Genomic DNA, 57,671 nt, shown 5'->3' with positions numbered 1-57,671 from the left:
AATTTCGAAACAAGCCGACGATCGAGGTCAGCGGCCTCGTCAAACGTTTCAATGACACGACCGCACTCGACGGTATCGATCTGTCCGCGGAGTCCGGAACCGTACTGGGACTTCTCGGCCCGAACGGATCGGGCAAGACCACGACAGTACGGATCCTCGCAACCTTGATGAAACCCGATGCGGGCACTGCCCGGATCTGCGGTCACGACACCGTCCACGATGCCCATCTAGTGCGACAACTGATCGGGGTCACCGGCCAGTACGCATCGGTGGACAAAGACCTCAGCGGCTACCAAAACCTCGTCATGATCGGCCGACTGCTGGGGATGTCTCGTAGCCAGGCCCGAAGTCGTGCATCCGAACTGATCGAGGAGGCCGGCCTCGCCGCAGCAGCAGCAAGACCCGCGAAGACCTACTCAGGCGGGATGCGCAGACGGCTCGATCTCGCGGCGAGCGTCATGGGCGACGCAGCTGTCGTCTTTCTCGACGAACCGACGACCGGGCTCGATCCGGTGCGTAGAGGCGAGACCTGGACCATGGTTCGCAGGCTCGCTACGCAAGGTTCGACCGTGCTTCTCACCACGCAGTATCTCGAAGAAGTGGACCACCTGGCCAACGACATCGTTGTCATCGACGCTGGAAACGTCGTCGCACACGGGACGCCCGAGAACCTGAAACGGCGCATGGGCAGCCAAACACTCGATCTTCACCTGAGCAATCCAGGGCAGCTCGACGAGGCGACGACACTAATTCGGAGCATCCTCGACGCCGCACCGGTAGTAGATGTCAAGTGCGGGCAACTCAGTGCCGCCGTATCCGATGGACAGGCCATGCCTGCGATCGTCCGGACCCTTGACGACGCATCCATCGAAATCAGCGAGCTCTCGCTGCGCCTCCCCAGTCTCGACGATGTGTTCCTCACACTTACCGGGCATCGCGCGAGTACCACCGTAGGAAAAAACGAGAAGGACTCAGCGCCATGACCAGTACAGCGTTCCCCGGGACAAGCGCAGCGCTAAAAAAGCGTGTCGGATTCGGACAGGTTGTCACGCAGTCGGCGTCGCTGTCGTGGCGCGGAATCGTAAAGATCCGCCGCAATCCTGCCGGGCTCGCAGACGTCGTCATCGGCCCTGCAATTTTCCTCGTACTCTTCGGCTACGTGTTCGGCGGCGCCATCTCGGGCGACACAAGCGAGTACCTGCAGTACGTGTTTCCCGGCATCCTGGGAATGATGACACTGCTTGCCACTATGGGCGTCGGAGTCTCGCTGAGCACGGACCTCTCCGAAGGCATCTTCGATCGCTTCGGCAGTCTCCCGATAGCACGCGTCGCGCCCCTCATCGGAGCAATCGGCAGCGATATCGTACGACAGATCGTGTCGCTCGCTGCGCTGATCGGTTTCGGTCTCCTGCTGGGCGTGAGGTTCGAGACCGACGCGTGGTCGGTGCTCGCCGGGTGCGGGCTCGCACTCTTGTTTGCTCTGTCGGTGTCGTGGGCACTGATACTGCTCGCCCTGGCGATCAAAGATCCACAGGCAGTCCAAGGTCTAGGCGCTGTATTGATCATTCCGCTTGCCTTTGCCAGCAACATCTTCGTTCCAGTCGAAACGATGCCCGGGTGGATGCAGACCGTCGCCTCATGGAACCCCGTCGGACACCTGGTGGACGCAGTTCGCGGCTTGATGATGGGAGGACCTGTCGGCGAACCTCTGGTGTACACACTCCTGTGGATGGCGGCTTTCATCGCGATCTTCGCGCCTTTGTCGCTGATGGCTTACAACCGTCGACTCTAAGCCTCGCCACCAAACATGCTGTCTCGGTGAGGCAATGAGCCGGGCGACCACCCATATCGCTACCTCGGTGCCTCGATCTGAATATCGCCGGCATTCGCAGCATCCATTTCATTCGTCGAAGTGAAAAACTTATCGAAGACAACCTTCATTTCTTCGACGACGTCGATATGACTCTGCAACACGTCGACCATGTTGTTCTCCCCGCCCACAGCCTTTTTGGCAAAAATGTCCTGCAGTTGAAGGCCCATATCGAAGTCACCCCAGCCGCTGACCCGAGCAAGCGCCGTGGCGGTCTCTTGGTGATGTCTCAATTTAAGGATGTACTAGTCGCAAGCCGCAGAGCAGGCCTGCGCCGCTTCCGCATTCAAATAAAGCTGGTGGTTGTCAGCAGCTACAGCTAGCGCCTGCCAGTACGTCGAAATTTCGCCCGGATTACCCATATCTCCCCTACTTCGGCGTGGCAGGTATTGCAGATTCCAGATCGTTAACGTGCTGCAGTACGACCTGGCAAGCATCCACTCCGTCCGCCGCGTGATAGACCACTGTGAATACCACGACGCCGGTGGACACCTCTAGCGCAATGTTGCAGTCGCGAACGGACTTGCCCGTCTCCGTCGTATACATATGCGCGTCTCTTCCGCCCACTTGGAGTTCGCGAACGCTCAGGTTACCTTCGCGAGCGCGTGCGTCTGCGATCGTGAACTTGTCGCTCGATGTGACGTCCAGACCGTAGGGATAGGCCGTACCGCCTGGTGCGTGGAACACACATCGACTCCAATCTGGAACGACAATCCCTGTACCCCACCCCTCATCGCGATACTCCGGATCCAAGCCCGTTGCAGCGATTGCTTCTGGAGTGATGCTGCACGGATCCCAACGCTTAGCCGCCACGGGACTGCCCTCGACACCCCCACTACATCCGGCAAGCAGCGTCACCAAAGCCACCAGCGTCGCTATCCGTCTACGCACCCGACCCCCCCGATCACGTCGATCAACAGGTTAGACGCAACAACCATCGAAATGGTTCCAGTCAGGCGCCACCAACAGGTCGGCCGGGGGGTTCTCTCTCATCGATCAGTTCGAAGACGATCGTTAACGAGCCGGTTCTGCCCTTGGGGCACCCCAGTCGATGGAGACGGCAATGCCGGTAGGTCGACACAGATCGTCTCTCGCACACCCTGTCGCTACTCGCTCACGTTGCATCCTGTGCGAGAAATCGGAGTACGAGCGTTAGGCCACGATCATCTCTGCGCGTCCGCGCCAACTGCCGCTATCTCGGCCCTTCGACCTCAATTCCTGCGGCATTTGCCTTGTCGACGTCATGGGTCGAAGTGAAGAACTTGTTGAAGACAACCTTCATTTCTTCGACGACGTCGATATGACTCTGCAACACGTCGACCATGTTGTTCTCCCCTCCCACAGCCTTTTTGGCAAAAATGTCCTGCAGTTGAAGGCCCATGTCGAAGTCACCCCAGCCGCTGACGTTGCTTAGCACACGTGCTTTCTCCTGGTGGATTCTCAACCTCTGAATGTATGTGTCGCAGGCTGTGTAACATTGCTGTGCCGCTTCTTCGTTCAGAAACAAATGCCCTTGATCGGCCGCGACCGCAAGTGCCTGCCAGTACGTTGTCGGTTCGCCAGGACCACTCACGATGACCTCCTATTTGGCTGCGGCCGGAACCGCAGACTCCAAATCGTTGACGTGCTGCAGGACGACTTCGCATGCATCCACTCCGTCGTCCTTGTTGTACAGAGCGTTGAAGACAACTACCCCGCGGGGCACCTCGATCGCAATCTGGCAATCTCGGATAGCGTCACCGAACTCAGTCCTGAACATGTAGGCGTCGCGCCCGCCGATGAACAGATCGCGGCCATCCAAGTTGGTCGATTTTGCCCGAGCCTCAGCGATCGTATGGTCCGTCGAAGACAGCACGCTCAACCCATATGGCGAGTTGACCCCTCCTAATGCGTGAAAAGTACAACTAGACCAATCCGGAACCTCGATCCCCTTGCCCCACCCCTCATCGCGATACTCCGGATTCAAGCCCGTTGCAGCGATTGCTTCTGGCGTAATGCTGCACGGATCCCAACGTTCAGCAGCCACGGGACTGCCCTCGACACCCCCACCGCATCCGGCAAGGAGAGCCAACAAAGCCACCAGCGTCGCTATCCGTCTACGCACCCGACCCCCTCGATCACGTCGATCAACAGGTTAGACGCATCGACCATCGAAACGGTTCCACTTGACCGCAGTGCGGTGACCTACAGGTCGGCCGGTCGTGCGAGGGATCTGACTGTCGACTCGGATGCTCGATACCCTGCCTCGTACATCCATGGCCAGTCGGCGAAATCCTCCGGGTCGACGACGAGGGACTCGATCCCGCCGTTGCCGAGCCGTTTCGGACGGTTCGCCGGGTGAGACGGGAAGTCCTCGATCAGGTACTCACGCTGAAGACTTTGCCGAAAGATCAGCCACGTCTCGGGAGTGAAGCCAACAGCTTCCGCCCTCTTGGCAAGATCGATCCACGCGTCGATGTTGGTGTAGCCACCGTCGAGGATGTGTTGCCGCGTCGCGATCATCGCGAAGGTCCCGTACCAGATCGGCGGGTAGTCGAGCAGGGTTCGGCACCACCGTCGCCTGCGTTCCGGCGGGATCGGGTTCCACTTCGCTTGTGCCTCAGCAAGTCCGTATGGATCAGACATGATTCACCTCGTCCCGGAGGTTCGGTACCTCCATCGACTTGCTCGCCGACGGTCGTTGGTCGAGCCGGTTCTTCCCCTGGGGCACCCCTGTCGATGGAGACGGGGTTGCCGGACAGTCGGCCAGGTACCGCGTGACTGCCACTCTTGAACCTGCATCCGACGATACTCGCCTTGGTCGTCGACCGACCAGCACTACCTCGTCGTCCGACGCGTGCGCTGAATGAATCGTCTCGAACCGGTCATGTGCGACGTCGACCTACGGCAGGAAGGGAATACCGTTTAGCGACGGTAGTACGAACAGACCTTGGAGCGACGATGCATGATTCGAGCCACGCCCGAACGGTTCCACTGTGCAGTGGGACGCGCAGCGAAGGGCCGCATCCCCGTCGAAGTGAATGAGGATGCGGCCCTTCGTTGGACAGAACTTCAGATCAGCCCAGCAGTTGCTGCATGGTGTCGATTTCTTGCTGCTGCGTGTCGACGATCGTGCGGGCCATCTGCTGCGCGTCCGGGTTGGATCCGTTCGCGATCTCGGCTTGCGCCATGTCGATCGCACCGGTGTGGTGAGCGATCATCATCGTCAACCACTGCCGATCGAACTCCGCACCCGTCAGGCCGGCCAAGGCATCCATGTCCAGTTGGGTCATCATGCCCATGCCCGAGCCGTGATCCATGCCGCCCATGGTGCCCATGTCCCCCGAGGGTGCGGGCTGACCCCACTCGGCCAGCCAGCTCGTCAGCTGGTCCATCTCGGGCTGCTGCGCGGCAGCGATCGCCGACGCCAACGCCTGCACGTCCGGGTTGTCGCTACGGCCTTGCACCAACTCCGCCATCTCGACTGCCTGTGCGTGGTGTGGGTACATCATCCGCGCGAACATCACGTCGGCATCGTTGAACTGAGCCGACGCACTCGCCGGCATCGACGACATAGGCGCGGACGACATCGACGTCATCGAATGCCCGTCCATCGACGAATCGGTCGAGGTGTCACTACAGCCGCTCAGCAGGAACGCGCCGACGGTGGCAGCGGCGATCGAGGCGGCAATCTTGGTATGCATGTGAAACTCCTTGCAAGAGTGAGTAGAACAGGGAATCAGATCCGCCGGTAGACGCTCGTCGACCGGGCTCCCTGTCACACTCGCAAGGTCACCGATTTGTCCAACTCCCACAATGTCCACGGAGGAGCTCGCTCCTGAGTCGAGTCGACGCGCATGTGGCGCCACTCCGTCGATATCGGCGACAGGTCGATCTCACCGCTCGTCGCCGGGTCGGTCAGCGCAGACCACGACACCGTGGTGCCCATGCAGGGGTGCATCATCTGATGCGCCGACGGGCAGTCATGCTCGCCGAATGCGACAGGAACCGAGCCGTCGACGGCGTCCGACGCCACCATCGAGCCATGATCGCCGATCATCGATCCAGACGCCGACAGAACCGGCGTCACAGAATGCATCAGCAGCACCCCGAACACCACCAGGGCAATCAGAAGTCCAGTCGAGGCTGCGCCCCGTCCACGGAAGCCGACTGACTGCATGCCATCGACGATAGCAACATATACCCCCAGGGGGTAGCCCCGCCGGGCGGAATCCGCAGACCACTGGACAGCAAACCCGTCGACAACCGGGCACAGTTCGCCGTTCGCGTGACCAACCGACGCATCGTCCATCTACTGGGGCCGCTCGGGAATGCAGCGCAGTTCATCGCCGTCCTCGACGCGTGCGCTCGGCGAAACGGTCGAGGGCATCGAGGATCTCGTCCGCTTGCCAGACGCGGTTTCGTCGCCCCTTCGAGGTCTGATGGAGAACTTCCGCGCCGACGAGTCGATCGATGGCCCGCTGAGCCGCCATGTCGCTGACACCGAATGTCCTCCGCACGAAGGCGTTGTCGATTACCGGTTGTGCTATCAGAGCGTCGAGGAGGCTCCACACAACCGATTCACGACGCGCAACCACGCCGGCGCCGAACCGGTCTCGCACATCGGCCAGTTCCTCGACCAGCATCCTTCCGTTGGATACAGCTGCGAACGCCGCGGCATTCAGCCGGCGAACGATCGGTTCGACATCGCCCTGTCGGTACAAGTCGAGACTCGCAAAATACGACGCAGTATCGGCCAGCAGACCCGCGGACAGCGGAACTGTGACGCGTTCGACCACGTCTGCCCGACGGAGCATTGTATGTACCAACGACCTGCCGGTACGTCCGTTGCCGTCGGTGAACGGGTGGATGGTCTCGAACTGCGCGTGTGCGACGGCCACCTGAGGAAGGACGGGGAGATCAGCTCTCGACGCGAACACGAAGAGGTCGTCCAGACAGTCCTCGAGTCGATCGTGATGCGGCGGAACGAAGGCGGCGTGGTGGGGCCCGAAATCGGAGCCACCGATCCAGACCTGCTGAGTTCGCCATTGCCCTGCGCCGGGATCGCCCGCAGGCTCCATCAGTGCCCTGTGCATGGCCAGTACCGATCCGGCAGACACCGTCGAACTCGCTGCCAGTGCGGCCTCCATCGCACGTACGTTGCCACTGACGATCGATGCGTTGCGACTGGTGGGTGAGCCCAGCTCGGCCAGCGCAAGGGACCGCGCGGCGACCGTGAGGTTTTCGATCTGCGACGAGGCCGCACTCTCGGATCTGAGCAAGATCGAACTCATCGGCGCCAACTCGGTCGACGAGCCGAGACGCTGCGATGCGTACTCGTCGAATCGCACTATTTCGCGCAGCGCGTCCTCGGATTCGGCCGCGACTTCATCGGTGAGTCGGAGTTCTAGATCGGCGATCCGCGGGGGCACTGCAGCCCTGTAGTCACCTGCATGCAACTTGCGCTGTGTCCTGGAGGCAGCAGCGGCCGACGATTGCCATGGCCGATTTTCGTACTCGACGGCGGCCAGGCCGCTGTTCGAATCATTGGCCATCATGCAACCATACCAAACCTTAAATGAATATCGTTTGGTATGGGCCATGGTCATCCTTAGGCGGTTGACCGACTTCGGCCTCCTACACCATGCGCCTCAGCAGCGGGACCAACTCTGCTGAGATGCGGTTGCACACGGCCTGACGACGCGAAGAAACCACCGGGATGATCAGTACAGCATCCGCAACGGACGCGGCTTCGATATCGGCGACGAGGCCGGCCAGCCCGCTCGACGTTCCGACGTAACGAACCGTCTTGGTTGCGCCGGTCGAGGACGAAGCCAATTCCTTTCGTGCCGTGCGTGCGTCCTCGGCGATGTGCGTTTCCAACTCGAGAACGACGGCAACACTCGTCGCATCTTCTCCCTCGGTTCCGGGTTCACGTCGTATCCGCGTGCGCATCGACTGGGCTTGGCCGAGGTCGTCGGCTCGAATGAACACGGTCTCGGCCGGCGGAGATCCCGTGAGCCACACGTGGTCTTCAGTGTCCGCCGCCGCGGACACGTCGAGGCACACATGGATTGTCGATGACTCGTGCTCGTCCGACTCCACTCCCGACGAACTCGCCATTTGGCTGGTCATGGCTGTGACGCGGCAAACTCTGCTGCAGCAGCTACGACGTCGGTTGCGAACGTTCCGAGTGTCACCGTGGTTGCGCCGCCGTCGACCGGGATGACGGTGCCGTTGACGTAGGCCGCCATGTCGCTGGCGAGGAAGGTAGCGACCGAGGCAATGTCGTCGGGAAACCCGACCCGACGCGAGGGCTGTCCGGGTCCGAGTCGCGCGGCCAGGAAGTCCGTGAACTGCTCGGATTTCGCGGGCTCGACGCCGAACGTGCGGGCCATGATGGGAGTCATGATGATTCCGGGCGCGATGGCGTTCGATCGAATCCCGCTGGGGCCCAGTTCCGCGGCGGCCTGTCGCACCAGCCCTACGACGGCATGCTTGGCTGCGGTGTATCCGACGGTGCTCCACCCACCTTGAATCGCTGCAGCACTGGCCGTGGAGATGATGCTGCCTGGAGTTCCTTGGGCGATGAACCGGCGCGCAGCATGCTTGTGTCCGAGCAACACCGATCGTGTCAGGAGAGCTGCGGTGCGGTCGAATCCATCGGGATCTGCGTCGATGATCGATGACGGGTCGCCCTGTGCACCAGCGTTGTTCACCATGATGTCCAGCGATCCGAAAGTATCTGCAGCCAAAGCGACTGCCGCGGCGATGTCGGACTCGGTGGTGACATCGACGTGTGCATAGACGGCGTGCTCCCCGAGCTCTGCAGCCAGGGCAGCTCCGGAATCGTCGTCGATGTCGGTGAGAACGATCTGCGCGCCCTCGTCGACGAACCGAGATGCGATACCCCGTCCGATGCCACTCGCGGCTCCGGTGATGACGGCGACTTTGCCTGAAAGAAGAGTGGACACCACGAATCCTTTGCCCGTCGAATAAGTTGCAGCACCTGACCGAGCTGACGCTAGCAACGGACGAGTGTGTCCAGTAGTCCTCGAAAGAGGACTACTGGACACGTTCGAAAGCCCCGTCACGCTCGAGCCGACGGGCTTCTTCGACGGCAACGCGATGCTCGACCTGGCACCTGAGACACCGAAGGTGGGTGGGCACTGCTGTTGAGCGACTACTCCACAACGAACACATCGAGTTCGACGGTCACCGGGAACCGCTCTCCGCGTCCGACGAATGTTCGGTCGTTGATCCACGCCAACCTGCCGCTGGTCGTCGACAGATGCGGAGCCGTTCTGAAGTAAACGCGCTCCGCAGGTACCGGAACACCCTGGGAGAGAGACATCGTGTCCTCCACACTGGCGACCCGGATTCCGCCGTTGCGCACGAACACGGTGTCGCCGTCGTCTGTTTCGATCGCGTAGGTCGCATCGACCTCGGTGCGCGTCTCCGTTCGCTGCACTTGGATGTCGACGCCGCCGCCGACGACGCGTCCGCTCAGCTCGGGCCCTTGGACGTGTCCGCCGAGGATCGGGACGAGCCGCCTCCGTCCCTCGGGTGTGTCACCGAGGGCAACGGGTTCACCGACATCGACCGACAGGTGGGCGACAAAACGTGTCGACAGCGTCGGCGTCACTTCTCGGCCAACCCGAGGACTCCGATTGCGTTCTCCTTCATGATCAACGGCACAACCTCATCCTTGATGCCCAGCTCGGCGAAGTCCTTGATCCATCGGTCCGGCGTGAGCACCGGAAAGTCCGAGCCGAACAGCGCCTTGTGTTTGAGCAGAGAATTGATGTTGCGCACGAGCTGAGGCGGGAAGTACTTGGGCGACCAGCCCGACAAGTCGATGTAGACGTTCGCTTTGTGTGTCGCGATGGAGATCGACGAATCGACCCACGGCACCGATGGGTGCGCGAAAATCATGGTCAGTGTCGGGAAGTCCGCCGCAATGTCGTCGAGCAACATCGGATCCGAATACCTCAACTTGATTCCTCGACCGCCCGGAAGTCCTGCTCCGATTCCGGATTGACCGGTGTGGAACAGTGCCACGAGCCCGTGCTCGGCACAGGCCTCGTAGATCGGGTAGTACTGGCGATCGTTCGGCTCGAAATCCTGCAGGCTCGGGTGAAACTTCATCCCACGAACGCCGTAGTCTCGCGCGAGAATCTCGATTCGAGCCACGGCCTCGGGAACGTTGTGCGGGTCGACCGAGCCGAACGGGATCAGGACGTCTGCATGTTCTGCAGCCCTGGCTGCGATCTCCTCACTGGAGACCGGCGGATGACCGAGCGCTGTTCGCGCGTCGACGGTGAACACCACGGCCGCCATTTTTCGCTCGCGGTAGTACGCGGCCAGGTCGTCGACAGTCGGAGTTCGGTTGACGCCTGGTTTGAAATACTTCGACGAGGCGTCGAGCAACTCTTGATCGAGCGAGCAATGGTGAGCGTCATCGGCTTCCACGTGAGTGTGGACGTCGATGGCGATTATGTCGTCGAGATCGATCGCTGGCGTGTAGGGCACGGTACTCCTTACAAAATCTCGTGGTCTCAGGGCAGGTTGGTGCTGGAGCGCTTGAGTCTCATGATGTCGACCAACAGTCGGTCACGATCGGCGAGCAACTCGGCTTGATCGATGCCGTTCATCTCCTCGTCCATGCCTGCGACGAGCTTGTGGGCGAGTTCGGCGGTGAGTTGCGGTTCACCGAGATCGTCCATCCATTTCTGGGTCGGCGGACCCAGGTGTTCGAGCAGATGCCGCATCCCGCCTTGGCCGCCCGACAGATGCTGCGCGGTCAACGGACCGACGATCGCCCACCGCAGACCGGGTCCATGGGAGATGGCGGTGTCGATGTCGGCGACGGTCGCGACGCCTCTGTCCACCAGCGAGTACGCCTCACGCCACAACGCAGCCTGCAGACGGTTGGTGATGTGCCCCGGCAACTCCGCACGCACCAAGACCGGCTTCTTACCTACGGACCGATAGAAATCGACCGCGGCCTGTGCGAGATCGGGTGTCGTCGCGGAGCCAGGAACAACCTCGACGAGCGGCACGATGTGGGCCGGATCGAACGGATGTCCCACAAGCACCCTGCCTGGATCGACAGCGGCGAACTTCTGCAATGTGCTGGGAGCGAACCCCGACGTCGACGACGCGACCACGACACCCGGTCGGGCGAACGAATCGATCTCGGCCAGCAGCGCGCCTTTGTGTTCGAGCCGCTCGGGTCCGCTCTCTTGGACGAAGTCCGCGTCGTGAACGGCCTCGGCCACCGACCCCACAAACCGAAGGTCGCCGCGGTCCGCCCCCGATCGCCCCGACAGTTCCGTCGCGATGTCGAGCGTCCGCCTGAGCGAATCGAGCAGCCTCTGCTCGGCACCCTCGGCGGGATCGGTCGCCACCACGTCGAGACCCGCGGCGATGACGCCCAGGCCGCGCCGATGACGCCGGTACCGACCACGGCGACCGACGTGATGCGGGAACGCGTCACAACGCACCCGCGAATGCGGCGAGGGAGTCGGGCTGCGCCAAGGAACCCGAGGAGACCACGGTGGACGGGTCGGCGCCGAGCAGGATCCGCTTGACGGGGATTTCGAGTTTCTTTCCCGTGCGGTTGTACGGAACGACGGGGACAGCGCGAATGTCGTCCGGTACATGCCGCGGCGACAATGCCGTGCGCAGTGCCGTCGCGATCGACGTCCTCAGCTCGTCGTCCACGTCCGCCCCGTCGTCGGTCACGACGAAGAGCATCAGGCGACCCATCCCGCCGTGGTCGTCCTCCAGGTGGACGACGAGCGAGTCCCGCACACCGTCCATCTCGTCGACAACACGATAGAACTCGGCGGTTCCGAGCCGAACTCCACCGCGATTGAGCGTTGCGTCGGACCGTCCGGTGATGACGACGCCACCGGATTCGCCGAAACGAATCCAGTCACCATGGCACCAGACTCCCGCGTACTTCTCGAAATATGCACTTCGGTAACGGGATCCGTCGTCATCGCCCCAGAACTTGACCGGCATCGACGGAACGGGCTCGGTGATCACCAGCTCGCCCAGCTCGCCGACGATCTCATTGCCCGCGTCGTCGAACGCGCTCGCTGCGAAGCCGAGACTCGCCCCGGACATCTCGCCGTCGTACACAGGAGTCAGCGGTGACGCCTGCACGATCCCAGTGCACACGTCGGTACCTCCACTTCCGACGTTGAGAAGAACACCGGGACCGAAACGCTCGCAGATCCAGCGGTATCCTTCGACCGGCAGCGGACTTCCTGCGGCGCCGAACTGACGGACCGCCGACAGGTCGAACTTCTGGGTCGGCTCGAATCCTTCACTGCGAGCGGTCATGACGACGCCAGGGCTCATCCCCATGACGGTCGCGCCGGTCTCGGCAGCGATACGCCACTGATAGCTGGAATCGGGATACATCGGATTGCCGTCCATCATGACGATCGACGATCGGACCAGGAGTCCGCCGACCAGGGTGTTCCACATCATCCACGCGGTCGTACTGAACCACGACAACGTGTCGCCGGATCCGAGATCGAAGTGCAGTGCGTGATTCTTCAGCGTTTCCAGAAGAATCCCGCCGTGCCCGTGGACGATCGCCTTCGGCTTACCGGTGGTGCCCGACGAGAACAGCACCATCAGCGGGTGGTCGAAGGGAACCGGCTCGACGTCGGGCAACGAACCGGGCGTACCGGACTCGTGGACACCCAGGCCTACCCATGGCGTGACGCCGGATCCCTCGACCACGTTGTCGCCGTAGGGAACCGATACAACTGCCTGCACCGACGGCAATGCCGCACGGATGCTCGCCACCTCGTCACGCCGATCGATGCTTTTGGCGCCGTACTTGTAGCCGCCGACGACGAACAAGACCTTGGGCTCGACCTGATCGAAACGGTCGATGACGCTGGGCGATCCGAACTCCGGCGCGCATGCGGCCCAGATCGCACCGATGCTGACCGTCGCCAAGAACGCGATGAGGGTCTCGGGAATGTTGGGGAGGTACCCGGCGACGCGATCACCCCGCCCGACACCGAGATCGATCAAGCCTGCGCGCACGCGGCGAACCTCGTCACGCAAGGCGCCGAAGGTCATGTTGACATCACCGCGCGTCTGCGACCGTCCATAGACCGCAACGCTGTCGAGATCGTCCTCCGTGCCCAGTGACTGCTCGGTGTAGTTGATCAGGGCGCCAGGGAACCACCGCGCCCCTGGCATGACGCGAGCGTCGAGGACCGTCTCGTACGGCTGGTGCGTGACGACGCCGAAATAGTCCCAGATCGACTCCCAGAAGTCTTCGATGTCGGTACTCGACCAGGCCTGCAGGGCTTTCCAGTCGTCGAACCGGCGGCCGCGGTCGGCGTCGAGCCAGTCGAGATAAGCGCCGAGCTTCGAGGTCTTTCGTGCGTCCTCCGGAACCGGCCGAAGAACCGCTGGGGCCGATGCCGCCACCGCTGTGGTCGGCTTCTCGGCCACCTTCACCTTCGGGCCGGTCCCGTCGAGGAAGTCGGCTATCTTCTCCTTGGCTTCGACACTCGACTGCGCGACGGCGGCCATCAGGGACTCCATCATCAGCCCCTCGTTCGGTCCGATTTCGGCTATGGCCGGAAGTGTCTGCAACACCGCATAGTTGGTGACAGGCGAGTTTCCAGCCACCTTCGCGGCCAGTTCGAGAGCCAGGTCGTCGGCGCCGCCGTCATCGACGAGGTAGGACGTCAGCCCCAGACGCTCGCCTTCGTCGGCGGTGAGGACGCGACCGGTGAGCATCATGTCCTGCATGCGCGCAACCCCGATCAACCGCGGCACACGAACGGACGCACCGCCGCCGACGAACAGACCGCGCTGACCCTCGGGAAGCGCGAAGAACGTGCTGCGCTCGGCGACCCGAATATGCGCTGCCGCGGCGAGTTCGAGGCCACCACCGACGACGGCTCCGCGCAGCGACGCGATGACCGGCACGGTACCGTCGGCCATTTCCCCGAGCGCCTTGTGCCACATACGCGAGTGGTGCAATCCGCCGACTGCGTCACGTTCACCGAGTTCGGACAGATCGAGTCCGGCGCAGAAGTGGTTACCCGTTGCCGTCAGCACGATGGCCTTGATGCCCTGAGGAGGAGTCCGGAAGAATTCTCCGAGTGCGAGGATCGTGGCGTCGTTCAACGCATTCCGCTTGTGCGGACGATCGAGTGTCAGTAGTCCGATGTCACCTCGGCGTTCGAAGGTCAGGGAAGGGGAGACAGCGTCGGCCATGTCAGTTGCGGTCCATTCTGCGCAGGTCCTGCTTGCGGATCTTTCCTGAGCCGGTGCGCGGCAGTTCAGGCAGGAAGGTGACGATCTTGGGGATCTTGTAGCGCGCCAGGCGCTCGCCGGCGAACGCGCACAGCGCGTCTCGGTCGAGCGCCGATCCCTGCACACGCGTCACGAACGCATGCCCGACCTCGCCCCAGGTACCGTCTGCGGTCCCGACGACGGCGCACTCGACCACGTCGGGGTGTTGCAGGAGGACGTTCTCGACCTCGGCCGGATAGACATTCTCGCCGCCCGAGATGTACATGTCCTTCAAGCGGTCGACGATGTACACATAGCCCTCGTCGTCCTGGTAGGCGACATCGCCGGTGTGGAACCAACCACCGTCGGTGAACGACGCCTCGGTCGCGGCCACATTGCCCCAGTACCCGGGTGTGACATTCGGTCCACGAACGATCACCTCGCCCGGTACACCGGCTTGCACCGACTCGCCGTTACTGTCGACGATGCGAATCTCGTCGAACATCACCTGGTGGCCGGCTGATCCGGCCTTACGGACCGCATCGCGAGGTCCGAGGAATGTTGCACCGGGCGCAGTTTCGGTCATTCCGTACCCTTGGCAGAAGGTGATGCCCTTGGCCCGATAGGTCTCGATGAGGCCGATCGGTATCGGCGCTCCCCCGGACATCACGCTGCGGATGGACGCCAGATCGGCGTCGGGCCAGCGCGGCGACCGACTGAGCTGGGCAAACATTGCCGTCACGCCGAACATCCACGTCACGCCGTAGCGATCGACGAGATCGAACGTGTCGTCCACGTCCCACTTGGGCGCAAGAACACACGTGCCGCCCTTGAGCAGCACTGTCAGCAGGATCTGATCGAGAGCGGCGACGTGAAACAACGGAGCCGACACCAAGGCCACCTCGTCTGCCGATACGTCGACGTCCAACAGCACGTTGTAGCTGTTCCACAACAGGTTCTCGTGGGTGAGGATCGCGCCCTTGGGATGCCCCGTCGTGCCCGACGTGTAGAGCACGAACGCGGGATCCTGGCCGCCGACCTCGGCCGCAGGCGCCGGTGACGGCGGAGGTTCGACCGGTTCGGTGGACCACTGCACGTACTGGATGTCGGTGGCGCCGGCCAGCGCGTCGGCGGTCGCGAACATGACGCGGTCGACGAGGACGATGCGAATGCCCGCGTCGGATATCTGGTAGTCGAGTTCGGGAGCGGACAGCCGATGGTTGAGGGGAAGGAAGATTGCCCCGACGCGGAGGGCGGCAAGCATCACCTCGACGAGCGCGGGATGGTTCGGACCCAGGTACGCAATTCGATCGCCGGGCACCACCCCGGATTCGAGCAGTTCTGCCGCGCGGGTGAGGACGCGGTTGTGCACCTCGCGGTAGGTCAGTTCGTGTCCGAGGTAAATCAACGCAGCGGCATCCGAGCTCATCCTGGCCCGGCGTTCCGACAGGGTGGCGAGCCCAGGGCGGTAGGGCGTGGTCAGCAGGCTCGAGTTCGGCATGGCCGCTTCTCGACCCACCGTCGACGAATTGGCCGCCATCGCGGCTGGACTCTGACGCACGGAATCCTCACTGGTTGTCGGAGTGGAACGCTCCCCAGGAGCACCTCGAATGCTACGCACTTGAGTTACGTCACGTCAATGAACTGAGTAGCTTTTGCCGGTGCCGCGGCAAACTAGACTCGCCACATGCAGAACAGCGCGCCTGCCGATTCGACATCTGCAGTCACGAGCACCCCGCAGTCGCTCCTGCTTGCCTTTCTCGGAATGCATCTGCTCGGGAGGCCGATCGCGATCAGCGGAGGGTGCCTCGTCGAGGTATTCGGATGGTTGGACGTCGGGCAGTCTGCGACACGATCCCTTCTCGCACGGATGACCGAACGAGGAATTCTGGAGCGGTCCAAGCACGGACGCAACACGTATTACGCTCTGACGCCCCACGGATCGGCTGTGTTGGAAGACGGTTCACGCAAGGTCTGGCGCGGGGCAGGCGACGCCGACTGGGACGGCACGTGGACGACGGTTGCCCTCTCCGTTCCCGAGGATTCCCGTCACTTACGTCACCGCGCTCGGTCGAGGCTCGGGTGGTCGGGTTTCGGCTATGTCCCATCAGGTCTGTGGGTGGCGCCGCGTCGCCACGACGTGCAGTCGATCCTCGGGGCAGAATTCGCCGACACCGACATCACCGTCATGGTCGGTCGAACACTACCGCCCACCAGCGATGAATCCTTGGTGGCAACGGCCTACGATCTGGACGCGATCTCCGACCGGTACTTGGAATTCTCCGACAGGTGGGGCCGGACGCCCGTGGACCTGAATGCCGAAGATGCGTTCGCGGCGCGAATTCGACTGCAGGCGCATTGGTTGTCCTTGGGCCGTGCCGACCCGCTGCTTCCTACCGCGCTGCTACCTGAAAGATGGCCAGCCACAACGGCTGACACTATATTCAGAAAACTCGATTCCGAGTTCGAACGCGCATCGAACGGTCTCGAACTCATGCGACGCAGCACGATCTCGCGGTAGCGCATACTTCTGGGTCAGCCAGGAGCTCGGTTCGGATTCTCGGCCCGGTGCGAAGATGCGTTTTCACTCACCTGGGCGAAGCCCCGACGAACGATGAGGTCCACCGTCGAAACGTCCGTGCACAGCTCGCAAAGTCTGTCGGTGCCTCACGGTATAAAGGTGGTGTCGGCATTCCTTCTCGAGACGGCACTTCGCTGACATTCGCGTCTATTCGACAGAAAAGAGCAGTATGGAACTACCCACCCCTGCCCGCACGCCAACCGACCCACTCGCCTTCACCATCGTCGTCGAGGTCGACCTTCGCTTCGAAGACCTGGCACCCCACCGCCGTATTGATCTGATCCACACCGTCCGCCGCGACAACGCGCACGTAGACGAGTCCCCTCTCGGGAACGCACTAGTCTACTTCGACTCCGAGCACACCGACTGGGCGAAAGCCGGCCTCCTAGCACTCGACGTCGCCAAGACAGTCGACCGCGCATGGCCGGTTGCCGGCGTCGAAGTCTGCCGATCCGATCTGTGGCTGGACGAGCCGTTCTTCGACCATGAGCTGGACGGTCTCGGCGATCTGCCGGAGTGGTCGGCCCAGGCCGACCCCCGCCGCTGCTCGACAGTGATCGTCGAGGTCGAACCCGAGAGCGGAACAACGCGCCACCTCCGCGACGACCGACTGACGAAGGTGCTCAACGATCCTCGCAACGTGCGGCTGAGTCGCTCTGCGGCCGGGCGGCCGCAGGTCATCCTCGAAACACGAGAATCGCCAGTTACGGCCGGACTCTCGATCGCCAAACCGTCGATCACGCTCGATCAAGACCGCACGATCACCCGAGTCCGGTCCGTGCGTGCCGACATCTACCGGGCCGAGGTCGCTCTCTACGACGACGTCATCGACGTCGACGCAGCTCAGCCGCGGCTACCCGAGTGGCGCTACGTGACCGACGACGGTGATCGGACCGTCGTCGTCACCGATCTCCGGGTCCGGCTAGAAGGGTGGAGCATCATCCACACCTCCGTCGACGGAATCACAGACACCAGCGACTTCGGCTTCGGGGCCGTCTGGCGCGACGACGACGGAAACCTGAACTCCGTCTGCGACGGCGACATCCTCGATGCCTGGGAAGCGCCCATCCCCCAGGGCTCGAACCTCGACGCATTCGTCGTAGACGGCACACGGCTCGACGTCGATCCATGGGACGCGATGACGGAATGGCTGGCCGAGTCCATGTACGACCAGCCCTTGGGCTTTCTGATCGAACTCGGCCCGCAGGACTACGACGAGTCCGACGACACGCCCGTCGTCTGCGCCCAGGTCGTCTTCCTCAGCGACGGTGTCCTGATGCTCAGGCTGTCGAAGCAAGTGCTCGAACGACTGTCGTTCGCGGACTACTCGTCCGACGGTCTCGCCCTCGATACCTGGCACTACGACGGATACTTCGACGACTGCACTGACGGATACCTGTTCACCCGTGATATCCGACTGGTCGCCCAGACCTGCACCTCGTGGTTTCGAGACAAGGCAGGCTTCGGCACAGCCGATGCGCTCGGATGCTCTTATCGCACCGCCGATGAACTCCCCCGCTCCTCCTGATCCTTGCTACCGAACTGGAGACACCTATGACCGACGGCCCGCTTACCGCCACCTTCAGAACTACGAAACTCAAGCAGATGGATTCCGCCGCCCTCGTTTTCGCGATCGATCACGAAGTCGATCAGGATCGGGTCGACTTCGGCACACTCCGCTACGCGATAGAAATTGCCATGGCCGTCCACCTGTCGCAGACCCGCATCGGCCGCGCCGCCTACCCCGTGGATCCGTACATCGTTCATCCGCTCAGGAACGTCCTGCGTCTGATCCGGCTCGGCTGCGCCGACACCGACGTACTCGCCGCCACCGCACTACACGACACCGTCGAAGAACAGCCCGAGAACATTGTGAAGGTCCTCGGCGCAGCTCAGGGCCCGCCAGCCGAGAACGCACTCCTGTTGATCGAGCAACATTTCGGCCACGAGACCGCGAGACTCGTTGCAGCAGTCACCAACCCACCGAGCTCCATCCCTTTGACGAAGGCAGAGAAAAACGCTGCCTATGCCCAGCACGTTGCGGACGTCATCACCGACCCCAAGGTCTTCCTCGTCAAATACGCCGACTTCATCGACAACGCCGGAAGTGTGCAGTATCTACAGGACAACGCCAAGCGTGCGAAGCTGCAGGCCAAGTACGTGCCGCTAGTACCGACTTTCCTTTCAGCCCTCGCGGTCAACAAGCGAGAACTCGAACTTCCCGACGACGGCGTCGCTGCTATCAACGCGAGGCTGGTCGCGCTATCGACGGTACTGGCCGTGGCATGTCCGGCCGATGATCAACGTGAACCCGACCGGCTGACTGCCGGCGCGGCGGGAGCCACATCGGTGCCCGTCAACCGTTCGACCAAAACGGTGGACCCATAGAGATCACGATGATGAAGGGGACCTCCACCACTGGACCGGTTTTCGCCTGCCGTCGACACCATATGGAATAGACCGGTGATTCCCGCGCATCGGCGGCCACTCGACAACAAAGCGGACGCCCACAGTAGGATAGCCCATAGATTCCACTCGCGTCTTGTGCTTGATCACATCGCTCTGGATAAATCCGGTCCCGAGTGCGACCCTTAGCGAATGTTCAGCGTAATGTTGTGTGGCGCATCCGATACGGTACAAGTTTCGGCGGCATTCGAAACGACAGTTCGAAATTTGGGAGGTGAAGCACTGTGGTATCAAGCAGGAACAATCTCTTATCTTAATGGCCCTGACTCGAACTGGGCTGCAAACTCGCGCCGAACAGTGTCAAGTGCGGACCTCTGCGTCTTCGTAATCATCGAACATTATGGCGAGATCACATGGAGCACGGAACTTGACGAAGCCCTTACTGCAGGAGTGCCTTTCATTATTTTGTGCTTGCGGACGACTTACAACGAGTACAACATTCTAAGGCGTAACGGATTGGTTGATTCGATACCGCTGGAGAGCAAGAAGAATCTGGTAACCGTCATGATGCAGATAGAATCCGAGCGTCAGTTGACGGTTGTTCCGTTCGACATGACAAATTTTCACTCCACACTTGTCCAACAGACATCTATGCTATTGAAGTTGTCGCTTCAACAGCTGTCGGAAAGGAACAAGAGAATAGCCCTATATAGCACCCTCCGTACCGCCAAGATGCTATCGCCGCTCGAACTCGATCTGGCTGAGAAAATCGCCACCGATGAATTTGAAGACCGCAACAAGCGCATCCTGGCATTAAAGGCAATTGCAAACCGAGGCACCGCCTCTGAGTCGATGATTACAAGCGTGGTGGCCAGTAACGACAGAGACGTCCAACGCGCAGCCTTCGATTTCTTGCCACAGTTATGCAGCACTAATCTTATCGGCCAGGGATTCTTTGAGGACTGCGTGACCATTGCGAATACGGTGGACGACGTCGGAATCGGACGGCGTCTGATTCCTGCCCTGTTTAAAATTGACCCATCGGCTGCCGTCGAAACACTAACCCATCTCGACCTGTCTGAGATTGGATGCCGCCGGAGGCTTGCAGCAGCACTCGAGGACACGAGAGCGACAGTGTTCGAAGACACATCAACACGGCAATTCGCTATCGACCTACTTCGCAGATGCACCGGAAACTCACCCCAAGAAGAAGGTTGGTTAGGGCGAGCTCGACGTTTACTGGAACAATATCAGTAGTTGTTCAGGTTCACCTCGCCGAGCCCGCACAACAACCCGGGATCTGTTCGTCAACCGATAAGCGATGCGCCAGGTTCGGTGGGTGAACACCCATGATCGTGCGCTTTGCGCGGACAACTCGGCCACGTCCGGGCTACGAATCCTTGGAGTACCCCCGCCTGAAAATTGCGCCGAGTCGTCTGGCGGCTCCATCTTTCACACTCACGCCGACTTGTTGTAGCGCATCCAGATTGACCGCACTGAACCAGCGTAAGCCACCACCGTCGATCCATTCGATTCGTCCCGACTCCCGCAGAATCGCGATCTCGATCCCGAGCGCCTGCCTCAACTCTGCGCCGACCTGGGGTGCGTACTCGCGAGCAGACTCCGGCAACACAATGACGAGCTGATCAGCTTCGACACCGCGGGTGACTGCGCGGAGGACCCGGCCGTAGAGCGAGTCGATTTCCGACTGCAATAGTTGCCACTTCCCTAACGCGAAGAAATGCAGCACCTCATCACCGCGCGAACACCGATACCCTCGGGACCTGCTGCCCTCGAGTATCTCCCATCCTTCGCTCTCCATGCAGTTGCGGAACATCTCGTTGACGGAAGGCGGTCTACTGCTGTCGCGTGCGGTTCCCATCCTGCCCTCCTGTTCAGCTACTCCAACGGCCAAGGCACACCGACAATCACCGGTGCGCCACGGATGTGCGATATTCGTTCGCTAATGAGAAGTCCGAGTCCTCGATTCCTGCAATTGCATTCGCGATCATCTCAGCGTGCTCGTGGAGCACTACCGCACGTATCGTGCTGTCCGTGACCATGGGCTCGTTGATGGACTCGCCCACCGCCGATGCTGCAGAACGAAGAAGCTTTAACGCTTCTTTCTGCTGCCAGGGCGTCAGGGGTTGCGAGGTGACCAATTCGATAACGAATGTGCTACTCGCCGTTGTTTCAGCTGAGGCAACAGACAGTCCATCGGCGACCGGCGTGCGCCGCGCGCGATTCAACGGAATCACTGTCCTCGGATCCCCCGTCAGGAAATCGTCCGGCAGCTCGTGGGCTTTCGCGGCCATCAGCGACACTTGCGCTGAAACGGACGAACCCTTGAACCAGCCACGACCTACCGTTACCAGTCCCCGACTCTGCAGGTGTCGGACAGCAGGTAGAAACTTTGCGCTCGTCTGCGGAGTCAATTGGCCGATTCGGTGGTCCTCGACCCGCACCTCGACAACCTTCTTCTCGGTCTTGGCCGTGCTGACATCGATCTCGTGCAGCGTGACGAGTAGTTCGAGCTCGCCTTCCGGCTCGACGAAGTGCCGGAGCACATCGAAGTGGTCGTCCACTTTCGTCACCTGGACCGAGTATCCGTGTGGCAGCATCGTGTACGGGACGCTGGGAGGTTCGTTGCCTGGAAGTATGAGGTGTGGCTCGCTGAGCTGAACGTCGATATTGATGGCCAAGTCGAGGGGAACACCCGGTCGGTCGTCCCAGCGGTTCTGGTCGTAGGCGCGAATCGAGGCAGGCACCGTCGGGATGAGTCCCCGGTTGATGAGATCCATCAACCGGTTGTGGAACAGGATCGCGCGCTCCCTTGCGAGATAGCCGATGAGGTAGTTCGATGCTCGCACCGACACCGCGTAGCGATCGTGCGGATTGTCGGGCTCGGGAATCAACTCGAGAGTGCGTCGGACAGTGGAACCCGAAGGATCGAAGTCCGAACCCAAGGTCGCTCGGATCGCGTCGACATATGCATGAACGCCGACGACTTCCTCGTTGCACCAGTCGCCTCGGCCACCCCACAGCGGGTAGGGCCGCCACTGTCCACCGCTGTTCGCCATCAGATTCCCCTCATCTCACCGAACGACTACGACGTTAACCGACAACTCGACCAGTGCGGCATCGAATTACTTCCGACCCCGGCCGGCATCATTCACCCAAATGAACCAACGCCAACACTCTTAGCATCGGTAAGCACGGACCCCTTATGTCCGATACCGTTCGTCCCAGCGTTCTGTCGGTGGATCCCTCTAACGTATGAAGGTTGGCGGCACTACCGCGACCATCGACAAGGCGATGAACGACGGAGTTCGGAGGACAGATGCAGGATCTCGGCCAGGAGCACAACCCGTTTCACACGGTGGTCGACGGCTTGTCGATCGAGGTCCATGCTCATCCCGCTGTCAATCTCGCGCTCGTCCACAACGGGGTCCCGTTGATCACCAGCGTCGAGGTAGTCAACCTCTCCGACGCAGAGGTGGTCGATGTAAAGGTGTCCGTCCAACTGTTCGGCGCCGGTGAGCAACTGTCGCCAGAGCGAGTCGACGTCCACGACGGCGTGCTTCGCGTCGGCGAGAACGTCGTCTGGTCCAACTACTCGTCGATCGTTCCGCCGATTCCACACCTTCGCGAGCTGAACGAAAGCCATCCCGCGACGATCGCCGTCACTGTGTCTCGATTGTGGGGCGAGGACATCCACCTCAATGCCCCGATTCGCGTGCTGGCACACAATGAGTGGTTCAACGCCCCGGTCTTCTTCGACTCCCTCGCTGCCTTCGTCCAACCCAATACCCGCGCAGTCAATTCCGTCCTCGACGCGGCATCCGATTTTCTCGGCTCGGCGACCGGCGATCCATCCCTCGGCGGCTACCAGAAAGGCCCCGAACGGGCTGCCCAGATCGCGGCAGGCATTTACGAGTCGTTGCGCCACCAACAGATCCGCTACATCGATCCACCGGCATCCTTCGAGCACACCGGACAGAAGATCCGGACCACCGCGCAGGTGCTCGACGAACGGTTCGGCACCTGCATCGACCTCGCCGTCACCTATGCGGCGTGTCTCGAAGCCGTCGGCATCCGTCCGGTGATCTGGCTGATCAACGGTCACGCATTCGCCGGTTTCATGCGTGAAGAAAGTCAGCTCGCACACTCGACCATTACCGAGTCGAACGCATTGATCAATCTGGTGGAGTCCGGCCGCGTCGTTCCGGTCGAAGCGAAGTATTACGACACCACCGAGGCAGGCACGTTCAAACAGGCTGTGGCAGATGCACGTCGGCACTTCAGTGATCACGGCGCGCTCCGTGGCGTTGTCGCGATCTCGTCGGCGCGCAAGGACGGTATCCGGCCGCTTCCCAGCCTGGATGAAGTAGAAGCCGTCAAGGCTGAAATCAGTTCGCCGATACCGGTCAACGCTGACCTGGACCTTCCCACCGAGTTACTCGATGCGCAGGACTCCTCGGACCTGGTCCTCGACAGCACCGACACCGCTCCCCCACGCGTTCAAAAATGGAAGCGCTCATTGTTGGACCTCAGTACCCGAAATCGACTTCTCAACCTCAAGCCGATGCGCGAGGTCATCGACCTGCACGTACCCAACTCCGGCCTTGCGCTGCTCGACGACCTCGTCCACTCCGGTACCGACATCGAGCTCATCGCCCACGACGAACTCAGTTCCATCCACGCACTCCAAGGCGCAAGGCGAGCACAGGACGTCGACGACGCCACCATCCTCGACTACCTACGCGACCGGAAGCGCATCCACGCCGTCGTCACCCAGGACACCTACGCAGCACGGCTCAAGCATCTTCAGCGCACTGCACACACGATGTTCGAGGAGACCGGTAACGCCAACCTGTACTTGACGTTCGGCGGGCTGATCCACACCATCAGCAGCGGCAAAGACGCTCGCGCTCCCCTGTTCCTGCTTCCGGTGAAGGTGGTGGGCGGTACGGGTCGAAGCCAGTTCAAGTTGAAGGTCGACACCGCGGGAGTCTCGACACCCAACTACTGCCTGGTGGAGTGGCTTCGCCTCAAACACAATGCGTCGATCCCCGCCTTGGAGAACCCGCCACTCGATGAGCACGGAATCGACATCGACGAGGCGCTCAAGGGCATCCGGTCCGCGCTCGTCGAGCACAACCTGGACTTCCGGATCGACGAGACCGCGTCGGTAGCCATTTGCCAGTTCGGCACGTTCGGAATGTGGAAGGACCTCACCGACCACTGGGACATCCTGGAGCAGAGCCCCATCGTCCGCCACCTGACGCACAGCGCGGGCGAGTCGTTCCGCGATGCACGACGACCCGACGGCTCCGATATCGAATCCGTACCGGTGCACGAGCTCGATGTCCCCGTTCCCATCCCCGCAGACGGCTCCCAGCTCCGTGCCGTCGCCCTGGCTGCCGACGGCCACACGTTCGTTCTGGAAGGCCCACCCGGGACGGGCAAATCTCAAACGATCACCAACCTCATCGCGCACACCCTCTCACAGGGCAAGTCGGTGCTGTTCGTTGCCGAGAAGCAGGCCGCACTCGACGTCGTGAAGAAACGGCTCGACAAAGTAGGGCTGACGAGGTTCACGCTCGACCTGCATGGGAAGAATCAGAGCGCCAACGCGATCCGCGATCAGCTCAAGCGTGCAATAGAACACTCGACCAGCTACAACAACCGGTCTTGGGCGGCCAAGCTTGCCGATGTTCGGTCACGCCACGTACCGCTCGAGGACTATCCGACGAAGATTCACGAGAAGAACGGCGTCGACCATTCGTTGTGGACCGCGTACGACACGATTCTTGGTCTCGGCGACGGACCGGTCGCGACGATCCCCGCGACGTTCGTCGCCGATCCGTCGGCGCCGGTAGGTGAGATCACCAGCGCCCTGCAGCAGTTCGAACGGGCTGCACGGTCGATTTCGATAAGTACGGAGAACCCGTGGTCGATCGCCGGAATCATCGACGCCCAAGCCACCGACGACAACTTTCGCGCGGTCGCAGCACAGCTGGCTGCCGCGCTGGACGCCGTTCTCCGCAGCCCCGCGGTTCGATCGGTCGTCGAGAAGGTGCAGGCACCAGGATCGATCGAACAACTTCTTCCCCAGGCGCGGCGTCAGATCGGCCGTGCGATCCCGTCGGTCGACGTGTTGCCCCTGGCTCAGTCCGCTCAATGGTCAACGTCGAAGCAGGCACTCTTCGGCGAGATCGCCCTACTTCAGCAGCAATGCGGCCCGCTGACGTCGGTCTTCACACCCAGTTTCGTCGAACATGGCGACGCCGACACGCTCGCGCTTGCCGCCGAAGAAGCAACGAAGGGCTTCTTCGGCAAGAAGAAGCGGGTAGAACAATTTGCGCGGGACGTGGCACCTGCCCTACTGCCCGGCGTGCAGCTCGATCCAGAAGCTGCACTCCCACTCCTCAGGTCGATTCCCAGTGCACGCCAGCTCACGTCGCAGACCGTCCAACACATGCGGCAACTGTTAGTGCACTACGCGCCGCAGACATGGAATCCGTTCAGTCCCGATGCTGCCCAGCAGCTTCAGGTGCAATTCGATTACATCGAACAGACCGCGATGTTCGCACGGACGCAGGGGCAGCTCTGGCAGCTACTCGCCGCTGCCGGACCCCTGACGCCACACGACCTCGACACGCTGGAAGGCGTAGCCCACGGATGGCGCAGCTGGCGTCAGATCCTGGGGTCGAGCGAGGCCGAGATCGACCGCTGGCGAAACAACACACACTGGCTCACCGCTTGGCAACGCGACTCACAGCTGTGGCTCGATGCGATTCGGACGGATGGCAGTGCACCGATCCGCCAGTGGTCGACAATGACTGCATTTCTCAACCCACTCCGATCAGCGGGCCTGAATGACCTGGTCCGCGAAATGTTGACGGGCGCGATACCAGCAAACCAGGCCGAGATCGCGTTCATGCGCGGTGTCGCTCAGACATCACTGGGCGAGCGACGCCGCAAACACGGCTTGTCGCAGTTCGATCGAGCTATCAAGGATGGCCAGATCGACGACTTCGCTGACGCTTCGGCCGCGAGCCGGTCCGAGCAGATCAGCGCGCTGCCGGCTGCGCTACTCGAACGACGATCTTTCCAGGCTGGTTCTCTGACGGGCGACGTCGGTCATCTCCGACGCGCACTCGATGCGAAACGCGGCGGAACCACGTTCCGACAGTTGATGAATCGCTACTCGACCTACATTCTCGAAGCGACACCGTGTTTCTTCGTCAGTCCCACGTCGCTCGCACAGTTCGTCCCACCGGGGTCGGTGACTTTCGATCTCGTGGTGTTCGACGAGGCATCCCAGGTGACAGTTCCCCAGGCCATCGGAGCGTTGGGACGCGGCCGATCGGCAGTCATCGTGGGTGATTCCCAACAGATGCCGCCGACAGCCATCGGCGTCGTGAGCACCAACGACGGTGACGACTACACCGAGGACGACGAGGTCATACCCGAGGATCTCGACAGCATCCTCACTGAGGCAGTGGAATCCGGTGTGCCGCGGTTGTGGTTGTCGTGGCATTACCGTAGCCAGGACGAGTCGCTCATCGCATTCTCGAACGAGAAGTACTACGAGGGCCGGCTTGCGAGCCTTCCATCGCCAGGTGGCGACGACACCGCCGGAGTCGAGTGGCGACGCGTCGACGGTCATTTCAATCGCGAGACCAAAGACCGTCCGCGCACCAATATTGTCGAGGCCGAGGCGATCGTCGCCGAGATCCGTAGTCGTTTGTCGAACGCGCATCTCGCAGCGCAGAGCATCGGCGTCGTCACGTTCAACGCGCAACAGCAAACCCTGGTACGCGACCTGCTCGAAGCGTCGGGTGACCCGCTGATTTTCGACCAGCTGCGCGAGGATCGCGACGACGGCATCTTCGTCAAGAACCTCGAGAACGTGCAGGGCGACGAGCGTGATGTCATCCTGTTCAGCGCAGCGTTCTCGAAGAAGCCGGACGATGCCAAGCTCCCACTCAACTTCGGTCCGTTGACGCGGACCGGTGGCGAGAAACGACTGAATGTGGCGATCACCCGTGCGCGGCGCAAGGTGATCATCTACACCTCGTTCGAGCCCACGGACATCGACCTCTCGCGGACACGATCCGTCGGAATCGCCCATTTACGTGGTTATTTGGAACAAGCGGCTCAGGCGTCCCGCAACGACGACGCAGCCCCAACTCACTCGCGGGCCGTGTCGGACGAGATACAAGCTGGACTGGTTCAGTCGCTCCGCGACCACGGGTACGAGGTCGAAGCAAACTACGGCCTCTCCGATTTCGTACTGGATGCGGTTGTGCGTGAGCCAGGTTCGGAGCAGTGGCAGGTCGCGATATTGCTGGACGGTCCGCAGTGGGCGCAGCGTCCGACGGTGGCGGACCGCGACCTGACGCCGCAGCTGTTGGAATCGATGATGCATTGGGGTTCGTCGGTGCGGGTGTGGCTGCCCGACTGGATCGACAACCCGGACGCCGTCATCGCCCAGGTCGGCGACGCGGTCTCGACCGCGAAGGAGCGGATGGAAACCCGGCAAGCCGAGATCGACGCGGCCGCCGAAGCACAAGCTGCGGCCATTGCCGCAGCGGCGGTCACCGCCGATGAGCCGTTGATCCTGCCCGACGATTTCGCACCCGACGCCGAGCGGTGGCTCAAGCCCGAGCCAGATACCGACAGAGTGTCAGAACCGGAAGAACCGGTGCTGGTGGCTCGTATAGCCGTCGAGGAACCTGCAGCGTCATTCGAGGAACCACGAGACTGGCATGGACGCGGGATCGCCTACGTCGAGGCACCGAGTTCGATGCTGGGCGTTCGCGACGATCTCGATCGAGTGCACTCGCCTGCCGTGAAGAACACGATCATGCGGGCTGTTCAGGAGACGGTGTCAATCGAAGGTCCGATTTCGCTCGACAGGCTGGCTCGAAACGTGGCTCGACGCTTCGGGTTCGACCGTGTCGCAGCAGCCCGACGTGACTTCGTGCTCCAGTCCGTACCGGAGGCACTCATCGAACGGTCGGAGGAGCTGGGTAGCTTCGTGTGGCCGAAGGAACTCGACCGTGCAACCTGGCGAGGGTTCAGGAAGACGTCCAGCGACTTGAACCGGCCCCTCACCGACGTGGCACCCGAGGAGATAATCAATGCCATGATGTCGGTCTGCGCTCGTACTGGGCAACCCGATTACGACGTCCTGCTGCGTCAGACGTTGCAGACGTTCAACCAGAAGCGCCTGACCGGGCCCACGCGGGAGCGGTTGGAGGCGGTGATCGAGTTGGGCGTCCAACGCGGGCGGCTGATCAAGATCAATGAGACCTACCGAGCTGGCTCATAATGAATCTTAGTGCTGACAGCCGACGGGACGGCTATGGGAGGATTGACGCTAAATTGGCGGTGCGGATAGCCAGCCCAAGCAGAGAGGCATTGCACCACGTGACCGACGAAACGCAATCGCGCTATGCATTGTCGTTCACCAGTGGCGGTCTCCTGGCCCGCGAGGGCGAGATCGTCGCAGCGATGTACCTCGACTCTGGGGACTGGCAAGCGACCCGTACCCGCGTTGTCGATGACAACCTCTTGCAGGCCCGCACCACCTCATCGCTGATCAGGCTCGCACGCGAGACCGTTCAACGGCTCGCGGCGCTCGGCGACGACGAGATTGAATTGCTTGTGGCGGGCAGCCCGACGGAGAAGCACCATCTGATGTGGACTGCGGCCTGCCGCCGCTACACGCTGATCGGTGACTTCGCCGAAGAGGTGCTGCGCGAGCGTTTCCTTCTAATGACACCAACGCTCGACGCCGACCACATCGACCGGTTCATCACCGGCAAGAGCCTTTGGCATCCCGAACTCGACGGTCTCAAGCCGTCGACGCGGCAGAAGCTTCGGCAGACGTTGTTCCGCATGCTCCGCGAGGCCGGGCTGCATACCGACGCCGGCGACATCGTCCCCGCCGTGATGTCTGAGCGTGTCGCCAAGGCGCTGGACCGTCGCACCCCCAGCGACATCCGCTTCTTTCCGACCACCACACCATTCATCTCCTCAAGCAACCAGGTGCAGCGATGAGAACGACCCAGCGGAATCTCACTTACGACGAGAAGCATGTTTATGACGTGTTGCGCAGTGAGCGGTTTTTGAGGATGGAGGGCCTCTCCAAGGAAGTTCCCTTTTTCATCTACCACTTCCCGCCTTCGTGGGCCCTTGACGTCGACGGCATGCGTGATCGGGTCACCACGAAGCTCCGGAGTGATGACGGGATCAGCGTAGTGGAGATCAATCTCTACAATCTGGCTGTCGAACTCCTTACCGAGCGGGGTGTCTGGGACCGCGTTCTCCACGCAGAGCCGACGATGGACAAGACCGACTTCCGCGAGATGCTCCAGGGCATGCTTGATCCTCACGATCACCTTGCCCCGGCGATCCGCGCCCGGCTCGACGCCGAGCCGAGGTCCGAGCCCAACCGAACTGTCGTCTTCCTCACGGGAATAGGTGAGGTTTTCCCGTACGTCCGCACGCACGCGGTGTTGGAAAACTTGCACAGCGTGGTGGTGGGGCGCCCGATGTTGGCGTGGTTTCCGGGGACGTACGAATTTACTCAGGCGGCCGGACATCAGCTCCGCGCGCTGAATCTTGGCGCGAGTGACAGCTATTACCGGGCCAAGGACATTCTCGAGCAGGAGGCGTGGGCATGACCACCATCAACCAGATATTCGCCAAACCGATCGACCGCTCGATCGAGGGTGTCATCAAGGCCGATGACACCGACCACCTCGCGACCGAGGTCGAGGAATACGTCCTTACCAACGAAGCCGCCAAGGGCCTTGAGCAGGTACTGGAGGCGTACACGAATTACACGAACGCCAACGGGGTCTGGATCTCCGGATTCTTCGGCTCCGGTAAGTCGCACCTGTTAAAGATGCTGGCGCACCTCCTCGGCGATATCGACGGCCACGCCTACCCGCGAGCGCAGGTTTGTGCACAGTTCCGCGCAAAGGTCACCGATGACGAGCTACTCACCGGGTCGATGGACAAGGCCGAGCGAATCGCAGCGAAGAGCCTGCTGTTCAATATCGACCAGAAGGCGACCGTGATCTCGAAGGATCAGAAGGACGCCCTGCTGAGAGTATTCGTCAAGATCTTCGACGAGTCCCGCGGCTACTTCGGCAACCAGGGTCACATCGCCCGCTTTGAACGCGACCTCGATTCCCGAGGCCAGTACGCCGCCTTTCAAGAGGCGTTCGAGCGGATTGCGGGTATCCCGTGGACCCGGGGCCGCGAACAGACGGGGCTCGAAGGAGGCAACATCGACCAGGCATTCGCCGAGGTCAACGGCTCCGAGAGCCCCGGGATCATTCGCGAGTACAGTTCGAGCTACTCGGTCTCGATCGAAGACTTCGCCGGCGAGGTCGCGGCCTGGCTCGACCGACAGCCTGATGGTTACCGGTTGAACTTCTTCGTTGACGAGGTCGGCCAGTTCATCGGCACCAACACCCAGCTCATGCTAAACCTCCAGACCATCGCCGAATCGCTTGCCACCAAGTGCCGTGGGCGGGCATGGATTTTCGTTACCTCGCAGGAGGACATGGAGAGGGTTGGCGGCGACCGCACCAAACAGCAGGCCAACGACTTCTCGAAGATCCAGGCGCGATTCAAGAACCGGGTCAAACTCACCAGCCAGGACGTCGAAGAGGTTATTCGCAAGCGTCTCCTGGCCAAGACCGATAAGGCGAGCACGGAGGTCGAGGCGATCTACGACGCGGAACATGCGAACTTCAGGACCCTGTTCGACTTCGTCGAGGGCCGCCACTACCCGAACTATCGCGACGAGCGGCACTTCGTCGGCACCTACCCGTTCGCGAGCTACCAGTTTCCCCTGTTCCAGGCAGCGATCGAGTCGATCAGCGACCACAATATCTTTGAAGGCCGCAACAGTTCGGTCGGTGAACGCTCGATGCTCGGCGTCGTCCAGGAAGTCGCTACCGGCCTCGCAGACCAGCCACTCGGCGCCCTCGCGTCCTTCGACCGGATGTTCGAGGGCATCCGGGCATCACTGAAGTCCGCGAACCAGCGCGCAATCATCAACGCCGAGAACGCCGACGCCAGCGGCAAGCTGAGCCCTCTTGCGGTCCGGCTGCTCAAGGCGCTGTTCCTGGTGAAATACGTCGACAGCTTCAAAGCGACGCCTCGCAACCTCACGGTGCTGGTCTACGACCGCTTCGGCACCGACCTCATGCAGCTCGGCAAGGATGTCGTCGAGGCGCTCAACGCGCTGGAGGCGCAGACCTACATTCAGCGCAATGGCGACCTTTACGACTACCTGACCAATGAAGAGCAGAAGATCGAGCAGGAGATCAAGGATGTCGACATCGACAGCTCCGACGTCTCCTCGAAGCTCAACAAGTTGCTCTCCGAGTCGGTCGTAAAGTCCACGAAGGCCACCGCCAAGAACGGCCAGATCTTCCCCTTCGGGTACAAGCTCGACGGTGTTCCCTACGGCAGGCAGTACGAGCTGTCGCTGCACTTCATCAGCCCCGAGACGGATTTCAGTCTCGAACAGATCAAGATGCAGAGCGCCGGCTTGGACGAACTTCGAGTTGCGCTCCCAGCGGAAGCGAACCGAATCCTTGCCGACCTGCGTCTCCTCTTGAAGACGGAGAAGTACATCAAGCGTGCTCAGGGGTCCAGCCGCACGGCGATCGAGACGCGCATCCTCAGTGAGAAGGGCTCCCAAAACGCCGAACGGGAGAAGGAAATCGTCGAACGTCTCCGGGCAGCCGTTGGGGCATCGCCTTTGATCCACAATGCCGGGGATCTCGACGTGACCGCCACGGATGCGCAGACGCGCATCAATGACGGGTTCGGCAAGGTCATCGCCGCCACGTACACCAACCTCAGCATGCTCGGCGGAAGAACCTTCGGCGAACAGAGCCTGAACGGGCTGGTGAACCCAGCCGAGGGGATCGTCGAGGAGACCGACAGCATCCTCGACGTCCCCGCGGGCGACGTGCTCGGGCATCTGGAGTTGCGCGGCAAGCGGCACGAGCAGGTTACGATGAAGCAGCTCGTCGCGCGTTACACCACCAAGCCGTTCGGATGGGACCAGTGGTCCGTCGCCGCCGTGGTCGCCCATCTCGCTGGGCAGTCGAAGATCGAGATCCAGTTGAACGGCAAGACTCTCGCCCGGACGGAGATCTCCGGGACACTGCGCAACACCCAGCAGTACGCAAATCTGATCGTCGCCCCGCAGCGTGTCTACGACCAGAAGATCGTGAACCAGTTCCGCAAGTTCGTGATCGAGTTCACCGATGACGGCGGCATCACGAAGGATTCCGCCGAACTCGGCCGCGTCGGCAAGGAACATCTCGAAGCCAAACTCGCCGAACTGAAGGCACTACGCTCGGGTGCCGCCACCTACCCATTCATCGATCAGCTCGACGAACCGATTGGAGTACTCACCGAACTGAGCAACCATCCGGCGGGCTGGTTCGTCGAGCATTTCACTGGCGCCGACGATCTGCTCGATGCCAAGGACAACACGATCGACCCGATCAAGGCGTTCCTCAATGGCAACCAGCGCACCATCTACGACGACGCCCGCTCGTTCATTCAGACAAACAGCACCAACGTCGCATACCTGCCTGCCGGAGTCGCCGATGGGATCGAGACGGCGCTCGACGACGTCCAGATCTACCGTGGCAATAAGACCACGCAGCTCGGCAGTGCGGTCGCGGCCGTGAAAGTGCAACTCGATGGCGTCATTGCTTCTGAGCGGAACGAAGCTTCATGCAAGATCAACGACTATTGGGAGCAGGTGCCTGCCTGCGCGTCGTACGACGCGGCGACCGAGGCGGCCCGTCAGTCGGTGACCCAGCAGGCTGAGCAGGTGCTGGCGCGGGTCCAGCGGGAGACGCAGATTCCAACGATCCGCAATCTCGCTGCGCACTTCGTCGACACCGTGTATCCCGCGATTCTCGACGAACTCGAAGCCGCGCGCGCTGTTCCGGATCCCAAGCCCGAGACCCCTGGCGACGACGAGCCGAAAGATTCGAACCCGCCTGCCCCTCCGGCGAAACAGAGCATCTCGATCAAGAAACTTTCATTGCCGGGAGCCGGTGGGGTGCTCGAAACCGAGGAGCAGATCGATGCCTACCTGGATCAGCTTCGCGCAACTTTGGTCGCGACGATCAACAACAACAAACGCATCACCCTCTGACGGGCCCGCGCCTCTTCATACGACATAGGTTTAAGGACGCTACATGGATACCAAGCCGCTGGAAAGTTTCGCGAAGGCTGCTCGGCGTGAGCTAATCGTCGCGGTGGAGGCGCGGGTGTCGGCGGTGCTCGCCACCGGATCCGTTGCGCGGAGTGAGCGCGCGGACACGGTGCGCCTGCTTGAGGCGGACATCGCGGAGCATGGTCGTCGGCATGTGGTCGACAAGGTTGCCTACACCTGGTTCAATCGACTGATTGCGTTGCGTTTCATGGATGCCCGGGGCTACACCGCCGCCAGGGTCGTGTCGCCGGCATCGGGCCACGTTCACGGTCAGCCGGAGATCCTGGCCGATGCGAAACGCGGTGTCCTCGACTCGGAGGTCGTCACCAAGGCCGGTGCCCACGACGCCATATTGGGTCTACTGGACGGCAGCCGTCGTAGCACCGACGCCGAAGGTGAAGCGTATGCGCTGCTGCTCACCGAGTACTGCCGGCATTGGCACAAGGCGATGCCGTTCATGTTCGAAGCCGACGGTGCATACACCGAGCTGCTTGTGCCCGCGGGGCTGCTTGCCGATGGAGCGTTGTTGTCTCGTGCTCGCGAGGTGCTCACCGCGGAGGTCTGCGACGACGTCGAGGTGATCGGCTGGCTGTACCAGTTCTACATCTCCGAGCGGAAAGACGAGGTTTTCGCCGGGTTCAAGAAGAACAGGAAGGCCGGGGCCGACGAGATCCCCGCCGCCACTCAATTGTTCACCCCGCACTGGATTGTTCGGTACCTGCTGGAGAATTCGCTCGGCCGGCTGTGGACGCTCAACCGGCCGACCTCGCGCCTAGTCGAGCAGATGGACTACTACATCGCGCCGGTCGACGAGGAAACCGACTTCCTGACGGTGTCGGGGCCACAGGAGTTGACGGTGATCGACCCAGCCTGCGGATCGGGGCACATGCTCACCTACGCCTTCGACCTGCTGTACGCAATCTACGAGGAGGAGGGTTATGCGCCGTCGGAGATCCCTGGCCTGATCCTCACCCACAATCTTCACGGCACCGAGATCGATCCTCGTGCCGGGGCGCTTGCGGCGTTTGCGCTCACGATGAAGGCGCGTGCGAAGGATCGCCGCTTCTTCAGCCGTTCGGATGTTGATCCGAAAATCTGCGTTATCAAGCCGATCTCGTTCACGCCGGATGAGCTGGACTTGCTCGTCACTCAAGACGGAAACCGTGACGCTGAGGAGGCGTTCTGGAATCAGTTCCGAGACGCAGACACGGTCGGCTCGCTGATCAAACCGGACGCGGATGCGACCGGACAGGCTGCAGTGGTAGTAGACGGCCTGACGGACCTGGAAGGGACGCTGTACTACGACACCCTCCTCCGCGCGCGGAGCGCTGTTGAGCAGGCAGCGTTGTTGGGTCGCCAGTACTCGGTGGTGACAGCGAATCCTCCGTACATGGGTAGCAAGAACATGGACGCGCGACTGACAGAGTTTGCCAAGGACAATTTTCCGAACAGCAAGTCTGACTTGTTTTCGATATTCGTCGAACGATGCCTAGACTTTCTTCCCGTGGGCGGACACGCCGGATTGATGACGCCGTTCGTATGGATGTTTATTGCAAGTTACGAAGTGCTTCGAAAACGAATTATCAACGAAGAATCTATCACCACACTTGTGCAGCTCGAATATTCAGGTTTCGACGGAGCAACGGTACCAGTGTGCGCCTATGTTCTGCGGCGCGGCCGGTCCGATCGAATTGGCGCATTTGTTCGCCTCTCCGACTTCGTGGGGCCTGCGGTTCAGGGACCCAAAGCGCTCAAAATAATCCAGGCTGATCGCTTACTGCGTACTGGCAAGATGAGCGGCGGCATGGAACGTCACATGTACAGAATCGCGACGTCAGAATTCGCCAAAGTGCCCGGCACGCCGATCGCATACTGGCTCTCCAACGCCATGCGTGCCGCGTTCACGCAAGGACGCTTATTGAGGGAAGTGGCTGAACCGCGAAAGGGCATGGACACCGGCGACAACTCTAGGTTCCTTCGCGGGTGGTGGGAGGTGTCTAAACGAACGACATCACTGACTGAATTTCGAAGCGGTACCTGGAACCCTTACAACAAGGGTGGCGGATTTCGTAAATGGTATGGTTACCGGGAGTTTCTGGTGGATTGGCGCAACGACGGAAGTGGAATGCGAACCCGAAGCGGTAGCCGATATTTTGGACGATCGGGATGGACATGGGGCACGGTTACATCCGGTGGATTTTCGATACGGTATTCTCCAGAAGGTGCAGCATTCGACAATGGCGGCTGCACACTATTCTCGAATCACGACTTGACGGTTCCGGCTTTAATACTTAACTCGACGACCGCGGACGCAATCCTCGCCGCAATATCGCCTACGCTTAATTTTCAGCCAATCAATATTGGGGCTGTGCCGATCATCGAGTCGACCACAGTCGAATTTGCTGCAAGTCGATCGCTGCAGAATCTTGTTAGCGCGGCTCAAGCTGATTGGGACGATTTCGAAACTTCGTGGGACTTTACGACCCCGTCGTGGTTGCGAGGCATCGACGGCCAGGGTTCGTTCCGCCATCACTACAGCGTGTGGTCTTCCGACCAAGCGTGTGTTGCGCAGAATCAACAGGCCCACGAGACCGAAAACAACCGGGTTGTTGCCGACGCTTACGGTTTGCAGGACGAGGTCCCGGTTGACGTACCGCTCCATCGAGTCTCGCTAACCCGCAACGTCGAGTTCCGATACGGGCCGGGCAAGACAGGTGTCGAGTACGAGGCACTGGAGCGGGAGGATCTTGCCGAGGAGTTGATCTCATATGCGGTCGGCTGCATGTTCGGCCGTTACAGCCTTAACAAGCCGGGCCTGATCCTGGCCGATGAGGGGGCGACGCTTCAGGACTACCTCACGCAAGTTCTGTCGCCGACGTTCGTGCCCGACGCCGACAATGTGATCCCGTTCGTGGACGACGGTTGGTTCGAGGATGACATCGTCGAACGCTTTCGGCAGTTCCTGAAGGTTGCGTTCGGAACGGAGAATTTCGAGGAGAACCTGCGTTTCGTGGAGGAATCGCTGGCTGTCAAGACACTTCGCGACTACTTTATCACGAAATCGGGTCGGTCGAAGTTCTACGACGATCACGTGAAGCGCTACAAGAAGCGTCCGATCTACTGGATGTTCTCAAGCCCTAAGGGATCGTTCAATGCGCTGATCTACCTGCATCGCTACACCCCGTCGACGGTCTCGACTGTGCTCAACGAGTATCTGCGTGAGTACGAGAACAAGCTGCGGAAGGCCTTCGAACGGGCAAAGGTGGCGGCCGCAGGCGGGGCGTCGGCGAAGGATCAGAAGGAAGCCGACCGGCTGCGCAAGGTGCTGGCCGAGTTGCGTGACTACGAGCACAACGTCCTCTACCCGCTCGCCACGCAGCAGGTCGTGATCGACCTCGATGACGGTGTGAAGGTGAACTACCCGAAGTTCTACCCGGCAGTGAAGAAGATCGCCGGCATGGGGGCGAGCGATGCGTGACGTCAACACGGCGCGTCGCGCTGCAGCGACTGTGAGGACAACGAATGAGTAAGACCCCTACGGTCGCCGACCACATCGCTGCTCGTTTCGAGTCCAAGCGCATCGTTGTATGGCACGACCCCGACGGCGGCTATGCAACCGATCTCGACACGCTGGCACCGGATGACGTGACGGTGCTGCGCGTCGCCGACGACGAGTTCGCGATCAAGCATCGGGTGTTGCGCGCAGAGCAGGCAGCGAAGTTCCTGATCTACCGATCCGGCACTGTGCCCGAGGGCGTCGGGAACTGGCTCCTCGACATCGAGCTGGCCTACGGCCCGGTGTTTACCGCCGACCGTGGTGCGCTGATGCGGTCCGACCTCGGTCTCACGGCTCCGAGCTCCGAGGACTTGATCGCCCGGTGCTCATCCTTCTTCGGTAACGCGAAGCTGGTGACGAGCCTCAAAACAATGCCGCTGATCGGCGACGACTTGACCGCGGTGCAGGCCCAAATGTGTGCTGTACTTCTAAACCAAAAGGAGCATAGCTTCTCTGAGGTCACCCGCACGCTGTTGATCCAGCACGCCGAAGGCCACACCACCGGATTCGATGCACTCACGTCGCACGGCCTTGCGGACTTCTACTGGGCCGGCGCCTCCGGCATCTACGGGTTCACGTCGCCGACGCCGACTATGGCGGGGTTGGTGCTGTGGATGTTTCAGCGTGCCATGGAGGGATTCGACGTCAGCGAGTCGAACAAGGTGCGGAACCTGGCGCTCGACTTCCGGGGTTTCCGCGACTCCAAGCGCAGCAGCGCGGCAATGAAGTCGCTGGCTCGGACTGCCGAACACAACCTCGCCTATATCGACAAGGTCGGTGAGATTACTTGGGAGACACTGAAGGAAACGGACCTCTTCGACGCCAGCGAGCGTGAAGTGATCCGGCGTCTGGTCGAAGGGATTATTGCGAAGACGATGTCGTACCGCGACATTGCCGACGCAATCAGCGCCAGGCGCCGTGACAGCTTCTGGTTCGACGACTACGCAACCCTGTATCAGGGGCTCAGCGCGGCAGCCGAGCTGATTCCGGCGATCCGAAACGCCGCGCTTCACGTCAACAGCTTTGACGAGGGTCTGACGCGGTACCGCGACAAGTGGTTCCGCATCGACCAGCGCTACCGCCAGTTCACTCAGGCCTACCTGACGGCTGAATACAAGCAGCCGATCCAGGCATTGGCCGAACTCGTCGAGAAGGCCTACGTCACCGACTTTCTCGCCCCCCTAGGGGTGGCGTGGCAGCAGCAAATCGACACGGTCACGCAGTGGCGCACCGTCGGCCTAACCTCGCAAACGTCGTTCTACAACCACTACGTCGCCCCAACCCTCACGGGCCGTAAGAAGGCCGTCGTGATCGTCTCCGACGCACTCCGCTACGAGGTGGCCGACGAACTGAGTACCAGGATCCGCGGGGAGAACAAATTCTCCGCCTCAATCGGAGCCGTGCTCGGAGTGCTGCCGTCGTACACGCAACTCGGGATGGCGGCACTGCTGCCGCACACCACGTTGGCACATTCAGTAGAAGGCGATCCGGTGCTGGTCGACGGGCAGAAGTCCGACGGCACCGCGAACCGGAGCAGGATTCTAAGCGCGGTCGGAGGCACAGCAGTCCAGGCCAAAGATTTCCTTGAGATGAGGCCGGCCGACCGCCGTGACCTGTATTCGTCGAATCAGGTGCTGTACGTCTACCACGACACAATCGATGCGACCGGCGACAAAGCCGTCTCCGAGCACAGAACATTTACCGCAGCAGCAGACGCAATCCGCGAGCTTATCGACATCATCAAGAAGCTCGCGAGCGCGAACGCTACGAACATCGTTGTCACAGCCGATCACGGGTTCCTATACCAGCGTTCGAAGCTGGCCGAGCAGTTCAACCTAACGGTAAAACCGCAGGGCGAACAGATCGTGAAGTCTAAGCGCCGCTACGTACTCGGGCGAGGCTTAAAGAGGGATGCTGCGTTCACCACTTTCCAACCCAACCAAGTGGGCTTGTCGAGCGATCTAGAAGTGCAGGTCCCGAACTCGATCCAACGAATCGTGCAGCCCGGAGCCGGATACCAGTTCGTGCACGGCGGTGCGTCGCTGCAGGAGATCGTGGTGCCGGTGATCCAGATCAACAAGAGCCGCAGCGACACGGTGGAGCCGGTGAACGTTGACATCCACCCCGAGTCGGACCGGATTACGACCGGGCAGATCGTCGTTAAGCTGTACCAATCGGCCAAGGTGGAGCCACACAAGCCCGCGCGGCGCCTGCGTGCCGGCCTCTACTTGGGTGAAACACTGATCTCCGACGAGCAGGAGATGACCTTCGACTCAAGCAGCGACGCGGGACGTGACCGTTTCCAAAGCATCACACTGCTTCTCACTAAGGCGGCGGACGAAGCCAACAACCACAGCGTCGAGTTCCGGCTCTCAGAGCCCATCGAAAGCACCGACCAGTGGAAGAACTACAAGAGCGCGCCATACACGATAAAACGCGCCTTCGCCAGCGACGACGGATGGGATTTCTGATGGGCGACCAGATCGACCTGACCGAGGCGGCCCTCATCGAGCAGACATCCGACGAGGGCCCCGCGGATGCCGCGGCGGAGCCGACTGCGTTGGACCGCAAGATCAACGCGCACTTCCCGGGAGCGGTGGTGCGCAAGGATCTCGTGAAGGCCGTCAAAGGCAACGCGATTGTGCCGTCGTACGTGTTGGAGTACTTGCTCGGGCAGTTCGCAGCGACGGACGATGAGGCCACGATCCAGGAGGGCATCGAGAAGGTGCGCCGGATCCTCGCCGAACACTACGTGCACCGCAACGAGTCGGAATTGGTGAAGTCGAAGATCCGCGAGAAGGGCCGCTTCCGGATCATCGACAGGGTCAGCGTGACGCTCAACGAAAAGGAAGACGTCTATCAGGCGTCGTTCGCGAACCTTGGCATCAACGGGGTGCTCGTGGACTCGAGCACAGTGACCGCGAACCAGAAGCTTCTGGTGGGCGGCGTGTGGTGCCTGTGCGACATTGAGTACTTCCATAGTGACGACTCCCGCGTGGTCCCCTGGATTCTGGGTAGATTGCAGCCGATTCAGATGTCGAGTTTCGACTACGCCGGATACCTTGACGGACGGGGCGAGTTCACCACTGAAGAGTGGATCGATTTGCTTATACAGTCGATCGGCTTCAACCCAGAACTGTTCGGGCGGCGGGCGAAGCTGCTTCAGCTAACCCGATTAATACCGTTCGTTGAACGAAATTACAATCTCGTTGAATTAGGCCCGAAGGGCACGGGCAAATCGCACATTTACTCGGAGTTTTCGCCGCACGGGATGCTGATCTCCGGCGGCGAGATCACCGCGCCAAAGCTGTTTGTGAACAACGCCAATGGGAAGATCGGCCTCGTTGGTTACTGGGATGTCGTCGCGTTCGACGAATTCGCTGGCAAGAAGAAGCGTACCGACAAGGCCCTGGTCGACATTATGAAGAACTACATGGCAAACAAGTCCTTCTCCCGCGGTGTCGAGACGCTCGGCGCGGAAGCGTCAATGGTATTCGTGGGCAACACTTCCCACACTGTGCCGTATATGCTAAAGCACTCTGACCTATTCGACGAGCTCCCCGAGAGCTATCACGACTCTGCTTACCTCGACAGGCTGCACTTTTACATCCCCGGCTGGGAAGTCGACACCATCCGCAGTGAAATGTTCTCCAGCGGATACGGTTTCGTCGTCGACTACATTGCGGAAGTCCTCAAATCGATGCGGGACCTCGACTACTCCGACCGCTACCAACAACACTTCACACTTGGCTCGGATATTTCTACCCGCGACCGTGACGGTATCCACAAGACGTTTTCCGGCCTGATGAAGCTTCTCTACCCGCACGAGAAAGCCACTCCTGAAGAAATCGAAGAGATTCTTCGCTTCGCGATCGAGGGCCGCAAGCGCGTCAAGGATCAAATCGTGCGCTTAGACGACACGATGGCCGAGGTTAGGTTCGGGTACCAGTCGCTCACGGGCGACTGGACCCATGTCACCACCCTGGAGGAAGACGAGTACCCCGACTACTATCATCGGGGTCGGCCCGGCGCTTTGACCGATAGTTCGACGCTTTCAGATTCGATCGACCTCACGCCCGCTGCGCCCGACGCAGAGGCACCGACCATCACAACCCCCGCCGTGGAGCTGTTCCAGGGGCATCGTGATTTTGTTGAGAATCAACGTGGAATTTCCTACGAAACCCTTTTCATGCCATATCTGCGGGGCGCTACAGAGATCGAGCTGCACGACCCGTACATAAGAATGAGCCACCAGGGGCGGAACCTTGTCGAGTTACTCGCGCTTATCGCCTCAGCAAAGGACCCTGCCGACGAGGTGACTTTCAAGCTCTTCACAGTTCTCGAAAACGATCCCGACCATCAAAAGAAACAGCTCCAGATGCTTGGTCAGATCATTCAAGGGGCCGCCCAACAGGGCATCAAGCTTGACGTAGCTAAGGATCCCGGTGGTCACGATCGTTGGATTCATACCGACAACGGTTGGCGGATCAACCTTGGCCGCGGACTCGACATCTTCCAGAAACAAGATGGCGGCTGGTTTGACTTCGGCGGCACACGTCAGGAGTTCCGCCAGGTCAGAGCTTTTGGAGTGACCTACATCCGAGAAACAAGGTGACAGCGAGCAAATCAGACTGTTCAAGAAATAGACCTACCGGCAATCAATACGAACAGCGTCAGAACCCATCTGGAACGTGCAAACTCACGAGATTTAACGCCGTGATATTGTGCACACCTGGGTAAAGATTCCTCTCTTGCAGCCCGAGTAGAACCTCGGCGGCCTCCTCGGCAAGTAAATTTCCGTCGGCGATCTCCGCCGCCATCAGAGTCGCAAATACCGCAGTGGAGAGTTTGTATTCGTTCTTGGCTACATTCAAAGCCGCATTATCGTTTGTGAAAACAATTTTATCGTGGCCTGCAGATGCAAGCAGGATTACATCGATCTCACCATCGTGCCCACTAGTCTTGGCTTCGCGGCATTGAGCCGATGCGCTGCGCAATTCCTCTGCAATGATCAGTTCGCGTACGGCTTTGCGGTCCACCCCACTAAAAGCGTGTGAACCCTGACTCAGCAAAAGGGATCGCATCCCCTTGCTGAGTACCGATTTCGCAGCTAAGGCGAGAAAATCATTCTTTATAGAGATGTTTTCCAACTCACTTAGAACCACCTTCGGAACGATCACTCGTTTCTTAAGTCGCCGCCAGAACACGTCACGTCCATACTCCTTCGGCGCGGCACCAACACAAAGCAGAGGACCAGTATCAGCAACGATTGAGGAAAGGTCTGATTTAATCACTGTCGCAGAAACCCCGCTCTTGGTGCAAGAAGATCCTCCAGGTTGTCTTCTTCCATTGCTGATTTTAAACCCCATGCTGGATCGGCATAAGGTGGCCATCCGTCAGGGGCAAGGCGTAGGCAATCGGATCGACTGAAGATCGTATCGGACTCAAAATAGTTTCGGTCTATAGTGACAACTGGATCGAATATCCCGTGAGATGTAAAGTGCGTGTCTTTCTGCGCAATCAGATCGCCATTTGTCGCCGGGTCGCTAAAGTCGCCATCTGAGGAGAGGCTTGACAGCATCTGCAGAACGCCGGATCGCCAGAACCTTCGTCGTTGCATTTCGTGTAGTGGACCGGTGTATACGCTGGCACGTAGGCTGTGAGCAACAGAGCTGTCAGAGTATTTCATCGCTGCGCGCAGACTCTCTGGTGTAACGCCAATCTGTGCGGCCACGTGAATATCGCTTATAAGAAATGTCGGGAACGGCAGAATCCTGAGAACAAGCCATCTCAACCAGGACAACCCGTGAGCGGTTGTTCTTGCTACCTCGCGCGGTGGTCGGCATTGCTCAATCTGTCTTGTCGCTAAACCCGAGGAACTGATATTGCCTATTCCGAGCCAAAGGGAACCGGTGTTCCGCGGAGCGCTCTCGCTCCAATGTGAAGGGAACTCGTTGAGAGCTATGGCGAGGGCCTGGATTTGAGTTAAAGGACGCACCGCGGACATTTCCGCGTTTGCTTGCTTGGAGACTACCCATTCCAGATCGTGCTGTGCAGCAATCAAGGGCTCCCTGATTGCCTGTGGCAATCCCCTAGTTAGTTGAGTCAACTCGCCGGATCTGAGGGCGATACCCAGGGGGCGGCTCCTACCAATGTCTTCGCTGGCAGAACGGAGCACTGCAGAAAGGGCCAGTCCGTCGCGTGGGACAACAGAGAGCGGTAACTCTTCCGGTAGTCGAAGATCTTCGTCAATACTGACATCTTCTAGGTCAAAGTACTGGTCGACTGCAAGTAGTGTGGCTCGCTTCAGGTGATGCTCTTCTACCTCCAGCGGGTGCAAGTAACTGGCATCTAAACCGTTTTGCTGTAGTTCTTCAACAGCTGCAGACTGTTCCATGTCGTCGATCAGATAAATCACTGGCGTGGACTTATTCAAGAATTTCCCTTTCCAGACTGAGATTGGCGACTCAAGCTTTTTCGAGCAATTCCCGGGCGAGGATCAGGTATTACAACCTCGACTGCGGTTGCGAATCCTGAGTTTGGCTCAACGAAGTTTGCAGAGCCGTCGTAGTCAGCAGCCAAGCTCCGTACGATAGGAAGGCCCAAGCCCATCCCTTGGCCCAGCACGATATCGACTGATACAGTGCTTGATTCAAACGGCCGAAAGTATCTGGCCCAGTCTTTTCGAGGGACTTCTACCCCTGAATTCTCGACGCGTAAATGCATCGCCATTTCCTTGTCCAGGAAGGCGGTAACTCGAATTTTTCCAGAGTCGCCGGCAAACTTGACCGCATTCGTAAGCAGATTTATAAGAAGTATTGATGCCTCGGCCGGGAAAATAGGCGGTGAGGTCAAAGCCACGTCGACCAGATTCTCTACGGATTGCTGGCGCTCGGTGATTCTGGGTAAAAGGAGCCTTATAGCGGACTCAACGCGATCGTGAACCAGGAGCCGACGCCGGCGGCGGCGAGAATCTGGTCCAACAACATCGGTTAAGTAGCTCATCTGGCGCGTCAACGACTGAACAAGGTCATCCGACGAGTCTCTAGCAGCTTTTAAGGTCCTTCTTCCTTCCCTCGATTTGACTTCTCCTGAGTCAGCCAATTTTCCAAGTATTGACCGAAGCGACTGAGACTGCCCAAGTAGGCCGTTGATTTCATGCACGAAGGCGGTAAATTGGGTCCCAACCCCAGCCAAAGTGCGTAAAGTCAATTGCTCGTCCCGAACATCAGCCAGGTCGATTTGAAGTGCCCGTAGATTGTTCGTTAAAATGTCTAACTTCGGATGCGTGTTAGGTTCCGCAAATTCCGCCCGGAGCTCACTTATTATTTCGATAAGCTCTAACAATGTTGAGTCGATCCGCCGAAATATTGCACTCGAGGTGTGATCGTGCTCGTCCGAGTCTACCGTTTCAGGACCAGGCATACCAGGTTGTTCGTTAGTCGGAGACGGAGGGGGCAGCTCTACGTCATCATTTTGATCGGGATTACAGTCATCCTCATTCTGAGGCCGCTCGTTTTCCTGCCGCCAGTTTTCCTGCCGCTCGTTCGCCTGGCGATTGGATTCACGCTCGGCCGCATCAATTCTTTTCTTTAAAGCTGCACGCACTCGCACACTTAGATCAACGCCCGTACGGACTACAGTTCTTATACTCTCAAAGTAATCGTCAGGTATGAACCCCTCCCGGTTGACCAGTGGTTGCAATTCTGGAGCGCCTCTCTCCGTCAGCATCACTGCGCCGTAGTAAGCACGATTGCCAAGCTGCGAAAAGCCCTCGTTCTTAATCACCGGCAGAGCATCAGGGGATACGTCGGTCTCGAATTCTCGAGGTCGCCGAGCATAATCTAGATCCAGCCTGAGCCAGTCATCGCCCGGAGATCCGTACGGCAAAACACGGAACCCCTCAAGGTAAACCCTGATTCCTGACTCCGCGCCCGAGAAACGCGCTAGCTCGCTCTGACGTCGGCCAACCGAACCAGGTGACACTAGAATGCGGCAGTGGAAAGAAGGCCCGGCTGCGCCTTCAGGGTGCGGGCCTTCGAAATCGTACCGTCGGGCCCACGCGGGCTTGGCCGGCGCAGCTAAGCTTTTTCGATACTTGACTGTCGGTAAAATGCAGTACCTGACAAGCTCAGGAGTTGCGTCAATCTCGATGATCCAGGAGGTCCTTGCCGAAAGCGTCGGCCAGAGGTCGTCACCTCCTTCGAACTGGCCAGTTAGATCGAGCTTGAAGCCTGGGTCGTTAGGACCATGCTCCCGCGATTGCGGAACGTCGAATAATAGTCGTTCGGTTGTTACAGACTTCGGCAGTCGTTCCACGAAGATGCCGGCGGGTCGACAGGCTCGAATTTCTCTAATGAAGGGACCGAGGCGGCGCGGCGCCCACAGGTCGGTCACTTCGGACATCACGAGCGTTGTACCGCGTCGGGCTGATGATCTAATTGGTACCCGCTCGGCGGTAAGAGAGTCACCCAGATCGTTCAAATCACTATGGTTTTCCATCTCGTCCCAAGCGAGCGTGGCTTTGACACCGGTAGGACTGTCGCTCTCGAGACCGCGAATCGCTTCGGAACGTGGGACGCTGTCGATGTCAAGACGCCCCGCAAGTTTCTGCGCTGCCAGCCGTCCGATTCCCTTGGCTCCGGTGTAGCGCCTCTTGAAGCGCGGCGAGAGCCGCTCACCCTCTTTGTCGCGGCCAGCAATACGTAGAAACGCGTGTTGGAATCGTTCAAACGTCATGCCGTTTCCATCATCGCTGACGGTAAGCAGAGCGTCAGTAGATGAATCTAGCCCCTCTGCATGGACGGTAACTACGCTGGCGTCGGCATCGTACGCGTTTTTTATGAGCTCCAGTAGAGCCGTCGAATCCCGACCGACCAACAGGGCTCCCAACTCGCGGAGCAAGTGTGTATCGACAGAAAACGAGAGTGACTCGCGCTTGGTACTCACTCAAACGCAACTTCGGCGTTGGCAGGCGATGAGCGGCATAGGCTAAGCGTAGCTGCCTCGGCACTGCTCCGGTCCGATCGGTCGGACTCAGCTCAGATGTACTGGTCTGCCGGCCCACGACGATCGGTGCCCGCGGATGTCCACAAACCATTCTTTCGATCGCGGGCAGCAACCCGTTTCACGTCTTCTGAAACACCAAAGCCGGTTCATCGGAGCTAGTGACGCATCCGGTGCAGGGCGCTGGCGCCTGCATGGTCGCGACGTCAGACTACGCGGGTAAACTCCGAGCTTGGTACATCGAAAGGCGGGCTCGACGCGTGCAGCACTGGTTTGATCCAGCCAAGAATTGGCTAGAGTCCATCGAGGTGGCACCTCTGAGTACGAGCCTAGTGCCCGGGGCTTCACTAGCCGAGAGACATTTGCTTGCTGGCCTCGGCAGTCTGACGGGCGCTCTCACCGAAATCGATCAAAAGCTGCTCCCCAAGGAGGTCGCCTGTTGGCTTGAGACGCGTCCTGCTCCGCCCCGTAATTTGGTCGATTTGGTCGATCATGCTCTAAGCCTGGACGCGAACCAAGCCTCAGCCGAAATGTACTCGCGAATAGTGAGATCGGTTCGGCGTCGGAGGCTCGGTACCTTCTTCACGCCTGATCTTCAGGTGAAGCATATGATCGGAATTTGGCAGCGAACGCAACGCACCCCTGAAAGCGTGATCGACATCGGCGCGGGAGTAGGAGTTTTCTCGGCACTTGCTTCTGATTACTGGCCTAGAGCGCAAGTACACTCCATCGATGTCAATCCTGTCACGCTAGGGCTGATGGGAGTGCACATTGCGAGATCCAGAGGACTAGCCGACCCCCTGACGGATGACGAAGGTATCAGACTTATACTAAGTGACTATACAACCTGGCTTGAGGAAGGGTCGGACGAGCTGGGTGGAACACGCCTCTTTTTGGGAAATCCTCCGTACACCCGATCCCAGCTTATTTCGCCAACAGATCGACCGCGCCTCGCAGAGGCGGCGCAGGGATTGTGTGGGCGACGCGCGAGTCTTTCCAGTTTTATTACCGCAATGACGGTACTAAAACTGCGGCCAAGCGACGGGCTCTGCTTGCTACTACCCGCGCAATGGCTAGAATCCGACTACGCGTTGTCGCTGCGTGATGCCATTTGGGGGCTACGCAGCCGTCGAGTGGAGTTGCATCTGGTTGACTCTTGGAAATTTGCAGACGCATCGGTCGATGCGGTGGCACTGATGATTGGAGCCGACGGGCAGGGTCAGACTTCATTCTCCGTCTCCCGATGGGGAAGTGATTTGCCACGTCCCATATCTCGAGTTGGACCAGCGCCTGCTAACTGGAGGCGGCTTTTTTATTCGTTTGAGGGAGCAACTGAGGTTGCGCATCCCACGCAATCTGTATCGAAACGACTTGTGTTAGGCGATTTTGTCGATGTGCGCAGGGGCACAGCTACTGGGGCAAATGCGTTTTTCATCGTCGATGAACAACTGGTCAGGGATAGAGGCCTGCCCTCTAGAGCTCTCAGTCGAGTTGTTCGGCATCTGACGAATGCTACACAAACCATAACCATGAAGAACTTTTGCCGATTGGAAAAGGATGGAGACAGGTATATCTTGCTAGCCACTGCCCGCGATAGGGCGGATTCGCAGGCTCTAGATATATACCTAAAAGAGGGTGAGAGCGAAGGGCTCGACGGTCGGTTGCTATGTTCGCGGAGGAAGGTTTGGTTCGATCTTCATCACGATGTTTCTATTCCGGACGTAATAATTTCATCAATGACCAAGGGAAATTTTAAGATAGCTGTAAACGCCTGCGAAGCTGCAATTACAAATAATCTATTTGGCTGGAAGTGGAAAGACGAGGTACCGGTAAAAGTAAGAATTCGTATACTGTCTTGGCTTCGATCCGACGATGGACAAATCGCTTTGCGCCGAACAGCACGCCAGCAAAGCGATCACCTTTTTCAGCTTAGCCCGTCCGCACTTAAAGGACTAGTAGTCCCTCACTCGGTGCGCAGCGGTGCAGTTAGCTACACCTTAAGCGGTATAAAAAGGTAATGCTCTTATTGCAGTGAACAGTCTTGGTGAATGCCGATACAACCAGCCGTCAGCACCGTCAACGCCACGGTCCTCTCAAATGATGTCGATACCAGCGAAACATCGAGCTAGTCACTTGTTGCAGGATGCCTCAGCCGAGAAGATTTTTCATTTTAGAGCAAGCAGAGAACTGGCCGATAAGGTGCGAAACGGACTCTTGCCGACCTGACCACTGCACTAAAACTGGGACCGTAGCGAGAGCGAACACTGCCAGGGAGGTTATATTCGTTTGAGGTGGCTTTAAAATGCCAGAACCGCGCTCAGGGATCTGCCCGCCTCCCTCTCCAACGACTTCAACCCCCGCTTTTCGAGGCTTTCGATGAGCATCCGCTTGAGATTCATCTCCGCCGCCACCTGGGACAACGTCCGCGGCTTCGCCCCGTCGATCCCGTATCGCCGGATCAACACCGACGCCTCCCTCACATCGATCGCAGCCATGCACCGCAGAATCCCATCCAACTGATCGGGCGTCCCGTACTGCGCCTCCGACAGAACCTCCTTCACCGTCTTCGTCCTCGCCGCAGACACCGTCGTCGGCACCATCTTCGACTGCGGAATCACAATCGGCTCGATCGGCGTCAGCTCCACCGGAGGCTTCGGCAGAATCGGCGCCGACTGATCCAACCAACTCGCCAACACCGCACCCGCATCAGCCAGCTCGACGTCCACGACCTCCTCCGCCACACCCGTCAGCTCATCCAGAAACGCCTCATGCGCACCCAGCGACGGATCCTCGTTCGTCCCCGCCACATACATGATCACGAACGCCGCAGGCCGACCATCAGGCTTGAGCCGCAGAATCCGCCCCATCCGCTGAATCATCTGGCGCTTCGACGAACTGCTTGCGATGATCACCCCGACATCCACCGCCGGCACATCGATTCCCTCATCCAGCACCCGCGGCGCCACTAGAGACGTCAACTCACCACTACGGAACTGCTTCAGGATCCGAGTCCGACCCACCCGATCCAGATGACTCGAATACTGATGCGCCGCCACCCCACCGGCCTTGAGCACCTTTGCACCCTGCGCCGCGGAATCCTTCGTCTCTGAGAACACGATCGCACGCTCCGACTTCGCAAGGCCCGGCGTGATCGCCGCCAACGCCTGCAATTTGCCCTCACAGTCCGCCAACAACGCCCGCCGCTTACTGAACGCCGACAGATACCGGCTCGCCACCCGGCTCGCCGGCAGATGCCGCTCCTTGCTCAGATCCACCACGTTCTTCATGAACTCACCGAACGGCTCAGCAGCACAGCCATAGTCGTACATCAGCGTGTTACGCAGAGACTTCGCCTTCTCGTCCAGGTCCTGGAACTTCGACGCCTCCTCCGCGGAGAACGGCACCGCCACCGTCATCACCCGCACCGGCGCCAGGATCCCGTCACGCCTCCCCCGCGCCGCATCGCAGCCCTTGACCAGGTTCTCGAAGTACGGCATCAGATGCGTGTCGACACCGTCGTCCTGACGCTCCAACGTCGCCGTCAACCCGAGCCGCTCCTCGAACCGATTGATCAGCACCTTCGCAAACGAACCAGCCCCGTAGCGATGCACCTCGTCGGCCACGAGCAGTGCACCGGTGCGCGGCATCGGCGCACCAGGCCGGATCGCCGACTGAATCGTCGTGATCAACACGTCGTACTGACGGAACGTGTCGTTGTGCCCGTTCCCCCGCCGCCCGATCCGCACACTCGGCAACGCCTTCGCCATCGCCGTGTACCACTGCTCGAGCAGATCGATACTCGGCACCACCACCAATACCTGACGACCACGACTCACCGAATCCAGCGTCGCCGCCAAACCCACATGTGTCTTCCCGGTACCGGTGACTGCCTCGACGATCGCGCGATAGCCCGACGACACCCAGGCGTCGAACGCTTCCTTCTGCCAGTCCCGCAAACCCTCGGACCGGTTCACCACCTGTGTCATAGCGTCAACCCCTGCGGCCGCACCCATTCCTCCACACCATCGCGCTTACGTCTGACCAGCTTTCGAGTCACCACCAGGTCAGCCAACAACTGATCCGCCTTCGTCCCCGACAACCCCGTCACCCTCTGACACCGCTCCAACGTCAACGGCGCAGTCGGCCGAGCCGCCGCCACCGCGATCTCACGAGCACCTGCCCACGACGCAACCGGTAGCGCATCCAACTCGGCTTGCAATGAACGACTTCCGGACACTACGGCCGGCTCACTCGAAACACCCGATGTACGACGCTTGCGCGGCATAACGTCCGGCGTCGGAGCCGGCGGTCTTTTCTTCGACGCCCTCAGCGCATCGTCGCGAGACGTGATCTCCGCGAGTGCTTCCTGGACGGCCTCGGGTGTGACTTCACAGTCCTCGACGGTCTGGGCGACGGAGAACTTGTTGCGCTTCTGCGAATACCGAATGGCCGCAATGAGGTCCTCGCGCGGCATCGTCCGAGCCGTTTTCGGTTCGGGCTCGACGGGAGCCTCGTCCTCGGCGTACTCGAAGTGGTCCTCGGGTTCGTCCAGGTCCTCGGGCTCGTCGGTTGTCTCGATGACCTCGGGCAACGGCGCAAGATCGACATCGACTGTCCGCGACGGCGCCGGCTCTTCGCCGATCGCGAGCTCGATCACCTCGTCGTCGGCATCGGCATCGTCGGCGTCACGGACAAGCTCGATCGGCGACCACAATGACGTCCCGGCACCCTCGACGACCACCGCCACCTCGTCGGGCAGGACGCCCACCGAGTCCAGGATCTCGGTGATGGTGTCGAGCACCCGCTCACGGTCGAGGGCGAAGTCCGACGCCCGCACACGATGGAACACCCATCCGCTGCGGCGCAGTTCGAACTCGCGCTCCATACGGTCCATGAGCTCGTAGGCGTCGACCTCGGTGTCGTCGTCGCATTCGATCGCCACGCGCACCGCAGCACCGGTGACGACGAGATCGATCGTCATCTCGTTGACGTCGACACGGGGGTTGACGTGATACCCACGCTCACGCAGCGCGAGGAAGACCTGCTGCTCGAAGAGCGATCCGAAGTCCGGATGCGGACTGTCCGCCGAGACCGACGACGGCATCGCGGGCACCGGAACCGTCGGCGACGCTTCGACGTAGGACAGCAGCGACCGTCGTAGATCCGTCGCCGACAGACTGTCGGCCGTGACGGAGTGGAACAGCCACAGCTGGTCCCGCGCACGCGAGGCCGCAACGTTGAACCGGCGCTTGAAGAGGTCGGCGGTCATTGCGTTCGACGACGAGCCGGGTGCGACGACCATCGACAGAAACATTACGTCGCGCTCGTCGCCCTGGAAGTCGGGCGGGGTGCCGACGCGGATGCGTCGCTCGTCGATCTGCTCGGACGGAACGCGCTCGAACAGCAGCGACCGAATCAGGTCCGCCTGCGCAGCACTTTGCAGCACTGCGACGCCGAAGGTCTTGTCGACGTAGTCCGGTTCTGCGAGACAGACAACGAGCTGGTCGACGAGTGCCTGCGCCTCGGCCGGATTCGTCAACCTGGTGCTCGAGCCGGCCGTGGTGGCGTCGTCGACGAAGGTACTGCGCAGCGGTGCAAGCCGATCCGCTCCGAACTGCCGCACGGGCACGAGCGGCATGTCCCTGTAGAACTGCGTCGACGACCACTCGATGATTTCCGGCATGGATCGGTAGTGCTCGCGCATGCGGACGATGTCGCCGAACCGGGCACGCAGCAACGTGAACAGACTCGACTTGGGAGTGAGCATCATGCGGGTGCTGACCGGGACGTCCGAGAGCAGGTCGTCGAGCCGTTCCAACACCGACTGCAGCGTGTAGTTCTTGATGCCCGGAGGGGCGCACTGCTTGTCGTCGCCGACGAGGATGATCTTCGGCGCCAGCCACATCAGCAGCAGGCTGGTGACCTCGGACTGGCTGGCCTCGTCGACGATGACGACGTCGAACGCGTTCTGCTGCGGCGGAATCGACGACAGCACTTGCGCCATAGGCATGACCCACGCAGGCACCACCGTCTGCGCATCCTGCATCGCCGCACGAGCTGCGACGCGATACCGCTGCGCGAGGCTGCTGGTGCCGAGCCCTGCGTTCGACATGTTTTCCTGATAGGCGCGTAGGGCGGTGACCTCTCGATTGGTCATGCGCTGCAAGCATTCCTGCCACGCCTGCTCGGCGGCGAGTTTGGCCGTGAGTGAGGAGATTTCCGCGTCGAGGGCGTCGAGATCGTCGTCCAGGTTGTCGTTCTCGTCGGGCTGCTGGCGACTCTCCGCCCACTGCTTGGTCCATCGCCACGTCCATGCTTTGCCGAATGTGGTTGCCCGTGAGGCCCGGTCGGCGGCGCTATCCTCGGCCACTGCGCGGGCGAGGCTCGGTGCCTGCTCGGTGAGAACATCGAGGAGCCCAGCGTTCGCGACGGGCTGCAGCTCGCTCGCGAGTCGCTCGTAGGTGTCGGCGTCGGCCGATCGCAGGGCGGCGACCAGGTAGTCGGAGTTCGGTACCTCTCGGGCCAGGCGGTCTGCAACGTCGTCGAGCGACGCGCGTGCCGCAGAGGCGTCGGAGCCATCGGTGAGACCGGTGATCTCGTCGGCGAGGGCGAGCGCGTCGGCGAGGGTTGTCACCTGCGGCACCGCAGGCACGACGGCACCCAACGCTGCGACGAGCTCGTCGCGAGCGATCACAACGCTGCCAGTGGCGACGACCTGATTCCAGACCGTGCCGAGGGTGTCGACGCGCAGGCGGCGGCCGTCGACGCCGGTACTGGGTAGTTCGATATCAATCGTGCGCAACAGGTTTGCCGCATCCTCGACGGCGACGAGTGACCGCAGGTGTTCGGCGACCAACCGCAGTCCAGTTGCGTCCGTTGGGTCGACGCCGTCGACACTGGCTCGCGCGTCTAGCTGATCCACCGCCCGACGTGCGTCGGGACCTGCCTGACCGGTCTCGTGGAGCCGCGCCAACCCGTCGAACGCATTGAGTGCCTGACGCGAGGTGACGGCCGTCGTGACCTCATGCGACCCGACGGACGCGTCGGCGCTGACGGCGACGGATAGCATCGCCGAGACGGTCTGGGCGCGGGACCAGGCGGGTCCGAGCGAGCCGGCGAGGATGCCGTCGGCGAGAGTTCGATAGGCCGGGCCGAAGCTCTCGACGGCCCGCGCACGATCGGCGAGGGCCTGCGCGGACGGGCGGATGTAGTGAAGCTGAGTCTGATCGACGTCGTCGAGGGCTGGGAGCAGCCTGGGTGAGCTGTGGGCCCGTGCGCACAGCGCGCGCACGTCGTCGATCGACGGCACGGCCGGATTCGGTCCAACGCCCCGAAACAGCGACGCGAACGCTGCGTCGTTGAAGGGCGGGTGCTCGGCGTGCAGCGGGCCGGGGATCCAGCCCAGGTCCGGCTGTTGCGTGTTGAGTCTGCCGACGATCGTCGCGAGCGTGCCCGAGTAGGTGGGCGACGGCGTGTGGATCTCGGCTTCGGACGATCGGGCAACGCGCATCTGCTCTTTGAGCTTGTGGCGTTGTTCCTTGGCGCTGTAGCGCTTGTTTTCGAGTGCTTTGATCGTCTTGGCGGACTCGGCGGCGTCGAATACGGCTTTGCGGTTCGCGATGGTCGAGACGCTTTGGTCGAGCTCGGCCGATCCCCCACGCGCCATATCGGTGACGGAGACGCAGAGGTCCTGCAGCTCGGCAGGCAACTTGTCCTTGAGGACGCGCAGCGCCTGTGCCTTTTCGCTGGTCACGAGGATGCGCTGACCTTGAGCCATCAACGCGGACATGAGGTTTGCGATGGTGTGGGTCTTGCCGGTGCCGGGAGGGCCTTCGACGACGACGCCGGTGTCGTTCATGACGCGGTTGTAGATGCCGGCCTGGGCGCGATTCGCGGGCAGCGGGAACAGAGGCTCGGCACTGGGTGTGTCGCTGATGTTGTCGCCGAGCCAGTCTGCGCGTGCGCTCTCGTCGTGGCCCTCCACGAGGTGCGAGAGCCCGACAGGCACAGGCGCACCGTTGTCCAGCGCTGCGAGCATGGCGTCGTAGTAGGACACGAGCGCGTAGGAACCACGCTTACGCAGAACGAGGGCGGGCGACATACGCAGGGTGTCTGCGGTGGAGCCGATCGGCTTCTCGTGATCGGCGATGATGGTCAGCGGTTGCGTCAACGCCGAGGTGGCCCACTGGCCGAGCAACCGCGGAATGTCCGACGACAGCGACGAGGAGACAAGCTCGGACAGGCTGCGATGCAGGGATTTCGAGCCCACGCGGTCGAAGCCCTTCAGATCCAGCAGGACCTGCACGTCTTCGAGGCGGGGCGTGCTGGCGGGTGCGACGGTGACCAGTAGATCTCCCGTCGACTCCTCGCGGGTGATGCTGGCCTGCTGGGTGATGAGGTGTGTGGCGATCTGCTGGTCACCGACAGTGGCGTTCAAGTACCCGGAGGCGATGACGAGTTCGAAGGCCTCGGGCTGGGTGCCGAGGTCGTGGAGCATGAGGTCGACGGATCGGAAGAGCTCGGCGAACGGGCGACGTGTGGCGTCTTCGACAGCCCAGCCGGTCCACCCTCGAAGCCACTCGTGGGCCTCGGCGGGTGCGTGGGCTTTGACGGTGGGCGGGGTGGTGGTCTCGTCGATCCACGGCTCGAGTTCCGCAGGAAGGCCCGGTGGCTGCTCGATGCTGGTGCGGGGAATGCGAACCGCAACGTCACCGGGTGCAACATCGGTATTGACATCGAGTGGGCGCGCATCGTCGAACAGCCACTCGACCCGGGCGTCGACGCCGTACTCTCGAATCGGCTTCGACTGGGCACCCACCGTCTCGCGCAGGAACTCCAGCAAACGGCGTACCCGTCCGCGGAGCTCACTGTCATCCACTGCCGACATCAGACCCTCACATTTCACCCTTACTTGAACAGGACTCAACTTATAGGGAGTGGGTGACAAACTCTCCGATGCCCTACAACCGCCGCATCCACGCAAACCATTGGGGTGTCGGCGAAAACACCGCCTCATCAGCATGTTTCTGCCAAACAGCTACGGGATTGATACCGAGCGGCTTGCGCAGTCAGTTATTAATTCATTCACGTGAATGAAATATGGGTTTCGACCAGGACTCACGTCGGGAGCCGACACATCCCCAACACTGAAGTCGCGGAGCATATGACAATGTCGGGCATAGTGGGGCACCGAGGCGTGCCGCGCCGAATCCATCGCCGCAGAGGAGCGCCGGACGAATGAGGGTTGTCTTTCTGCATGGTCTCGGAGACGGGGATCCCGAACGCGGCTGGCTTGACGGCCTCAACAGCGGACTCGCGAAGGCTGGTCATCCCTCAATCGATCCGCACAGCATCATCGCCCCTCGATATCGCTCGCTGCTCGAGACCTTTGGGATTTCGGCGAAGCTACCGCCGGTGACGTACAAGTCCAAGGATGACCTCGACGCCCGCCTCGCATTCGAGCGTCGCCAAGCTGCAGTTCAGAGGTTTCTAGGGTACGAGTCCGGGGTCGGGACGTTCGGCTTCGCCCGGGTTCCGGACGCACCTGTTGCGTTCGTCCAGCAGGCCGCTATCAAAGCTATGCCCCTATTCGATCTCCCCCATGTCAAGCGGTACATGCAGAACGAAGGTCTCCGCGGAGCGATTCTGAAGAATGTTCTGGACGACCTTCCTGCCACCGGTGAGATCATCCTCATCGCGCACAGCCTCGGTAGTGTCGTGGCGATCGATTTGCTAGACAACCTGCACCCGGGCTTGCACGTCCGGCGGTTCGTGACCATCGGCAGCCCTGCCAGTGCGAAAGCACTTCATGCCGGAAGCGACCGTCTGCTGAAACGTTTTCCGTACAAGCGGGTAGATGATTGGTCCAACTTCCTCGACACTGGTGACAAAGTGACCGCCGGTCGTGGGTTGGCGGCGACGTTTCAAGGCGCACAGGATTTCACTGTCGATATCGGGGGCAGCCACGAGTCGAAGAAGTATTTGAGTCATGCCTCGATTGCGAAACTCATTGCACAGACCTTGTATCCGATCAACTCCGTTGCGGTGCGTGGCGGGGGCCTCGCCGTCCGCCTGACCGACAACGAAGCCGCAATTCTGCTTACCCTGCACTTCGCTCACGCTGTTCAGCGTCACATCAAAGACGAGGACGCCGCAGTGCGCTATTCGAGCGCCTTGACCGCCCAGCAGGACGAAGTCGTCGCCCAAGTCGAGATGGACTCGGGTACACGCGGCGCCGGGATGGCCCAGGAGCTCGTCGAACTCGCCCGCGGAGATCTCCCACGACTTCCTCATCGGTGGTCGCTACACGATGCCGTGTCCGAACTCGTCGTTCTCTCTCACACCAACCTTGTCGAGCCCTACGAGATCAACGTCGACCGCGCACCTAAAGAGGCACTGCCGGACATCGCCGTCGCATTGGGTTTTCAGCGGTCGACAGGTATAAAGATCGGCAACGCAATCGAAGAGGTTCAAACTCACGTCGGGCGCAAGGGCGGCCTACCTTGGGGCCGTGTGCTCACCGCAGCGGCGGGCGTGGCGATCATAGCTGCGGGGCCTGTCGGACTTGCCTTGGCGGCGCCTGTGGGCGTATTCGGCGCGGCTGCACTGACTAGCGGACTCGCTGCGCTCGGACCCGGCGGAATGGTGGGCGGATTGGCAATGCTGGGCGGACTGGCAGGCACCGGTGCGGCAGTTGCAACCTCGGCTGCAACCTTCAGTGGAGGACCAGTCGAGCCCGTAGCCGACTCCAACGCTCTCGTTTTGAGGGTGGCCGTGGAGTATGCACGTAAATCACTCGATCTGGAGTACGACGAAAGCCTCTGGTACAGCATCACCGAACTGGAGTCCCAACTCTCGGCACGCATCAATCGGCTCGCCGTGTACAGCGATCCCAAGTCTCCCAAGCTGGAAACCCTCAGAGTCGGCCAGCGTACAGTGGCTCTACTCATGGCGTTCATGCTCGACAAGAACCTTGGGCCATCCGAACTCGTATCCGCAGAAGCAGACACGAATCGTGCCGTCGAAAAGGAATCGCGAACGATGGAGGAGAACGCCCGTAAGGCTGCATGGAACCGTGACTGAGCTATGCGAGCGGATCAGCCTGGTACGGCAGGCATCACAACCAGCGAACCGTCCTTTTTTCGCGCGATTTCGATCGCGACATCGTCACGGTGATCGCGTTTCGAAATTTTGTCGCCCAGTGCACGAACACTTCGAGACGTTCGGAGGATAGTGTCTACCTCACTCGATTTGAATACGAAGTCACGCACGCCGTGGGAGCGATCGACCTCCAGTTTGGACAGGCGAAGTAGCACGTCGCTCAGTCGATTCTGTAGCAAGTCCACTCGTTTACTGCTCTCCCTCAGTGCGCCGCTGAACCGTTCGAACGCGTTGCCAGGGTTCAACTGAGCGTGCTCGATCGCTTGCACCACCGCCAGACGCTTGTGTAGCTCAAATGCCAACTTCGCGAGATCGACGTGTGAGTGGAATTCACCATGATGCTCACCAATACCGGGGAACGCCTTCTGTAGATGCCCTGCTTCAGCTCGCCTTTTCGTGAAGGCCCGCAGCCGCGACTCCCATTTCTGAATTCGCGCTTCGGTATTGGCCATGGCAGGTCCCCGATAGTCGGACCACCGCGTTCTAGAGCCACGGTGTGATTGATTTCAGTCGATCTCGCAGCCGTCCACCGGTTGGTGGGTGTGGGTGC

Annotated in this window: 38 protein-coding genes and 1 riboswitch (1 of these 39 running past the window's edge); of the genes, 15 read left to right on the top strand and 23 right to left on the bottom strand. The window is 60.7% G+C overall.

The features are described 5' to 3' along the window. Nucleotides 1–983, top strand: partial view of an ATP-binding cassette domain-containing protein gene (locus tag CH293_RS28805; RefSeq protein WP_369597570.1) — the 3' portion only. 718 nt of this gene lie to the left of the window's left edge; 983 of the gene's 1,701 nt are visible here — the last part of the coding sequence; the start codon falls outside the window, past its left edge; the stop codon is at nt 981–983. Next, a complete protein-coding gene (locus tag CH293_RS18745; protein WP_094721105.1) occupies nt 980–1,792 on the top strand; it encodes an ABC transporter permease in 813 nt (270 codons plus the stop codon). Before CH293_RS28805 ends, CH293_RS18745 begins: the two co-directional genes overlap by 4 nt. Before the next feature lie 59 nt (nt 1,793–1,851). On the opposite strand, the gene CH293_RS18740 is transcribed toward CH293_RS18745, so the two are convergent. The 15 genes from CH293_RS18740 to CH293_RS18670 all read right to left on the bottom strand — a co-directional run bounded on the left by CH293_RS18740 (nt 1,852) and on the right by CH293_RS18670 (nt 15,692). Beyond that, nucleotides 1,852–2,103: a hypothetical protein gene (locus CH293_RS18740; protein WP_255122909.1), complete on the bottom strand. Its 252-nt coding sequence runs from the start codon at nt 2,101–2,103 to the stop codon at nt 1,852–1,854. Between the two features lie 136 nt (nt 2,104–2,239). Next, nucleotides 2,240–2,683: a DUF3558 family protein gene (locus CH293_RS18735; RefSeq protein ID WP_255122917.1), complete on the bottom strand. Its 444-nt coding sequence runs from the start codon at nt 2,681–2,683 to the stop codon at nt 2,240–2,242. 379 nt (nt 2,684–3,062) lie between these two features. Next, on the bottom strand, nt 3,063–3,443 hold the full coding sequence (locus CH293_RS18730) for a hypothetical protein (protein ID WP_037138784.1): 381 nt from the start codon (nt 3,441–3,443) through the stop codon (nt 3,063–3,065). 9 nt (nt 3,444–3,452) lie between these two features. After that, nucleotides 3,453–3,896 (bottom strand): DUF3558 family protein, encoded by a 444-nt coding sequence (locus CH293_RS18725; RefSeq protein ID WP_230595465.1) that lies wholly within the window; start codon nt 3,894–3,896, stop codon nt 3,453–3,455. A gap of 158 nt (nt 3,897–4,054) precedes the next feature. After that, on the bottom strand, nt 4,055–4,495 hold the full coding sequence (locus CH293_RS18720) for a hypothetical protein (protein ID WP_020112955.1): 441 nt from the start codon (nt 4,493–4,495) through the stop codon (nt 4,055–4,057). 29 nt (nt 4,496–4,524) lie between these two features. Next, nucleotides 4,525–4,645: riboswitch (SAM riboswitch) on the bottom strand. 281 nt (nt 4,646–4,926) lie between these two features. Continuing rightward, nucleotides 4,927–5,553 carry a DUF305 domain-containing protein gene (locus CH293_RS18715; protein WP_094721104.1) on the bottom strand — a complete coding sequence of 209 codons (627 nt, stop codon included), beginning with the start codon at nt 5,551–5,553 and terminating at the stop codon, nt 4,927–4,929. Nucleotides 5,554–5,627: 74 nt separating this feature from the next. After that, nucleotides 5,628–6,029 carry a DUF6153 family protein gene (locus CH293_RS18710; RefSeq protein WP_094721102.1) on the bottom strand — a complete coding sequence of 134 codons (402 nt, stop codon included), beginning with the start codon at nt 6,027–6,029 and terminating at the stop codon, nt 5,628–5,630. 163 nt (nt 6,030–6,192) lie between these two features. Next, nucleotides 6,193–7,404, bottom strand: coding sequence for a Fic family protein (locus tag CH293_RS18705; RefSeq protein WP_094721186.1), 1,212 nt, complete (start codon nt 7,402–7,404; stop codon nt 6,193–6,195). 82 nt (nt 7,405–7,486) lie between these two features. Then, nucleotides 7,487–7,984, bottom strand: a complete 498-nt coding sequence (locus tag CH293_RS18700) for a hypothetical protein (protein ID WP_094721101.1) — start codon at nt 7,982–7,984, stop codon at nt 7,487–7,489. Beyond that, nucleotides 7,981–8,823: an SDR family NAD(P)-dependent oxidoreductase gene (locus CH293_RS18695; RefSeq protein ID WP_255122908.1), complete on the bottom strand. Its 843-nt coding sequence runs from the start codon at nt 8,821–8,823 to the stop codon at nt 7,981–7,983. The genes CH293_RS18700 and CH293_RS18695 overlap by 4 nt, the downstream gene beginning before the upstream one ends. Nucleotides 8,824–9,032: 209 nt before the next feature. Further along, nucleotides 9,033–9,494: a DUF3237 domain-containing protein gene (locus CH293_RS18690; RefSeq protein ID WP_037105177.1), complete on the bottom strand. Its 462-nt coding sequence runs from the start codon at nt 9,492–9,494 to the stop codon at nt 9,033–9,035. Further along, nucleotides 9,491–10,363, bottom strand: a complete 873-nt coding sequence (locus tag CH293_RS18685) for an amidohydrolase family protein (protein WP_094721185.1) — start codon at nt 10,361–10,363, stop codon at nt 9,491–9,493. The genes CH293_RS18690 and CH293_RS18685 overlap by 4 nt, the downstream gene beginning before the upstream one ends. A gap of 44 nt (nt 10,364–10,407) precedes the next feature. Next, nucleotides 10,408–11,355 (bottom strand): 3-hydroxyacyl-CoA dehydrogenase NAD-binding domain-containing protein, encoded by a 948-nt coding sequence (locus CH293_RS18680; protein WP_217900774.1) that lies wholly within the window; start codon nt 11,353–11,355, stop codon nt 10,408–10,410. After that, a complete protein-coding gene (locus CH293_RS18675; RefSeq protein WP_094721099.1) occupies nt 11,345–14,113 on the bottom strand; it encodes an acetoacetate--CoA ligase in 2,769 nt (922 codons plus the stop codon). Before CH293_RS18675 ends, CH293_RS18680 begins: the two co-directional genes overlap by 11 nt. 1 nt (nt 14,114) lies before the next feature. Further along, nucleotides 14,115–15,692 (bottom strand): long-chain fatty acid--CoA ligase, encoded by a 1,578-nt coding sequence (locus CH293_RS18670; RefSeq protein ID WP_217900773.1) that lies wholly within the window; start codon nt 15,690–15,692, stop codon nt 14,115–14,117. Between the two features lie 126 nt (nt 15,693–15,818). Here CH293_RS18670 and CH293_RS18665 point away from each other — a divergent pair, with 126 nt between their 5' ends. From CH293_RS18665 to CH293_RS18650, 4 genes are all read left to right on the top strand, one after another. Next, nucleotides 15,819–16,652: a PaaX family transcriptional regulator C-terminal domain-containing protein gene (locus CH293_RS18665; protein WP_094721096.1), complete on the top strand. Its 834-nt coding sequence runs from the start codon at nt 15,819–15,821 to the stop codon at nt 16,650–16,652. A 229-nt stretch (nt 16,653–16,881) separates the two neighbouring features. Next, nucleotides 16,882–18,240 (top strand): hypothetical protein, encoded by a 1,359-nt coding sequence (locus CH293_RS28620; RefSeq protein WP_255122907.1) that lies wholly within the window; start codon nt 16,882–16,884, stop codon nt 18,238–18,240. Nucleotides 18,241–18,266: 26 nt separating this feature from the next. Then, nucleotides 18,267–19,100 carry an HD domain-containing protein gene (locus CH293_RS18655; RefSeq protein WP_094721094.1) on the top strand — a complete coding sequence of 278 codons (834 nt, stop codon included), beginning with the start codon at nt 18,267–18,269 and terminating at the stop codon, nt 19,098–19,100. A gap of 210 nt (nt 19,101–19,310) precedes the next feature. Next, nucleotides 19,311–20,375, top strand: coding sequence for a hypothetical protein (locus CH293_RS18650; protein ID WP_141217187.1), 1,065 nt, complete (start codon nt 19,311–19,313; stop codon nt 20,373–20,375). Nucleotides 20,376–20,508: 133 nt separating this feature from the next. Here CH293_RS18650 and CH293_RS18645 read toward each other — a convergent pair whose 3' ends face one another. Then, complete coding sequence (locus CH293_RS18645) at nt 20,509–21,000, bottom strand: hypothetical protein (protein ID WP_141217186.1); 492 nt, start codon at nt 20,998–21,000, stop codon at nt 20,509–20,511. Nucleotides 21,001–21,046: 46 nt separating this feature from the next. After that, on the bottom strand, nt 21,047–22,198 hold the full coding sequence (locus CH293_RS18640) for an HIRAN domain-containing protein (RefSeq protein ID WP_094721088.1): 1,152 nt from the start codon (nt 22,196–22,198) through the stop codon (nt 21,047–21,049). Nucleotides 22,199–22,458: 260 nt separating this feature from the next. Between CH293_RS18640 and CH293_RS18635 the strand changes: the two genes are divergently transcribed. The 7 genes from CH293_RS18635 to brxL all read left to right on the top strand — a co-directional run bounded on the left by CH293_RS18635 (nt 22,459) and on the right by brxL (nt 41,570). Beyond that, nucleotides 22,459–28,461: a DUF3320 domain-containing protein gene (locus CH293_RS18635; RefSeq protein WP_094721087.1), complete on the top strand. Its 6,003-nt coding sequence runs from the start codon at nt 22,459–22,461 to the stop codon at nt 28,459–28,461. Between the two features lie 98 nt (nt 28,462–28,559). Beyond that, entirely contained in the window at nt 28,560–29,192 is a 633-nt protein-coding gene (locus CH293_RS18630) for a DUF1819 family protein (protein WP_255122906.1), read from the top strand. Continuing rightward, nucleotides 29,189–29,818 carry a DUF1788 domain-containing protein gene (locus CH293_RS18625; RefSeq protein ID WP_094721085.1) on the top strand — a complete coding sequence of 210 codons (630 nt, stop codon included), beginning with the start codon at nt 29,189–29,191 and terminating at the stop codon, nt 29,816–29,818. Before CH293_RS18630 ends, CH293_RS18625 begins: the two co-directional genes overlap by 4 nt. Continuing rightward, nucleotides 29,815–33,339 carry a BREX system P-loop protein BrxC gene (gene brxC / locus CH293_RS18620; RefSeq protein ID WP_094721084.1) on the top strand — a complete coding sequence of 1,175 codons (3,525 nt, stop codon included), beginning with the start codon at nt 29,815–29,817 and terminating at the stop codon, nt 33,337–33,339. The genes CH293_RS18625 and brxC overlap by 4 nt, the downstream gene beginning before the upstream one ends. Before the next feature lie 43 nt (nt 33,340–33,382). After that, complete coding sequence (gene pglX, locus CH293_RS18615; RefSeq protein ID WP_094721083.1) at nt 33,383–36,877, top strand: BREX-1 system adenine-specific DNA-methyltransferase PglX; 3,495 nt, start codon at nt 33,383–33,385, stop codon at nt 36,875–36,877. Between the two features lie 44 nt (nt 36,878–36,921). Further along, nucleotides 36,922–39,426, top strand: a complete 2,505-nt coding sequence (gene pglZ / locus CH293_RS18610) for a BREX-1 system phosphatase PglZ type A (RefSeq protein ID WP_094721082.1) — start codon at nt 36,922–36,924, stop codon at nt 39,424–39,426. After that, nucleotides 39,426–41,570 carry a BREX system Lon protease-like protein BrxL gene (brxL, locus tag CH293_RS18605; protein ID WP_094721081.1) on the top strand — a complete coding sequence of 715 codons (2,145 nt, stop codon included), beginning with the start codon at nt 39,426–39,428 and terminating at the stop codon, nt 41,568–41,570. Before pglZ ends, brxL begins: the two co-directional genes overlap by 1 nt. A gap of 58 nt (nt 41,571–41,628) precedes the next feature. On the opposite strand, the gene CH293_RS18600 is transcribed toward brxL, so the two are convergent. Genes CH293_RS18600 through CH293_RS18595 form a run of 3 tightly spaced genes read right to left on the bottom strand, consistent with a single transcriptional unit; the run spans nt 41,629 to nt 45,904 of the window. Then, entirely contained in the window at nt 41,629–42,249 is a 621-nt protein-coding gene (locus CH293_RS18600) for a hypothetical protein (protein ID WP_141217185.1), read from the bottom strand. Continuing rightward, entirely contained in the window at nt 42,246–43,391 is a 1,146-nt protein-coding gene (locus CH293_RS27935) for a hypothetical protein (RefSeq protein ID WP_141217184.1), read from the bottom strand. Before CH293_RS27935 ends, CH293_RS18600 begins: the two co-directional genes overlap by 4 nt. Continuing rightward, on the bottom strand, nt 43,388–45,904 hold the full coding sequence (locus CH293_RS18595) for a sensor histidine kinase (protein WP_094721079.1): 2,517 nt from the start codon (nt 45,902–45,904) through the stop codon (nt 43,388–43,390). The genes CH293_RS27935 and CH293_RS18595 overlap by 4 nt, the downstream gene beginning before the upstream one ends. A gap of 665 nt (nt 45,905–46,569) precedes the next feature. Between CH293_RS18595 and CH293_RS27930 the strand changes: the two genes are divergently transcribed. Beyond that, entirely contained in the window at nt 46,570–47,979 is a 1,410-nt protein-coding gene (locus CH293_RS27930; RefSeq protein ID WP_141217183.1) for a class I SAM-dependent methyltransferase, read from the top strand. 279 nt (nt 47,980–48,258) lie between these two features. Here the strand turns inward: CH293_RS27930 and CH293_RS18590 are convergent, their stop codons facing one another. Both CH293_RS18590 and CH293_RS18585 read right to left on the bottom strand, forming a co-directional pair. After that, entirely contained in the window at nt 48,259–49,947 is a 1,689-nt protein-coding gene (locus CH293_RS18590; protein ID WP_176460053.1) for a DEAD/DEAH box helicase, read from the bottom strand. Beyond that, entirely contained in the window at nt 49,944–54,848 is a 4,905-nt protein-coding gene (locus tag CH293_RS18585) for an AAA domain-containing protein (protein WP_176460052.1), read from the bottom strand. Before CH293_RS18585 ends, CH293_RS18590 begins: the two co-directional genes overlap by 4 nt. A 350-nt stretch (nt 54,849–55,198) precedes the next feature. Between CH293_RS18585 and CH293_RS18580 the strand changes: the two genes are divergently transcribed. Further along, complete coding sequence (locus tag CH293_RS18580; protein ID WP_094721076.1) at nt 55,199–57,043, top strand: hypothetical protein; 1,845 nt, start codon at nt 55,199–55,201, stop codon at nt 57,041–57,043. A gap of 14 nt (nt 57,044–57,057) precedes the next feature. On the opposite strand, the gene CH293_RS18575 is transcribed toward CH293_RS18580, so the two are convergent. Then, the gene (locus CH293_RS18575; RefSeq protein WP_094721075.1) at nt 57,058–57,573 is read right to left on the bottom strand and encodes a hypothetical protein; all 516 of its coding nucleotides are present in this window, start codon (nt 57,571–57,573) and stop codon (nt 57,058–57,060) included. Nucleotides 57,574–57,671 lie beyond the last annotated feature (98 nt).

It is taken from the genome of Rhodococcus sp. 14-2470-1b (genome assembly GCF_002259415.1).
GTDB lineage: Bacteria > Actinomycetota > Actinomycetes > Mycobacteriales > Mycobacteriaceae > Rhodococcoides.
The sequence above is the reverse complement of the archived record's forward strand: the minus strand, read 5'-3'. Positions and strand labels throughout refer to the sequence as shown.

Coding starts and splice junctions, on each gene's coding strand:
- CH293_RS18745 (WP_094721105.1), top strand. CDS start 980: ATGACCAGTACAGCGTTCCCCGGGACAAGCGCAGCGCTAAAAAAGCGT.
- CH293_RS18720 (WP_020112955.1), bottom strand. CDS start 4,495: ATGTCTGATCCATACGGACTTGCTGAGGCACAAGCGAAGTGGAACCCG.
- CH293_RS18715 (WP_094721104.1), bottom strand. CDS start 5,553: ATGCATACCAAGATTGCCGCCTCGATCGCCGCTGCCACCGTCGGCGCG.
- CH293_RS18710 (WP_094721102.1), bottom strand. CDS start 6,029: ATGCAGTCAGTCGGCTTCCGTGGACGGGGCGCAGCCTCGACTGGACTT.
- CH293_RS18705 (WP_094721186.1), bottom strand. CDS start 7,404: ATGGCCAATGATTCGAACAGCGGCCTGGCCGCCGTCGAGTACGAAAAT.
- CH293_RS18700 (WP_094721101.1), bottom strand. CDS start 7,984: ATGACCAGCCAAATGGCGAGTTCGTCGGGAGTGGAGTCGGACGAGCAC.
- CH293_RS18675 (WP_094721099.1), bottom strand. CDS start 14,113: ATGGCCGACGCTGTCTCCCCTTCCCTGACCTTCGAACGCCGAGGTGAC.
- CH293_RS18665 (WP_094721096.1), top strand. CDS start 15,819: ATGCAGAACAGCGCGCCTGCCGATTCGACATCTGCAGTCACGAGCACC.
- CH293_RS28620 (WP_255122907.1), top strand. CDS start 16,882: ATGGAACTACCCACCCCTGCCCGCACGCCAACCGACCCACTCGCCTTC.
- CH293_RS18655 (WP_094721094.1), top strand. CDS start 18,267: ATGACCGACGGCCCGCTTACCGCCACCTTCAGAACTACGAAACTCAAG.
- CH293_RS18650 (WP_141217187.1), top strand. CDS start 19,311: ATGTTCAGCGTAATGTTGTGTGGCGCATCCGATACGGTACAAGTTTCG.
- CH293_RS18645 (WP_141217186.1), bottom strand. CDS start 21,000: ATGGGAACCGCACGCGACAGCAGTAGACCGCCTTCCGTCAACGAGATG.
- CH293_RS18640 (WP_094721088.1), bottom strand. CDS start 22,198: ATGGCGAACAGCGGTGGACAGTGGCGGCCCTACCCGCTGTGGGGTGGC.
- CH293_RS18635 (WP_094721087.1), top strand. CDS start 22,459: ATGCAGGATCTCGGCCAGGAGCACAACCCGTTTCACACGGTGGTCGAC.
- CH293_RS18625 (WP_094721085.1), top strand. CDS start 29,189: ATGAGAACGACCCAGCGGAATCTCACTTACGACGAGAAGCATGTTTAT.
- brxC (WP_094721084.1), top strand. CDS start 29,815: ATGACCACCATCAACCAGATATTCGCCAAACCGATCGACCGCTCGATC.
- pglX (WP_094721083.1), top strand. CDS start 33,383: ATGGATACCAAGCCGCTGGAAAGTTTCGCGAAGGCTGCTCGGCGTGAG.
- pglZ (WP_094721082.1), top strand. CDS start 36,922: ATGAGTAAGACCCCTACGGTCGCCGACCACATCGCTGCTCGTTTCGAG.
- brxL (WP_094721081.1), top strand. CDS start 39,426: ATGGGCGACCAGATCGACCTGACCGAGGCGGCCCTCATCGAGCAGACA.
- CH293_RS27930 (WP_141217183.1), top strand. CDS start 46,570: ATGATCGGAATTTGGCAGCGAACGCAACGCACCCCTGAAAGCGTGATC.
- CH293_RS18590 (WP_176460053.1), bottom strand. CDS start 49,947: ATGACACAGGTGGTGAACCGGTCCGAGGGTTTGCGGGACTGGCAGAAG.
- CH293_RS18585 (WP_176460052.1), bottom strand. CDS start 54,848: ATGTCGGCAGTGGATGACAGTGAGCTCCGCGGACGGGTACGCCGTTTG.
- CH293_RS18580 (WP_094721076.1), top strand. CDS start 55,199: ATGAGGGTTGTCTTTCTGCATGGTCTCGGAGACGGGGATCCCGAACGC.
- CH293_RS18575 (WP_094721075.1), bottom strand. CDS start 57,573: ATGGCCAATACCGAAGCGCGAATTCAGAAATGGGAGTCGCGGCTGCGG.